The sequence below is a fragment of the Mycobacterium sp. NGS34 genome, from assembly GCF_059812845.1.
In genome coordinates, this window is sequence record NZ_JCALDM010000005.1 from 283,131 (window position 1) to 340,226 (window position 57,096).

General features: G+C 68.7%; 51 protein-coding genes and 2 tRNA genes (2 of these 53 running past the window's edge). 36 read left to right on the top strand and 17 right to left on the bottom strand.

Translation table 11 applies throughout. The features are described from left to right. Both AC5Y7V_RS15375 and AC5Y7V_RS15380 read left to right on the top strand, forming a co-directional pair. Positions 1-1,372, top strand: the 3' portion of a protein-coding gene (locus AC5Y7V_RS15375) for a glycerol-3-phosphate 1-O-acyltransferase (protein ID WP_499880886.1). The gene continues 998 nt to the left of window position 1, outside the view; 1,372 of the gene's 2,370 nt are visible here — the last part of the coding sequence; its start codon lies off the left edge, out of view; its stop codon occupies positions 1,370-1,372. 27 nt (positions 1,373-1,399) lie between these two features. Continuing rightward, complete coding sequence (locus AC5Y7V_RS15380; protein WP_499880887.1) at positions 1,400-3,433, top strand: bifunctional copper resistance protein CopD/cytochrome c oxidase assembly protein; 2,034 nt, start codon at positions 1,400-1,402, stop codon at positions 3,431-3,433. Positions 3,434-3,487: 54 nt separating this feature from the next. Here the strand turns inward: AC5Y7V_RS15380 and AC5Y7V_RS15385 are convergent, their stop codons facing one another. After that, positions 3,488-3,745 carry a Txe/YoeB family addiction module toxin gene (locus AC5Y7V_RS15385; protein WP_499880888.1) on the bottom strand — a complete coding sequence of 86 codons (258 nt, stop codon included), beginning with the start codon at positions 3,743-3,745 and terminating at the stop codon, positions 3,488-3,490. Further along, entirely contained in the window at positions 3,742-3,987 is a 246-nt protein-coding gene (locus AC5Y7V_RS15390) for a type II toxin-antitoxin system Phd/YefM family antitoxin (protein ID WP_066928374.1), read from the bottom strand. Before AC5Y7V_RS15390 ends, AC5Y7V_RS15385 begins: the two co-directional genes overlap by 4 nt. A gap of 198 nt (positions 3,988-4,185) precedes the next feature. Between AC5Y7V_RS15390 and AC5Y7V_RS15395 the strand changes: the two genes are divergently transcribed. The 5 genes from AC5Y7V_RS15395 (at position 4,186) to AC5Y7V_RS15415 (ending at position 12,439) form a co-directional block, all read left to right on the top strand. Next, positions 4,186-4,665 (top strand): single-stranded DNA-binding protein, encoded by a 480-nt coding sequence (locus tag AC5Y7V_RS15395; protein WP_499880889.1) that lies wholly within the window; start codon positions 4,186-4,188, stop codon positions 4,663-4,665. A gap of 80 nt (positions 4,666-4,745) precedes the next feature. Next, positions 4,746-6,422: an energy-dependent translational throttle protein EttA gene (ettA, locus tag AC5Y7V_RS15400; RefSeq protein WP_499880890.1), complete on the top strand. Its 1,677-nt coding sequence runs from the start codon at positions 4,746-4,748 to the stop codon at positions 6,420-6,422. A 76-nt stretch (positions 6,423-6,498) separates the two neighbouring features. Then, complete coding sequence (locus tag AC5Y7V_RS15405; protein ID WP_499880891.1) at positions 6,499-11,376, top strand: NAD-glutamate dehydrogenase; 4,878 nt, start codon at positions 6,499-6,501, stop codon at positions 11,374-11,376. A gap of 47 nt (positions 11,377-11,423) precedes the next feature. Further along, positions 11,424-11,789, top strand: a complete 366-nt coding sequence (locus tag AC5Y7V_RS15410; protein WP_499880892.1) for an acyl-CoA thioesterase — start codon at positions 11,424-11,426, stop codon at positions 11,787-11,789. Further along, positions 11,786-12,439 carry a DUF8010 domain-containing protein gene (locus AC5Y7V_RS15415; protein WP_499881034.1) on the top strand — a complete coding sequence of 218 codons (654 nt, stop codon included), beginning with the start codon at positions 11,786-11,788 and terminating at the stop codon, positions 12,437-12,439. Before AC5Y7V_RS15410 ends, AC5Y7V_RS15415 begins: the two co-directional genes overlap by 4 nt. A gap of 15 nt (positions 12,440-12,454) precedes the next feature. On the opposite strand, the gene AC5Y7V_RS15420 is transcribed toward AC5Y7V_RS15415, so the two are convergent. After that, positions 12,455-14,023, bottom strand: a complete 1,569-nt coding sequence (locus AC5Y7V_RS15420; protein WP_499880893.1) for a glycoside hydrolase family 13 protein — start codon at positions 14,021-14,023, stop codon at positions 12,455-12,457. A 24-nt stretch (positions 14,024-14,047) separates the two neighbouring features. Next, entirely contained in the window at positions 14,048-14,437 is a 390-nt protein-coding gene (locus tag AC5Y7V_RS15425; protein WP_499880894.1) for a globin, read from the bottom strand. Positions 14,438-14,579: 142 nt separating this feature from the next. Here AC5Y7V_RS15425 and AC5Y7V_RS15430 point away from each other — a divergent pair, with 142 nt between their 5' ends. From AC5Y7V_RS15430 to AC5Y7V_RS15440, 3 genes are read left to right on the top strand one after another with little or no spacing between them, the layout of a single operon-like run. Next, positions 14,580-15,227 (top strand): HNH endonuclease, encoded by a 648-nt coding sequence (locus AC5Y7V_RS15430; protein ID WP_499880895.1) that lies wholly within the window; start codon positions 14,580-14,582, stop codon positions 15,225-15,227. A 55-nt stretch (positions 15,228-15,282) separates the two neighbouring features. Then, complete coding sequence (ctaJ, locus tag AC5Y7V_RS15435) at positions 15,283-15,519, top strand: aa3-type cytochrome oxidase subunit CtaJ (protein WP_499880896.1); 237 nt, start codon at positions 15,283-15,285, stop codon at positions 15,517-15,519. Then, positions 15,506-15,973 (top strand): DUF5130 domain-containing protein, encoded by a 468-nt coding sequence (locus tag AC5Y7V_RS15440; protein ID WP_499880897.1) that lies wholly within the window; start codon positions 15,506-15,508, stop codon positions 15,971-15,973. The genes ctaJ and AC5Y7V_RS15440 overlap by 14 nt, the downstream gene beginning before the upstream one ends. Before the next feature lie 93 nt (positions 15,974-16,066). Here the strand turns inward: AC5Y7V_RS15440 and pepN are convergent, their stop codons facing one another. Beyond that, positions 16,067-18,640, bottom strand: a complete 2,574-nt coding sequence (gene pepN / locus AC5Y7V_RS15445) for an aminopeptidase N (protein WP_499880898.1) — start codon at positions 18,638-18,640, stop codon at positions 16,067-16,069. A gap of 128 nt (positions 18,641-18,768) precedes the next feature. Between pepN and AC5Y7V_RS15450 the strand changes: the two genes are divergently transcribed. From AC5Y7V_RS15450 to AC5Y7V_RS15465, 4 genes are all read left to right on the top strand, one after another. Beyond that, positions 18,769-19,392: an Rv2466c family mycothiol-dependent reductase gene (locus tag AC5Y7V_RS15450; protein ID WP_499880899.1), complete on the top strand. Its 624-nt coding sequence runs from the start codon at positions 18,769-18,771 to the stop codon at positions 19,390-19,392. Between the two features lie 46 nt (positions 19,393-19,438). Further along, positions 19,439-19,918, top strand: a complete 480-nt coding sequence (locus AC5Y7V_RS15455) for a ribose-5-phosphate isomerase (RefSeq protein ID WP_499880900.1) — start codon at positions 19,439-19,441, stop codon at positions 19,916-19,918. A gap of 11 nt (positions 19,919-19,929) precedes the next feature. Beyond that, the gene (locus tag AC5Y7V_RS15460) at positions 19,930-20,730 is read left to right on the top strand and encodes an Fpg/Nei family DNA glycosylase (RefSeq protein ID WP_499880901.1); all 801 of its coding nucleotides are present in this window, start codon (positions 19,930-19,932) and stop codon (positions 20,728-20,730) included. A gap of 115 nt (positions 20,731-20,845) precedes the next feature. Next, complete coding sequence (locus AC5Y7V_RS15465; protein ID WP_499880902.1) at positions 20,846-21,118, top strand: Mtp family mycobacterial-type pilin; 273 nt, start codon at positions 20,846-20,848, stop codon at positions 21,116-21,118. Positions 21,119-21,169: 51 nt separating this feature from the next. Here the strand turns inward: AC5Y7V_RS15465 and AC5Y7V_RS15470 are convergent, their stop codons facing one another. Together AC5Y7V_RS15470 and AC5Y7V_RS15475 are read right to left on the bottom strand one after the other, a co-directional pair. Next, positions 21,170-22,363 (bottom strand): serine hydrolase domain-containing protein, encoded by a 1,194-nt coding sequence (locus AC5Y7V_RS15470; RefSeq protein ID WP_499880903.1) that lies wholly within the window; start codon positions 22,361-22,363, stop codon positions 21,170-21,172. A gap of 31 nt (positions 22,364-22,394) precedes the next feature. Continuing rightward, positions 22,395-22,465: transfer RNA gene (locus AC5Y7V_RS15475), tRNA-Gly, on the bottom strand. A 145-nt stretch (positions 22,466-22,610) separates the two neighbouring features. Between AC5Y7V_RS15475 and AC5Y7V_RS15480 the strand changes: the two genes are divergently transcribed. The 4 genes from AC5Y7V_RS15480 (at position 22,611) to clpP2 (ending at position 25,485) form a co-directional block, all read left to right on the top strand. Continuing rightward, positions 22,611-22,687, top strand: a tRNA-Pro gene (locus AC5Y7V_RS15480). Between the two features lie 38 nt (positions 22,688-22,725). Beyond that, entirely contained in the window at positions 22,726-24,135 is a 1,410-nt protein-coding gene (tig, locus tag AC5Y7V_RS15485) for a trigger factor (protein WP_499880904.1), read from the top strand. A 118-nt stretch (positions 24,136-24,253) separates the two neighbouring features. Further along, complete coding sequence (gene clpP1, locus AC5Y7V_RS15490) at positions 24,254-24,853, top strand: ATP-dependent CLP protease proteolytic subunit ClpP1 (RefSeq protein WP_499880905.1); 600 nt, start codon at positions 24,254-24,256, stop codon at positions 24,851-24,853. Continuing rightward, positions 24,850-25,485 carry an ATP-dependent CLP protease proteolytic subunit ClpP2 gene (gene clpP2, locus AC5Y7V_RS15495; RefSeq protein WP_067007947.1) on the top strand — a complete coding sequence of 212 codons (636 nt, stop codon included), beginning with the start codon at positions 24,850-24,852 and terminating at the stop codon, positions 25,483-25,485. Before clpP1 ends, clpP2 begins: the two co-directional genes overlap by 4 nt. Here the strand turns inward: clpP2 and mmuM are convergent. Then, on the bottom strand, positions 25,482-26,375 hold the full coding sequence (gene mmuM / locus AC5Y7V_RS15500; RefSeq protein WP_499880906.1) for a homocysteine S-methyltransferase: 894 nt from the start codon (positions 26,373-26,375) through the stop codon (positions 25,482-25,484). The two genes, clpP2 and mmuM, sit on opposite strands and share 4 nt — an antisense overlap. A gap of 252 nt (positions 26,376-26,627) precedes the next feature. On the opposite strand from mmuM, the gene clpX reads away from it, so the two are divergent. The 15 genes from clpX (at position 26,628) to proB (ending at position 46,215) form a co-directional block, all read left to right on the top strand. Next, positions 26,628-27,908 carry an ATP-dependent Clp protease ATP-binding subunit ClpX gene (gene clpX / locus AC5Y7V_RS15505; RefSeq protein WP_499880907.1) on the top strand — a complete coding sequence of 427 codons (1,281 nt, stop codon included), beginning with the start codon at positions 26,628-26,630 and terminating at the stop codon, positions 27,906-27,908. Positions 27,909-28,166: 258 nt separating this feature from the next. Then, on the top strand, positions 28,167-30,131 hold the full coding sequence (locus AC5Y7V_RS15510; protein ID WP_499880908.1) for a 2-oxoacid:acceptor oxidoreductase subunit alpha: 1,965 nt from the start codon (positions 28,167-28,169) through the stop codon (positions 30,129-30,131). Continuing rightward, positions 30,128-31,234, top strand: coding sequence for a 2-oxoacid:ferredoxin oxidoreductase subunit beta (locus AC5Y7V_RS15515; protein WP_499880909.1), 1,107 nt, complete (start codon positions 30,128-30,130; stop codon positions 31,232-31,234). The genes AC5Y7V_RS15510 and AC5Y7V_RS15515 overlap by 4 nt, the downstream gene beginning before the upstream one ends. A 1-nt stretch (position 31,235) precedes the next feature. After that, positions 31,236-31,844 (top strand): molybdenum cofactor guanylyltransferase, encoded by a 609-nt coding sequence (gene mobA / locus AC5Y7V_RS15520; protein WP_499880910.1) that lies wholly within the window; start codon positions 31,236-31,238, stop codon positions 31,842-31,844. 930 nt (positions 31,845-32,774) lie between these two features. Then, the gene (locus AC5Y7V_RS15525; protein WP_499880912.1) at positions 32,775-33,389 is read left to right on the top strand and encodes a transglycosylase family protein; all 615 of its coding nucleotides are present in this window, start codon (positions 32,775-32,777) and stop codon (positions 33,387-33,389) included. 79 nt (positions 33,390-33,468) lie between these two features. After that, positions 33,469-34,728, top strand: a complete 1,260-nt coding sequence (locus tag AC5Y7V_RS15530; RefSeq protein ID WP_499880913.1) for a saccharopine dehydrogenase family protein — start codon at positions 33,469-33,471, stop codon at positions 34,726-34,728. Between the two features lie 138 nt (positions 34,729-34,866). After that, a complete protein-coding gene (locus AC5Y7V_RS15535; RefSeq protein ID WP_499880914.1) occupies positions 34,867-37,518 on the top strand; it encodes a valine--tRNA ligase in 2,652 nt (883 codons plus the stop codon). Continuing rightward, positions 37,515-38,948, top strand: a complete 1,434-nt coding sequence (folC, locus tag AC5Y7V_RS15540) for a bifunctional tetrahydrofolate synthase/dihydrofolate synthase (protein ID WP_499880915.1) — start codon at positions 37,515-37,517, stop codon at positions 38,946-38,948. The genes AC5Y7V_RS15535 and folC overlap by 4 nt, the downstream gene beginning before the upstream one ends. After that, the gene (locus AC5Y7V_RS15545; RefSeq protein ID WP_499880916.1) at positions 38,945-39,301 is read left to right on the top strand and encodes a DUF4233 domain-containing protein; all 357 of its coding nucleotides are present in this window, start codon (positions 38,945-38,947) and stop codon (positions 39,299-39,301) included. Before folC ends, AC5Y7V_RS15545 begins: the two co-directional genes overlap by 4 nt. Before the next feature lie 31 nt (positions 39,302-39,332). Then, entirely contained in the window at positions 39,333-39,743 is a 411-nt protein-coding gene (gene ndk / locus AC5Y7V_RS15550; RefSeq protein ID WP_499880917.1) for a nucleoside-diphosphate kinase, read from the top strand. Positions 39,744-40,083: 340 nt separating this feature from the next. After that, positions 40,084-42,801: a ribonuclease E gene (gene rne / locus AC5Y7V_RS15555; RefSeq protein ID WP_499880918.1), complete on the top strand. Its 2,718-nt coding sequence runs from the start codon at positions 40,084-40,086 to the stop codon at positions 42,799-42,801. A 193-nt stretch (positions 42,802-42,994) separates the two neighbouring features. Beyond that, positions 42,995-43,306, top strand: a complete 312-nt coding sequence (rplU, locus tag AC5Y7V_RS15560) for a 50S ribosomal protein L21 (protein WP_067007977.1) — start codon at positions 42,995-42,997, stop codon at positions 43,304-43,306. 10 nt (positions 43,307-43,316) lie between these two features. Continuing rightward, positions 43,317-43,583: a 50S ribosomal protein L27 gene (gene rpmA / locus AC5Y7V_RS15565; protein ID WP_067007979.1), complete on the top strand. Its 267-nt coding sequence runs from the start codon at positions 43,317-43,319 to the stop codon at positions 43,581-43,583. An 89-nt stretch (positions 43,584-43,672) separates the two neighbouring features. Beyond that, on the top strand, positions 43,673-45,115 hold the full coding sequence (gene obgE / locus AC5Y7V_RS15570; RefSeq protein ID WP_499880919.1) for a GTPase ObgE: 1,443 nt from the start codon (positions 43,673-43,675) through the stop codon (positions 45,113-45,115). Further along, positions 45,112-46,215, top strand: a complete 1,104-nt coding sequence (proB, locus tag AC5Y7V_RS15575) for a glutamate 5-kinase (RefSeq protein ID WP_499880920.1) — start codon at positions 45,112-45,114, stop codon at positions 46,213-46,215. The genes obgE and proB overlap by 4 nt, the downstream gene beginning before the upstream one ends. 4 nt (positions 46,216-46,219) lie before the next feature. Here the strand turns inward: proB and AC5Y7V_RS15580 are convergent, their stop codons facing one another. Together AC5Y7V_RS15580 and AC5Y7V_RS15585 are read right to left on the bottom strand one after the other, a co-directional pair. After that, a complete protein-coding gene (locus AC5Y7V_RS15580; RefSeq protein ID WP_499880921.1) occupies positions 46,220-46,639 on the bottom strand; it encodes a DUF5313 domain-containing protein in 420 nt (139 codons plus the stop codon). A gap of 19 nt (positions 46,640-46,658) precedes the next feature. Further along, positions 46,659-47,144, bottom strand: coding sequence for a MarR family winged helix-turn-helix transcriptional regulator (locus tag AC5Y7V_RS15585; RefSeq protein WP_499880922.1), 486 nt, complete (start codon positions 47,142-47,144; stop codon positions 46,659-46,661). A 152-nt stretch (positions 47,145-47,296) separates the two neighbouring features. Here AC5Y7V_RS15585 and AC5Y7V_RS15590 point away from each other — a divergent pair, with 152 nt between their 5' ends. Continuing rightward, positions 47,297-49,180, top strand: coding sequence for an AMP-binding protein (locus AC5Y7V_RS15590; RefSeq protein WP_499880923.1), 1,884 nt, complete (start codon positions 47,297-47,299; stop codon positions 49,178-49,180). A gap of 4 nt (positions 49,181-49,184) precedes the next feature. Here AC5Y7V_RS15590 and AC5Y7V_RS15595 read toward each other — a convergent pair whose 3' ends face one another. Next, positions 49,185-49,835, bottom strand: coding sequence for a TetR/AcrR family transcriptional regulator (locus tag AC5Y7V_RS15595; protein WP_499880924.1), 651 nt, complete (start codon positions 49,833-49,835; stop codon positions 49,185-49,187). 94 nt (positions 49,836-49,929) lie between these two features. Between AC5Y7V_RS15595 and AC5Y7V_RS15600 the strand changes: the two genes are divergently transcribed. After that, positions 49,930-51,195, top strand: a complete 1,266-nt coding sequence (locus tag AC5Y7V_RS15600; protein ID WP_499880925.1) for a cytochrome P450 — start codon at positions 49,930-49,932, stop codon at positions 51,193-51,195. Here AC5Y7V_RS15600 and AC5Y7V_RS15605 read toward each other — a convergent pair. Continuing rightward, positions 51,192-52,043 carry an SIR2 family NAD-dependent protein deacylase gene (locus tag AC5Y7V_RS15605; RefSeq protein WP_499880926.1) on the bottom strand — a complete coding sequence of 284 codons (852 nt, stop codon included), beginning with the start codon at positions 52,041-52,043 and terminating at the stop codon, positions 51,192-51,194. The two genes, AC5Y7V_RS15600 and AC5Y7V_RS15605, sit on opposite strands and share 4 nt — an antisense overlap. Positions 52,044-52,064: 21 nt before the next feature. Further along, positions 52,065-52,610, bottom strand: coding sequence for a cysteine hydrolase family protein (locus AC5Y7V_RS15610; protein WP_499880927.1), 546 nt, complete (start codon positions 52,608-52,610; stop codon positions 52,065-52,067). 59 nt (positions 52,611-52,669) lie between these two features. On the opposite strand from AC5Y7V_RS15610, the gene AC5Y7V_RS15615 reads away from it, so the two are divergent. Further along, positions 52,670-54,712 carry an NAD(+) synthase gene (locus AC5Y7V_RS15615; protein ID WP_499880928.1) on the top strand — a complete coding sequence of 681 codons (2,043 nt, stop codon included), beginning with the start codon at positions 52,670-52,672 and terminating at the stop codon, positions 54,710-54,712. A 16-nt stretch (positions 54,713-54,728) separates the two neighbouring features. Here AC5Y7V_RS15615 and AC5Y7V_RS15620 read toward each other — a convergent pair whose 3' ends face one another. From AC5Y7V_RS15620 to AC5Y7V_RS15635, 4 genes are all read right to left on the bottom strand, one after another. After that, positions 54,729-55,136 carry a hypothetical protein gene (locus AC5Y7V_RS15620; RefSeq protein ID WP_499880929.1) on the bottom strand — a complete coding sequence of 136 codons (408 nt, stop codon included), beginning with the start codon at positions 55,134-55,136 and terminating at the stop codon, positions 54,729-54,731. A gap of 134 nt (positions 55,137-55,270) precedes the next feature. Next, on the bottom strand, positions 55,271-55,810 hold the full coding sequence (locus tag AC5Y7V_RS15625) for a YbhB/YbcL family Raf kinase inhibitor-like protein (RefSeq protein WP_499880930.1): 540 nt from the start codon (positions 55,808-55,810) through the stop codon (positions 55,271-55,273). After that, the gene (locus tag AC5Y7V_RS15630; RefSeq protein WP_499880931.1) at positions 55,810-56,370 is read right to left on the bottom strand and encodes a LeuD/DmdB family oxidoreductase small subunit; all 561 of its coding nucleotides are present in this window, start codon (positions 56,368-56,370) and stop codon (positions 55,810-55,812) included. Before AC5Y7V_RS15630 ends, AC5Y7V_RS15625 begins: the two co-directional genes overlap by 1 nt. Then, positions 56,367-57,096 carry the 3' portion of a 3-isopropylmalate dehydratase large subunit gene (locus AC5Y7V_RS15635; protein ID WP_499880932.1) on the bottom strand. Its footprint extends 518 nt past the window's final position, so the window shows 730 of its 1,248 coding nt (coding positions 519-1,248); its start codon lies off the right edge, out of view; its stop codon occupies positions 56,367-56,369. The genes AC5Y7V_RS15630 and AC5Y7V_RS15635 overlap by 4 nt, the downstream gene beginning before the upstream one ends.

Below are 57,096 nucleotides of genomic sequence, written 5' to 3' on the forward strand. Positions count from 1 at the left end.
CGTCGGCTACATCGTCGAGAAGCGGTTCAACCTGAGCTGGTCGATCGAAGGGACCCGCTCACGCACCGGAAAGATGTTGCCGCCCAAGCTGGGTCTGCTCTCGTACGTGGCCGACGCGTACCTGGACGCCCGCAGCGAAGACATCTTGTTGCAGCCGGTGTCGATCGGCTTCGACCAGCTGCACGAAACCGCCGAGTACGCCGCCTACGCCCGGGGCGGCGAGAAGACGCCGGAGGGCGTCGTCTGGCTCTACAACTTCATCAAGGCGCAGGGCGAACGCAACTACGGCAAGATCTACGTGCGCTTCCCCGAAGCGGTCTCGATGCGGCAGTACCTCGGCGCGCCGCACGGGGCACGCGCCCTGGATGAGGACGCCAAACGGCTTGCGCTGCATAAGATGTCGTTTGAGGTTGCGTGGCGGATCCTGCAGGCGACGCCGGTGACGGCGACGGGTTTGGTGTGCGCGTTGCTGCTGACCACCCGGGGCGCGGCGTTGACGCTCGGCCAGCTGCACCACACCCTGCAGGACTCGCTGGACTATTTGGAGCGCAGGCAAATACCGATGTCGACGAGCGCCTTGCGGCTGCGCCGGCGCGACGGCGTACTCGCCGCGGTCGACACGTTGTCCAACGGGCACCCGATCACCCGCATCGACGGCGGCCGGGAGCCGGTGTGGCGCATCGCGCCCGATCAGCAACACGCCGCGGCGTTCTACCGAAACTCGTTGATACACGCCTTTTTGGAGACCTCGATCGTCGAGCTCGCGTTGGCGCACGCCAGGCGCGTCACAGATCCGCAGGGCGACCGCGTCGCGGCGTTCTGGGCGCAGGCGATGCGATTGCGGGATCTGCTGAAGTTCGATTTCTATTTCGCCGACTCGGCGGCGTTCCGCGACCACATCGCCGAGGAGATGGCGTGGAACGACGACTGGGAAGCGCACGTCAGGGCTGGCGGCGACGAGATCCACGCGATGCTGTTCGCCAAGCGTCCGTTGATGGCCGACGCCATGTTGCGGGTGTTCTTCGAGGCGTACGAGATCGTCGCCGACGTGTTGCGCGACGCGCCGGCCGACGTCGGGCCCAAGGAGCTGACCGAGTCGGCGCTCGGGGTGGGCCGGCAATACGTGGCGCAGACCAGGGTCCGCAGCAGCGAATCGGTGTCGACGCTGCTGTTCGCCACCGCGTACCAGGTCGTCGTCGACCAGGATCTGATCGCGCCCGCGACCGACCTCGCCGAACGGCGGACCGCTTTTCGGCAGGAGTTGCGCGACATCCTCGAGGATTCCGACTACGCCGGCCGGATCGCGCGCGAGCAGTTCGTCGCCCGCGAAGTCAAGGCCCGCCGGGAGCGGCTGGAGAGCCAAGCTCAGTAGCCCGCACGCGCCCAATACCCTGGTTGCATGACCGTTGACCGGCTGGCGGCCACCCGCGGGGCGCGGGTGTGGCCGCCGCTGATCGGCGTCGCAGTACTTGCGGGCTGCACGGCCGCGGGGATCGGGGCGCTCTCGTTGGCGGGCGCGCTGAGCGCGACCGGATTGCCCGATCCGGGCCCGGTCACCACGCTGGGGCTGCCGTTCGTCCGCGCGGCGGGGGAGATCGCCGCGGTGCTGGCCGTCGGGTCCTTCCTGTTCGCGGCGTTCCTGATGCCGCCGCAAAAGAGCGGCGTCCTGGATGCCGGCGGATACCGCGCGCTTCGCCTCGGGACGGTCGCATCGGGGGTTTGGGCGGTGTGCGCGGCCCTGCTCGTCCCGCTGACCATCTCGGATGTGTCCGGTCACCGCGTGGCCGACCTCGACCCCGGCACGATCTGGTCGTTGGCCGGGTTGATCAACACCGCCTCGGCGTGGCGCTGGACGGCGATCCTGGCCGCGGTGATCACGCTGGCGAGCCTGTCGGTGCTGCGCTGGTCGTGGACGCCGCTGCTGCTGGCCGGATCGTTGATGACGCTGATCCCGCTCGGGCTGACCGGTCATTCGTCGGCCGGCGGTTCGCACGACCTGGCCACCAACAGCCTGCTGATCCACCTCGTCGCCGCCAGCGTGTGGGCCGGTGGACTGCTCGCCCTGCTCGCCCACGGGCTGCGCGACGGTGACCACATCGGGCTGGCGGCGCGGCGTTTCTCGACGGTCGCGCTGTGGTGCTGGGTGGCGATGGCGCTCAGCGGATTGGTCAACGCCCTGGTGCGGGTGCTGCCGTCCGACCTGTTGACCACCGGGTACGGCCGGCTGATCGTCGCCAAGTTCGTCGCGCTGTGCGTGCTGGGCTTCCTCGGCTGGCGCCAGCGGCGCTCGGGAGTGGCTGCGCTGCAAGGTGATCCGGGCCCGCCGCGGGCGCGCAGACTGCTGATCAGGCTCGCGCTGATCGAGGCCGCGGTGTTCGGCGTGACCTTCGGCATCGCCGTCGGGCTGGGCCGCACCGCGCCGCCACCGCCGCCGGCCCGGCTGCCCACCATTCCCGAGGCCGAGATCGGTTACGACTTCGACGGGCCGCCGACCGCGGTGCGCATCCTGTTCGACTGGCGCTTCGACCTCATCTTCGGCACCGCGGCGATCGTCTTCGCCGCGCTGTACGTGGCGGCGGTGCTGCGGCTGCGCCGGCGTGGCGATCGCTGGCCGCCGGGGCGGATCGTGTCCTGGCTACTGGGCTGCCTGGCGTTGCTGTTCGTGACCTCGTCGGGCGTCGGTCGCTACATGCCGGCGATGTTCAGCATGCACATGGTCGCGCACATGGGCCTGTCGATGCTGGTCCCGATCCTGCTGGTGCTGGGCGCCCCGGTCACCCTGGCGTTGCGGGCGCTGCCCGCCGCCGGCCGCGACGCCCCGCCCGGCCCGCGGGAGTGGCTGCTGGCCGCGCTGCACAGCCACGTGTCGCGGTTCCTCACCAATCCCGTGGTCGCGACCGTGCTCTTCGTCGCGGGGTTTTACGGCCTGTATCTGTCGAACCTGTTCGACACCACGGTGAGCAGTCACGCCGGGCATCTGGCGATGAACGTGCACTTCTTGCTCAGCGGCTACCTTTTCTATTGGGTCGTCATCGGGGTGGATCCGACGCCGCGCCCCATTCCGCCGCTGGCGAAGGTCGGCGTGGTGTTCGCCTCGCTGCCGCTGCACGCCTTCTTCGGGGTGGTGCTGATGGGCTGGCGGAAGGTGCTCGGCGCCGATTACTACCGCTCGCTCGGGCTGAGCTGGCACACCGACCTGATGGGCGATCAGCGGTTGGGCGGTGGAATCGCCTGGGCGGCAGGCGAAGTGCCGCTGGTGATCGTGATGATCGCGCTGCTCGTGCAGTGGGCGCGCAGCGACAAGCGCACCGCCCGGCGACTGGACCGGGCGGCCGATCTGGACGACGACGCCGACCTGAACGCCTACAACGCGATGCTGGCCGAACTGGCGCGGCGCGAGACGCCGGGGCGCAGCGGGAGTCCGCGAGCGTAACGCCACGGCGGTATTTGCGGCGAAGTTTCGCCATGGCGATACGGCCGTGACCGACTAGGCGTAGTGATAGCGGACCTGGAGGATCTGAAGGTCATCGCCGACGACCCGGTAGACGAGTCGGTGCTCCAAAGTAATCCGCCGAGACCAAGCGCCAACGAGCCCGTATTTCAACGGCTCCGGCTTACCGATGCCTTCGTGCGGCGACCGGCACACGTCTGCGATGAGCTTGTTGATCCGCTTGAGCACCGCACGGTCGGCGGTCTGCCAATGCTGGTAGTCCTCCCACGCCTGAGGCGAGAAGACGATGTTCACTCGGCGAGTTCAGCCCGGATTCCGTGGCCGCGGTCCAAGGCGTCAGCGGCGTCGAGAAGCCGGCGGGCATTCGCCGGGGACTGGAACAGGTACGCGGTCTCCTGCCACGCTTCCCAGTCCTCGGCAGACATCAGCACCGCACGACCAGCCTTCGATGTGATCTCGACCGGCGTCCGGTCGGCGTTGACCTTCTCGATAAGGGGGAAAAGGTTCTTACGTGCCTCGCTCGCGGTGATCGCCACCAGAGACCTCCTCGCTAGTGGTACAAGATACGGTACCAGTTACGTGGCCGGCTTGCCTCAGCACCGTCCAACGCATTGATCCACAGTCACGGGTTCTTCCACAGGCGCCGCGGGCGGAGTCCGTATTGCCCCGGGCCCGTCGGTAGTGCCGACGTCAATGGTCACCACAGAGAAATGCAACCCAGAAGGGATCAGCCCATGTTTGAAACACAGCTGACGGTCGTCGGCCACATCGTCAACAACCCCGAACGCCGCCAGGTCGGCACCCAGGAGGTCATCAAGTTCCGCGTCGCCAGCAACTCCCGGCGGCGCACGGCCGACGGCGGCTGGGAGCCGGGCAACTCGCTGTTCATCAACGTCAACTGCTGGGGCAAGCTGGTCACCGGCGTGGGCGCCGCGCTGGGCAAGGGTGCGCCGGTGATCGTGGTGGGCCACGTGTACACCAGCGAGTACGAGGACCGCGACGGCAACCGACGCTCGTCGCTCGAGATGCGCGCGACGTCGGTCGGGCCGGACGTGTCCCGCGCGATCGTGCGCATCGAGAAGCCGGGCTACACCGGTCCGACCTCCGAGGCCGCCGCGCCCGCGACGGACGCGGCCGACGCCGCTGGTGAGGACGCCGACGCCGGCGACAGCGTCGAGCCCGCCGAAACGGGGCCGCTGCCGCTGTCGGCTTAGCTGCGGAATCGGCGCCGCGGCGCGGTGCCTAGGATGGTCGGCGAGATCTCTCTCAAAGACCAGAAAGGCAAAACCGCGGCATGGCTGAGTTCATCTACACGATGAAGAAGGTCCGCAAGGCGCACGGCGACAAGGTGATCCTGGACGACGTCACGTTGAGCTTCTTCCCGGGCGCCAAGATCGGTGTCGTCGGACCCAACGGCGCCGGCAAGTCGAGCGTCTTGCGGATCATGGCCGGCCTGGACAAGCCCAATAACGGCGACGCCTTCCTGGCCAATGACGCAACGGTCGGCATCCTGCAACAGGAGCCGCCGCTGAACGAGGAGAAGACGGTCCGCGGCAACGTGGAAGAGGGTCTGGGCGAGATCAAGGTCAAGCTCGACCGCTTCAACGAGGTGGCCGAACTGATGGCCACCGACTACTCCGACGAGCTGATGGAGGAGATGGGCCGGCTCCAGGAGGAGCTGGACCACGCCGATGCGTGGGACCTCGACTCCCAGCTGGAGCAGGCGATGGACGCGCTGCGCTGCCCGCCGCCCGACGAGCCGGTCACCAACCTGTCCGGCGGTGAGCGGCGCCGGGTGGCGCTGTGCAAGCTGCTGCTGTCCAAGCCGGACCTGCTGCTGCTCGACGAGCCGACCAACCACCTCGACGCCGAGAGCGTGCAGTGGCTCGAACAGCACCTGGCCGCCTACCCGGGGGCGATCCTGGCGGTGACCCACGACCGCTACTTCCTGGACAACGTCGCCGAGTGGATCCTCGAGCTCGACCGAGGCCGCGCCTACCCCTACGAGGGCAACTACTCGACCTACCTGGAGAAGAAGGCCGAGCGGATCGCGGTGCAGGGCCGCAAGGACGCCAAGCTGCAGAAGCGGTTGACCGAGGAGCTGGCCTGGGTCCGGTCCGGCGCCAAGGCGCGGCAGGCCAAGAGCAAGGCGCGCCTGCAGCGCTACGAAGAGATGGCCGCCGAGGCGGAGAAGACACGCAAGCTCGACTTCGAGGAGATCCAGATCCCGGTGGGGCCGCGCTTGGGCAACGTCGTCGTCGAGGTCGACCACCTCGACAAGGGCTACGACGGGCGCACCCTCATCAAGGACCTGTCGTTCACGCTGCCCCGCAACGGCATCGTCGGGGTCATCGGCCCCAACGGGGTCGGCAAGACCACGCTGTTCAAGACCATCGTCGGCCTCGAGCAGCCGGACAGCGGCACCGTAAAGGTCGGCGAGACCGTCAAGCTCAGCTACGTCGACCAGAGCCGCGCCGGCATCGACCCCAAGAAGACGGTGTGGGAAGTGGTCTCGGACGGGCTGGACCACATCGTCGTCGGCCAGAACGAGATCCCGTCGCGGGCCTACGTGTCGGCGTTCGGTTTCAAGGGGCCGGACCAGCAGAAGCCGGCGGGCGTGCTGTCCGGCGGCGAGCGCAACCGGCTGAACCTGGCGCTCACGTTGAAGGAGGGCGGCAACCTCATCCTGCTGGACGAGCCGACCAACGACCTCGACGTCGAAACCCTGGGCTCGCTGGAGAACGCGCTGGAGAAATTCCCCGGCTGCGCCGTGGTGATCAGCCACGACCGCTGGTTCCTCGACCGCACGTGCACGCACATCCTGGCGTGGGAGGGCGACGAGGACAACGAGGCCAAGTGGTTCTGGTTCGAGGGCAACTTCGGCGCGTACGAGGAAAACAAGGTGGAACGCCTCGGCGCGGAGGCCGCCAGGCCACACCGAGTGACCCACCGCAAGCTCACGCGCGACTAATGTCAGGGCTGCCCCGCCTGAGTGGTGGGGCGATCGGGCGCAGAGTGGCATCCGTCGCGAGTTGGGAGCAATCGGCATGACGATCGATCCCGGTGCTAGGCAGGATCTCAAGCCGTGGACCACGTTCTCCACGAGTGACGACATTCCCGACTGGATCGCCAACGCCTACATCGAGAGCTATCGCGGGCCACGTGGTGACGAACCGGGTGCCTTAGACGCAGGTGTGCCCGGTCCCGTCAACCCTGCCGCCATGGTGACCCCCGCCATGCTGCGCGCCCACTATCGCCTTGCCGAGTGCCGCGCCGAACGCGGGAGCTGCGTCTGTGTGCACGGGGCGGACGACCCCGAGGGATTCGGGCCCGCCCTGCAGGTCGTCACCGATCACGGCAGCATGCTGCTGGACTCGGTCACCGTGCTGCTGCACCGGCTCGGCGTTGCCTACGCCGGCATCATGACCCCGGTCTTCGACGTGCACCGCAGCGCTACGGGTGACCTGATCAGCGTGGAACCCAAAGCCCCCGGCGCGTCGCAATACGACGGCGAGGCGTGGATCTACGTCCCGCTGTCGCCGTCCGTCGACAGCAAGGTCCTCGCCGAGGTCGACCGCCTGCTGCCCAAAGTGCTGAGCGACGTCGAGCAGGTCGCGACGGACGCGTCGACCATGATCGACACCCTGAGTGAACTGGCCGAGGCCGTCCAAACCAACTCGCACGAGCAATATTCGGCGCCGGACCGCGAGGATGTCGCCCAGCTGCTGCGCTGGCTGGGCAACGGAAACTTCCTGCTGCTCGGTTATCAGCGTGCCCGCGCGCACGACAACGTCGTTTCAGGTGACGGCGCCACCGGCCTCGGGGTGCTGCGCACGCGCACCGGTTCGCGCCCGCGATTGACGGACGACGACCACCTGCTGGTCCTGGCCCAGTCCGTGGTCGGCAGCTACCTGCGCTACGGCGCGTATCCGTACGCGATCGCGGTTCGCGAATACGCCGACGACGGCCAGGGCGGTCGAGCCGTCTTCGAGCACCGCTTCGTCGGACTCTTCACCGTCGCCGCCATGAACGCGGACGTCCTGGACATCCCGACGGTCTCGAGCCGGGTCCGGGAGGCGCTCGCGATGGCCGACGGCGACCCGATCCACCCCGGGCAGCTGCTGCTCGACGTCATCCAGACCGTCCCGCGCTCGGAGCTGTTCACGCTCAGCGCCGAACGGCTCCTGACGATGGCCAAAGCGGTGGTGGACCTGGGATCGCAGCGGCGCGCGTTGTTGTTCCTGCGGGCCGACCGCCTGCAGTACTTCGTCTCGTGCCTGGTCTACGTGCCGCGCGACCGCTACACCACCCCGGTTCGGCTGCAGATCGAGGACATCCTGGTCCACGAATTCGGCGGTACGCGACTGGAATTCACCGCGCGGGTCAGCGAATCGCCCTGGGCGCTCATGCATTTCATGGTCCGGCTGCCCGAAAAAGCGACCGCCGTCGACGTCTCGGAAGACAACCGCATCCGGATCCAGGGGATGCTCAGCGAAGCCGCTCGCACCTGGGGGGACCGCCTGATCGCCGCCGCGGCCGACCTCTCCGACGGGCCCGTCTCGCACGCCGACGCCGAGCATTACGCCGCCGCCTTCTCCGAGGTCTACAAACAGGCCGTCACGCCCGACGACGCCATCGCGCACATCGCGATCATCAAAGAGCTGTCCGATGATTCGGTCAAGCTGGTGTTCTCCGAGCGCGGCGAGGACGGCGCGGCCCAGCTCACCTGGTTCGTGGGGGGCCACACCGCCTCGTTGAGCCAACTGCTGCCGATGCTGCAGAGCATGGGCGTCGTCGTGCTCGAGGAGCGGCCGTTCACCGTCACCCGGGAGGACGGGCTGGCGATCTGGATCTACCAGTTCAAGATCCAGCCGCACCCGACGATCCCGGCAGCGCGGACGGCGGCCGAACGGGACGCCACCGCGGAGCGATTCGCCGACGCGGTCACCGCCATCTGGCAGGGACGCGTCGAGATCGACCGGTTCAACGAACTGGTGATGCGCGCGCGGCTGACATGGCAGCAAGTGGTGCTGCTGCGCGCCTACGCGAAATACCTTCGGCAGGCCGGCTTTCCGTACAGCCAGTCCCACATCGAATCGGTGCTGAGCGAGCATCCCTCCACCGTGCGGTCACTCGTCACCCTGTTCGAGGCGCTCTTCGACCCGAGGGCTTCTATTTCCGCGGGGTCGCCGACCAGTCGCGACGCGCAAGCCGCCGCCGCCGCGGTCGCCGCGGACATCGACGCGGTGGTGGGCCTGGACACCGACCGCATCCTGCGCGCGTTCGCGTCGCTGGTGCAGGCCACCCTGCGCACCAACTACTTCGTCACCCGCGAGGGATCCGCCCGCGCCCGTAACGTGTTGGCGCTCAAGCTCGATGCCCAACTGATCGACGAACTTCCGCTGCCGCGGCCCAAATACGAGATCTTCGTGTACTCGCCGCGCGTGGAGGGCGTGCACCTTCGGTTCGGCCCGGTGGCCCGCGGGGGACTGCGCTGGTCCGACCGCCGCGACGACTTCCGCACCGAGATCCTGGGTTTGGTCAAGGCGCAGGCGGTGAAGAACGCCGTCATCGTGCCGGTCGGGGCCAAGGGCGGGTTCGTCCTCAAGCGGCCGCCGCTGCCGACCGGTGACGCCGCCACCGACCGCGACGCCAGCCGCGCCGAGGGCGTCGCCTGCTATCAGCTGTTCATCTCCGGGCTGCTCGACGTCACCGACAACGTCGACCACGCAACGAAAAAGGTCAGCCCGCCACCCGAGGTGATTCGGCGCGACGGCGACGACGCCTACCTGGTGGTGGCCGCGGACAAGGGCACCGCCACGTTCTCCGACATCGCCAACGACGTCGCCAAGTCCTACGGCTTCTGGCTGGGGGACGCGTTCGCGTCCGGCGGCTCGGTGGGCTACGACCACAAGGCGATGGGCATCACCGCCAAGGGCGCCTGGGAGGCGGTCAAACGCCACTTCCGGGAGATGGGGGTCGACACCCAATCCGAGGACTTCACCGTCGTCGGCGTCGGCGACATGAGCGGCGACGTGTTCGGCAACGGCATGCTGCTGAGCCAGCACATCAGGCTGCTCGCCGCCTTCGACCACCGGCACATCTTCTTGGACCCCGACCCCGACCCGGCGGTGTCGTGGCGGGAACGGCAACGGATGTTCGACCTGCCGCGGTCCAGCTGGGACGACTACGACAAGTCGTTGATCAGCGAGGGCGGCGGGGTCTACGACCGCGATCAGAAGGCCATCCCGGTCAGCCCGCAGGTCCGAGAGGCGCTCGGCATCGACGGCTCGGGAGAAGGGGCCGACGAAATGTCCCCGCCCAACCTGATGAAGGCGATCCTGCAGGCGCCCGTCGACCTGTTGTTCAATGGCGGCATCGGCACCTACATCAAGGCCGAATCCGAGTCCGACGCCGACGTCGGCGACCGCGCCAACGACCCGGTGCGGGTGAACGCAAACCAGGTGCGCGCCAAGGTCATTGGTGAGGGCGGCAACCTGGGGGTGACCGCGCTGGGCCGCGTCGAGTTCGATCTGTCGGGCGGGCGGATCAATACCGACGCGATGGACAACTCCGCCGGCGTGGACTGCTCCGACCACGAGGTCAACATCAAGATCCTGATCGACTCGCTGGTCACCGCCGGCAAGGTCCTGGCCGAGGAGCGCAAGGAGCTGCTGGAGTCGATGACCGACGAGGTCGCGCGACTGGTGCTGCTGGACAACGAGGACCAGAACGACCTGATCGGCACCAGCCGCGCCAACGCGGCCAGCCTGCTGCCGGTGCACGCGATGCAAATCAAGTACCTCGAAGAACGCGGCGTCAACCGGGAGCTGGAGGCGCTGCCGTCGGAGAAGGAGATCCACCGGCGCATCGACGTCGGCATCGGGCTCACCTCTCCCGAGCTGTGCACGCTGATGGCCCACGTCAAGCTGGCGCTCAAAGAGGAGATGCTGACCACCGAACTGCCCGAGCAGGACGTCTTCGCGTCCAGGCTGCCGGAGTATTTTCCGACGCCGCTGCGCGAGCGGTTCACCCCGGAGATCCGCACCCACCAGCTGCGCCGGGAGATCGTCACCACCATGCTGATCAACGACCTGGTGGACGCCGCGGGCATCAGCTACGCCTTCCGGATCACCGAAGACGTCGGCGTGGGCCCGATCGACGCGGTGCGCACCTACGTCGCCACCGACGCCATCTTCGGGGTGAGTCATATCTGGCGGCGGATCCGGGCGGCGAACATGCCCGTAGCGCTGTCGGACCGGCTGACGCTGGACACGCGACGGCTGATCGACCGCGCCGGACGCTGGCTGCTCAACTACCGCCCGCAGCCGCTCGCCGTCGGCGCCGAGATCAATCGGTTTGCCGCCAAGGTCAAAGCGTTGACGCCGCGCATGTCGGAGTGGCTGCGCGGTGACGACAAGGCCATCGTGGAAAAGGAAGCCGCGGAATTCGCGTCGCTGGGGGCGCCGAAAGACCTCGCCTACCGGGTCGCGGCCGGCCTGTACCGCTACAGCCTGCTCGACATCATCGACGTCGCCGACATCACCGAGATGGACACCGCCGAAGTGGCGGACACCTATTTCGCCCTGATGGACCGGCTGGGCACCGACAGCCTGTTGACCGCGGTTTCGGAGCTGCCCCGCCACGACCGCTGGCAGTCGTTGGCGCGCTTGGCGATTCGTGACGACATCTACGCGTCGCTGCGCTCGCTGTGCTTCGATGTGCTGGCCGTCGGCGAACCCGACGAAAGCGGCGAAGAGAAGATCAACGAGTGGGAGCACATCAGCGCATCGCGGGTGGAGCGGGCCCGTCGCACGCTGAACGAGATCCAGGAAAGCGGGGCAAAGGATCTCGCGACGCTGTCGGTCGCCGCTCGGCAGATCCGCCGGATGACCCGCACCAGCGGCAGGGGATCCTCGAGTTGAGCGTTGGCTTCGTCGCGCCGGTGCCCGTGCGCTGATCGGACATCGACATGTATCAGCACGTCAATCACGCCACCATGGTCACCATCCTCGAAGAGGCGCGCGTGCAGTTCCTCAAGGAGCCCTTCGCCGCGGACGTCACGACCATCGGGTTGCTGATCGCCGACGTGCGAGTCACCTACAAAAGCCAGCTGCGGCTGGCGGATTCGCCTCTGCAGGTGACGATTTGGACCAAACAGCACCGGACGGTCGACTTCACGCTCGGCTACGAGGTACGCCCGGTCAACGCCGATCCCGCGTCGAAGCCCGCGGTCATCGCCGAGACCCAGCTTGCCGCCGTGCACATCGAGGAGCAGCGGCTGTTTCGCCTTTCACCTCAGCATCGGGAGTATCTGCAACGGTGGCTCAGGGAATAAGCGAACGCGGGCTCTGGCTCAGTGACGCCGCCCACCGCGGGGACCTCGCCACGTTCGTCGATCACGCGATGCGGCTGGACGACGCCGCGGTCATCCGGCTGCGGGCCCGATCCGCCGGGCTGCTGACCGCTTGGGTGGCAACGGGTTTCGACGTGCTGGCCAGCCGGGTGGTGGTCGGCCGGGTGCGACCCGACGACCTGTCGGTCGGGGCGGACGGGCTGGCGCGCGGCCTGGCGGCGATGGACGCCGAGGGCTACGTCGATCCCGGCTTCGCGATGGACTCTGCGTGGCGGGGGGCGCTGCCCCCCGAATCCGGCTTCACTCACCTCGACGACGTGCCCGCCCGGGTGATGCTGGACCTGGCGCAGCGCGGCGCGCAACTCGCCAAGGAGCACGGCAGCTCTCACGGTCCGCCGGTGTCGCTGCTCGATCAGGAGGTGATCCGGGTCAGCTCGGACGACGTGAGCGTGGGCCTGCCCATGCGCTGCGTGTTCGCCTTGACCGCAATGGGTTTCCTGCCCCAGTCACCGGATGCCATCGGCGCCGACGAGATGGTCCGGGTCCGGATCCTGCCCACCTGGCTGCGAGTCGATGCGAAGTTCGGCTCGGTGTACCGGCGCCGCGCACACGCCGCGCTGGTGTTGCACTGACGGGCTCCGGGGCGCTCAGACCAGCCAGGCCGCCGCGTCCGGCGGCAACTTGCCGTCGACCAACGGCGCGCTGGCCAGGATCACCTCTCCGGGTGGCAAAGCCATCGGCAGACGGCCGGCGTTGAGCGCACACACCAGGGCCCCGCCGTGGCGCTCGAAGATCAGCAAGTCGTCCTCGGCGGCCAGCCATTCGAGCTCGCCACCCTCGAATTCGGTTCGCTCCCTGCGTAATTTGAGGGCCCGCCGAAAGAAGGACAGCGTGGACTCGGGATCGTCGAGCTGCTTTTCGACGGTCAGGCCGGCCCAGTCCGCCGGCATCGGCAACCAGGTGTCGGCGGACGTGGAGAAGCCGAACGGGGGAGCGTCGCCCGACCACGGAATCGGGACCCGGCACTTGTCGCGGCCGCGTTCGGTATGCCCGGAGCGCTCCCACGTCGGGTCCTGGAGGACCTCCTCGGGCAGGTCCACGACGTCGGGCAGGCCCAGTTCCTCACCGTTGTAGATGAACACCGCGCCCGGCAGGGCCAGCATCACCATCGCCATCGCCCGCGCGCGGCGCAGCCCGGTCTGGCCGCCGCCGTAGCGGGTGACCTCGCGGCCGACGTCGTGGTTGGACAGCGTCCAGGTCGGGGTGGCGTTCTCAATTGCGGTGGCATCCAGTGAGTTCTGGATCGCGTCGTGGATTTCGCGGGCGTCGAAGTCGATCTTGGTGAGCCGGAAATTGAAGCCGAGATGGAGTTCGTCCGGGCGCAGATACTCGGCCCACAGCAGGTTGTCCATCACCCACACCTCGCCGATGGTCACCGCCGGGGAATAGTCGTCGACGATCGTGCGGATCCCGCGGTGAATCTCGTGCACGCTCGGGTGGTTGAAGCGCGGGTCGTCATCGCTGTGGCTCAGCACCTTGACGTCGTCCTTCGCGTCGGGCAGGTCGGGCGGCTTGGCCATCCCGTGCGCCACGTCGATGCGGAAGCCGTCCACGCCGCGTTCCAGCCAGAAGCGCAGCGTCTTCTCGAAGTCGTCGAAGACGTCCGGGTGGTCCCAGTTCAAATCGGGCTGCTCGACGTCGAACAGGTGCAGATACCACTGGCCGGGGTTGCCGTCCGGTTCGACGACGCGGGTCCATGCCGACCCGCCGAACACCGACGTCCAGTTGTTCGGCGGCAGCGCCCCGTCGGGACCGCGCCCGTCGCGAAAGAAGTAGCGCTCGCGCGCGTCGGTGCCCGGCCCGGCGGCCAGCGCCGCCTGAAACCAGGGGTGCGCCGAGCTGGTGTGGTTGGGCACCACGTCCATGGTGATCTTGATGCCCCGCTCGTGGGCCGCCGCGATCAGCCGCTCGATCGCGGCCATCCCGCCGAACAGCGGGTCGATGTCGCGCGGATCGGCGACGTCGTAGCCATGGTCGGCCATCGGGGAAACCGTGACCGGGTTGAGCCAGATCGCGTCGATACCCAGCTGCTTCAGGTAATCCAGTCGGGCGGTCACCCCGTCCAGATCGCCGACGCCGTCGCCGTCGCTGTCGGCGAACGACCGCGGATACACCTGGTAGAAGACCGCGCTCAACCACCACGGCTCGGGGCTCATGCTGCTCCGTTCGGTTACTGGGGATCAGAACGATGAATTGACCAGCGAGTGCGCGGCCATGTCCAGGTATTCAAGCAACTCCCGGCGGTGCGCGTCGTCGAGAGTCTGCGAGTCGATGGAGGCGACGGCGGTGTGCATGCACCGCAGCCACGCGTCGCGCTCGATGGGGGTGATCCGGAACGGGGCGTGCCGCATCCGCAGCCGCGGGTGCCCGCGCCGGTCGGAGTAGGTGCGCGGGCCGCCCCAGTACTGCTCGAGGAACATCCGCAGCCGCTCCTCGGCCCCGGCCAGGTCGTCCAGGGGGTAGAGCTGGCTGAGAATTTCGTCCTCCGGGACCTGCGCGTAAAACCGCGACACGATCGCATTGAAGGTCTCGGCACCGCCGACGGCGTCGTAAAAGCTCTCCTGATCCATCCCCTCCATTGTGGTGCATCGCCGGGATGGCAAGGCCGAACGGGCCCGGGACGCGCCTTCTGTTCATCGGTTCGTCACGGCGCGCACCAGCGATAAGGGTGCGTTTGGCGGCGAATCATGGTGGACTATCCGCGGAGGATCTATGGCGCATGGCAAGAGACGCCGCAGCCACCGCAGTTCCGGTGCCGCGGCAGGGTTAACCGGGCCCCCATCCGCGTCACCCCTGCACAGCGTCGATACCCATCCGCCCACCCGGCACGAAACGGCCTCGATCTGGAGCCGGCGGCGCGTGCTGCTGCTGAATTCCACCTACGAGCCGCTGACCGCGCTGCCGATGCGGCGGGCGATCGTCATGGTGATCTGCGGCAAGGCTGACGTGGTGCACGACGACCCGGCCGGGCCGGTCATCCACTCGGCGACCAGGTCGATCGTGGTGCCCTCGGTGATCCAGCTGCGCTCCTACGTGCGGGTTCCGTATCGGGCGCGGGTGCCGATGACCCGCGCCGCCCTCATGCACCGCGACCGTTTCTGCTGCGCCTACTGCGGGGCCAAGGCCGACACCGTCGACCACGTGGTGCCGCGCAGCCGCGGCGGCGACCACTCCTGGGAGAACTGCGTGGCGTGCTGTTCGACCTGCAACCACCGCAAGGGCGACAAGCTGCTCACCGAGCTGGGCTGGGCGCTGCGCCGGGCGCCGCTGCCGCCGACGGGGCAGCACTGGCGGCTGCTGTCGACGGTTAAGGAACTGGACCCGTCCTGGGCCCGGTACCTGGGCGAGGGCGCGGCCTGACCAATCCCGTGTCCAAGTGTGCGGGTGGATCACCCGGTGGGATACGGTTTGCGTCGTGAGCCTTGCAGAGATTCACCTGTACTTCATCGGAATCCCGCTGGCGCTGGTCCTGGTGCTGGCCCTGCTGATCTTCCGGCACAAGGGACCCCACCCGGCGGCCTACAAGATGTCGGAGAAGTGGACGCACCCGCCGATCCTGTGGGCGGCCACCGACGAGGACGTCGGCGGCGCGCACGGGGGACACGGCACGTCGGAGTTCTCGGTGGGAGGTGGCGCAAGTGGCACATGGTGAGGTTGCGACGATCGCGCCCAGCGAGCTGCCCTACGGTTCGGCGATCACCACCAGCGGACGGATTTCGGGCGTCACCGAGCCGGGCGACCTATCGGTGCACTACCCGTTCCCGATCGGCGACCTGGTCGCCATCGACGATGCGCTGAAGTACGGCTCGCGGGCATCGCGGGCGCGGTTCGCCATTTACCTCGGTGACCTGGGCGGCGACACCGCCGCGCGGGCCCGCGAGATCTTGGCCAAGGTGCCGACGCCCGACAACGCGGTGCTGCTCGCGGTGTCGCTCGACCAGTGCGTCATCGAGGTGGTCTACGGCTCGGCGGTCCGCGGCCGCGGCGCCGAGTCGGCCGCGCCGCTCGGGGTGGCGGCCGCGTCGTCGGCGTTCGAGCAGGGCCACCTGGTGGACGGGCTGGTCAGCGCGATCCGCGTGCTCAGCGCCGGGATTTCACCGGCCTAGCTTTCTGGCGCCCCGCCCACCGCGCGAGGGTGCGCAAATGTACGCCGAACGCGGCGTGTCGGCGTGCGGACACGCGCGCTCGCGGGGCCGTTATCAGGACGCGTCGAACTTGCGGGCGCGCAGCGACCGCTTGACCCCGGCCTGACCCTCGAGCACCAGGCGCCGCAGGGCCGGCGGAATCCGCGGGTCGCTCAGGAACTCGTCGGCGGCCGCGACGCCGGCCTCGCTGATGTCCCAGTGCGGGTAGAGGCCGATCACCACGGTCTGCGCGACCTCGCTGGACCGCCGCTCCCACACCCCGGCGATCGCCCCGAAGTAGCGCGCGGTGAAGGGCTTGAGCAACTCGTGCTGTCCCGGCGGTGCGATGCCCGCGATCATCGAGCGGGCCGTGATGTTGGCCAGGGTGTCGTCCTCGACCACCGTCGTCCAGGCCTGCTCCTTGACCTCGAGTTGGGGCCGCGCCGCGGCCGCCTGGGCGCCGTGGCGCTTGCCGGCGGCGGTCGGGTCGCGCTGCACCTCGGCGTCGATGAACGGGGTCGCGGGCCCGTCGGCGTCGATTTCGCCGGCGGCGGCCAGCGCGGTCACGATGCGCCACCGCAGGTCGGTGTCGATCTCCAGGCCGGCCAGCCCGAGCTCGGCCGGGTCGTGATCGAGCAGGTCCGCCAGTGTGACGGCGTGTCGCGTGGACAGCACCGCGGTGCACAGCGTGTTGACGAACGCGAGCTGGTGATCCGATCCGGGCGCTGCGGCGCGCGCCAACTCCAACAGCCGGTCGGCGAATTGCGGCCAGCCGTGCTCGCGCGCCCAGCCTTGCTCGGCGTAGGACGCCAGCGCGGTCTGGGCCTGCATCAGCAGCCGCTGCGCCACGCCGACCTCGGTTTCGGCCTGTATGCCGCCGGAGACGAGCGCCACGAAATCGCGGGCGCGCAGCTCGGCCTCGCGGGTCATCTCCCACGCGGCCGACCACACCAGCGAGCGCGGCAGCGGCTCGGCGATGTCGGCGATCCGTTCCAGCGCGGTCTGCAGCGACCGTTCGTCCAGGCGCAGCGAACAGTAGGTCAGGTCGTCGTCGTTGACCAGGATCAGCTGGCCCCGCGAAACCCCAACCAGCGCGGGAACTTCGGTGTCCGGGCCCTCGATGTCCAGTTCCTCCCGGTGCACCCGGACCAGCTTGCCGGAGCCATCGTCGTCGTAGATGCCGATCGCCAGCCGGTGCACCCGCGTCTCGCCCGCGCCGGGCGCGGCGCCGCTTTGCCGCACGACGAACCGGGTGAACTTGCCGTCCGCGTCGACGTCGAAGTCGGGCCGCAGCGTGTTCAGGCCGGTGGTTTTCAGCCACTGTTGGCCCCAGTCGGACAGGTCGCGACCGGACGCCGTTTCCAGCGCGGCGATCAGGTCGCCGAACGTGGCGTTGCCGTAGGCGTGCGTGCGGAAGTAATCGCGCAGCCCGGCCAGGAAGTGCTCCAGCCCGACGTACGCGACCAGTTGCTTGAGGACCGACGCGCCCTTGGCGTAGGTGATGCCGTCGAAGTTCACCTCGACGGCGGCCAGGTCGGGGATCTCGGCGGCGATCGGGTGCGTCGAGGGCAGCTGGTCCTGGCGGTACGCCCACGACTTCTCGACGGTGGCAAACGTCGTCCACGCCTCGGTGAATTCGGTTGCCTCGCTTTGACACAACACCGACGCGAAGGTCGCGAACGACTCGTTGAGCCACAGGTCGTCCCACCACGTCATCGTCACGAGGTCCCCGAACCACATGTGGGCCATCTCGTGCAGCACCGTCTCGGCGCGCCGCTCGTAGGAGGCCCGGGTGACCTTGCTGCGGAAGACGTAGTCCTCGAGGAAGGTCACCGCCCCCGCGTTCTCCATGGCGCCGGCGTTGAACTCGGGGACGAACAGCTGGTCGTACTTGCCGAACGCATACGGCAGGCCAAAGTTCTTGTGGTAGAAGCCGAATCCCTGCTTCGTCTGGGTGAATAACGGCTCGGCGTCCATGAATTCGGCCAGCGACGCGCGGCAGTAGATGCCGAGCGGGATCTCGCCGTGTTCGTCGGTATAGGTGTCCTTCCACTCGGCGTACGGGCCGGCGATCAGCGCCACCAGGTAGGTGCTCATCCGTGGGGTGGTGGCAAAGGTGTGCACACCGTTTTCCGTCGACACTGTCGCGCCGTTGGAGATCACCTTCCAGTGCTTTGGCGCGGCCACCCGTACGTCGAACGTCGCCTTGAGGTCGGGCTGGTCGAAGCATGCGAACATGCGCTTGGCGTCGGCCGTTTCGAACTGCGAGTACAGGTAGGTCTCGTCGTCCACCGGGTCGACGAAGCGATGCAGCCCCTCGCCGGTGTTGGAGTAGCGGCAGTCGGCGTCGACGACGAGGACGTTGTGCTTCTCGAGCCCGCGCAGCGGGATGCCGGTCGACTCGTCGTATCCGGACACGTCGAGCTCGCGGCCGTTGAGGGTGGCGCTGCGGATGGTTTCGGCGGCGATGTCGACGACGGTGTCGGCGCCGCCGAGCGCCTCGAATGCCACCGTGGTGGTGGACCGGAACGTCCGATCGCCCGGTGCCCCCGAGCCGTCGGTGACGTCCAGGTCGATCCGGTAGCTGTCCACGGTGATCAGGGCTGCGCGTTCGACGGCCTGGTCACGGGTGAGGTTTGGAAGGGCCACGCGTCCAACTTAAACGTGTCGGTGAACGCGCGGTAACCGGAGCGACGGAGCGGGAACACGCGCCGCGCGACTACGGTTGTGCACAACGGTGTTCTAACCGTATCTGCTCCCCAGGAGAGGACCGCGCTATGTCCGAGAAGGCCGCCGAGAAAAACCGAGCCGATTTCTGGTTCGATCCGCTGTGTCCGTGGTGCTGGATCACGTCGCGCTGGATCCTCGAGGTGGAGAAGGTCCGCGACATCGAGGTGAACTTCCACGTCATGAGCCTGGCGATCCTCAACGAAAACCGCGAAGGGCTGCCCGACAAGTACCGCGAGATGATGAAGCACGCGTGGGGCCCGGTTCGGGTGGCGATCGCCGCCGAGCAGGCCCACGGCGCCAAAGTGCTGGACCCGCTGTACACCGCGATGGGCACCCGGATCCACAACGAGGACAACAAGAACCTCGAGGAGGTCATCAAGCTGTCCCTGGCCGACGCCGGCCTGCCGGCGGAACTCGCGGAGGCCGCGCAGAGCGAGGCCTACGACGAGGCGCTGCGCAAGAGCCACCACGCGGGGATGGATGCGGTCGGCGACGACGTGGGCACGCCGACCATCCACGTCAACGGTGTGGCGTTCTTCGGGCCGGTGATCTCGAAGATCCCGCGCGGCGAGGAAGCGGGCAAGCTCTGGGACGCGTCGGTGACCTTCGCCTCCTACCCGCACTTCTTCGAACTCAAGCGGACGCGCACCGAGCCGCCCCAGTTCGACTGACGAGCGACGCGTCGCGGCGGCGCGCCGCTGTGTAAAGATGTCGGGCATGCGCGTCTACTTGGGTTCGGACCACGCCGGCTACGAACTCAAGCAGCAGATCATCTCCCACCTCAAGGGATCCGGGCACGAGCCGATCGACTGCGGCGCGTTCAGCTACGACGCCGAGGACGACTACCCGGCGTTTTGCATCGCGGCCGCGACGCGCACCGTGGCCGACCCGGAGAGCCTGGGCATCGTGCTCGGCGGGTCGGGCAACGGCGAGCAGATCGCCGCCAACAAGGTGCCGGGGGCGCGCTGCGCGCTGGCGTGGAGCGTCGAGACCGCGACCCTGGCCCGCGAACACAACAACGCGCAGTTGATCGGCATCGGCGGCCGCATGCACACCGTCGAGGAGGCGCTGGCCATCGTGGACGCCTTCCTGAGCGCGCAGTGGTCGAAAGCCGAACGCCACCAACGGCGCATCGACATCCTCGCCGAGTACGAGCGGACCCACCAGGCGCCGCCGGTGCCCGGCGCCCCGAACTAGGAGGGTCCGAGGTGCCCGAAGGGCACACCCTGCACCGGCTGGCCCGGTTGCATCAGCGCCGTTACGGCGGCGCGCCGCTCGCGGTGTCCAGCCCGCAGGGCCGGTTCGAGGCGGCCGTCGTCGACGGCCGGGTGCTGCAGCGGACCAGCGCGTGGGGCAAGCACCTGTTCCACCACTACGAGGGCGGCCCGATCGTGCACGTGCACCTCGGGTTGTACGGCGCCTTCACCGAGTGGGAGCGGCCCGACGGTGCGCCCCCGCCGGAACCGGTCGGGCAGGTGCGGATGCGGATGGTTGGCGCCGACTACGGCACCGACCTGCGCGGCCCGACGGTGTGCGAAGTCATCGACGAAGCTCAGGTCGCCGACGTGGTGGCCAAGCTCGGCCCCGACCCGTTGCGCAGCGACGCCGACCCGTCGTGGCCGTGGGCCCGAATCAGCAAGTCGCGCAGGCCCATTGGGGCGCTGCTGATGGACCAGACCGTGATCGCCGGCGTGGGCAACGTGTACCGCAACGAGTTGCTGTTCCGCCACCGCATCGATCCGTTCCGGCCCGGCCGGGCGATAGGCCAGGCGGAGTTCGACGCGGCGTGGACCGACCTGGTGGCGCTGATGAAGGTCGGTTTGCGCCGCGGGCAGATCGTCGTGGTGGCCCCCGAACACGACCACGGTCCGCCGTCCTACCGGCCGGGGCGGCCACGCACCTACGTGTACCGGCGCGCGGGGGAGGCGTGCCGGGTGTGCGGTGAGACGATCCGCACGCAAGTGCTGGAGGGCCGAAACGTGTTCTGGTGCCCCAACTGTCAGAAGTGACAGAGCTCACGGCGGCACCGGCCCGGAAACCCGCAGGTTCGCCGGTTCGCAGGAAACCCTAAGCAAGAAACGCTGGCGTCTACTGTTTGGGTGCGGCCGCGGTCGGGTATTGGTGGTGACCGTGAAAATCCTTTTACGTTTAGTTGCAACCGTTTTCGCGATAATCGTCGGTCTGGGCCTGGCGGGGCTGGGCGCCGCAACCGAGGCGCAGGCGCAGCCGGGGCCGTTCCCGCAGTGGTGCCCCGGGGACTTCTGGGACCCGGGCTGGGGCGATAACTGGGACCGTGGGCATTGCCACGACAACTGGCGCGGTCCGGGGCCCAACCCGCACCCCGAGCCGTGGCGCAGCCCCGGCGGGCCGGGCGGCCCTGGATGGGATCATCGCTGACACTTTGACCGACTACCGTGCCCCGCCGGCGTCCGTTCGGCGGGGCGCGGTTTACGCCTGGGCGCGCTCGATGACGCCCAGCGTGGCGTAGATCTCGTCGCTCAGCGCGACGCTGCGCGGGTCGGCGTTGGCCTTGGTGGCGTCGAAACGATTCGCCACGTACGCATACCCGATGCGGTGCTCGAGGTCGACGAACCCGAACGAGCCACCCAACCCGCCGTGCCCGAAGATCCGGGGGTTGGGCCCGTTGACGCAGCGCTGGTTGAGCATGTAGCCCAGACCCCAGCCGTGGTCGGCGACCCGCGGGCCCAGCACCAGGTCGGTCTCGAAGCCGCCCTGCGAGACCCGGACCCGTTCCATGTGCTCGCGGGTCAGCAGCCGCTCCTGCGCCAGCGCGTTATAGAACGTCGCCAGCCCCAGCGCCGACACCTGGCCGTTGGTGCCGGGAAATTCGAGTTGGCGCCACAGCTCCAGGTCGTGCGAGCCGAGTTCGTCGTCGGGGGCGAAGCCCATCGAAATCGACAGCGCCGCCTTGGGGTGCTCGGTCAGGCTGGTCGGGTAGCCGGGGGCCTGCGCCTCCGCCAGCAGGTCACGGGCGTGCGGCTTGTTGACCCGCTCGGCGCAGCGCCGTTGTTCTGCCCGCGACAGCCCGATGTGTACGTCGGCGCCGAACGGTTCGGCGATCTCGGTGCGCAGGTACTCACCCACGGTGCGGCCCGTGACGCGACGGAACACCTCGCCGAGGATGAAGCCGAATGTGGTCATGTGGTAGCCCTGCGCGGTGCCGGGCTCCCACCACGGTTCCGCGGCGGCGAGCTGCGCGCAGACGTAGTCCCAGTCGGCGACCTGCTCCCAGCCCATTCGGGTGCGCGGGCCGATGACGCCGGACCGGTGGCTCATCACCATCGCCAGCGTGATGGCGTCCTTGCCCGCCTGCCCGAACTCCGGCCAGTACCGGGCCACCGGCGCGTGCAGGTCCAGCTCGCCGCGATCGGCCAGCTGGTGGATGCAGGTTGCCGTCAGCCCCTTGGTGCCCGACAGGACCGTCGTCAGGGTGTTCTGTTCCCAGGACCGGGTGCGGGCGGCGTCGGCCCAGCCGCCCCAGAGGTTGACGACGAGCTCCCCGTCGACCCACACCGCGACGGCCGCCCCGACCTCCGCGTGCAGCACAAAGTTGCGCTCGAACGCGTGGCGCACACCGACAAAATCGGGTGCGCAGGTGCCCTTCAGTTCGACGTCGCTCATGGCGCCTTTCTGTCGAGCAAAAATCAGCCCGAGCGGGCGACGGGAATCGAACCCGCGTAGCTAGTTTGGAAGACTAGGGCTCTACCATTGAGCTACGCCCGCAAGTTTTAGTCGAGCGAGACTGTATCTGGCGGCGAACATCAAATCTAATCGAAGCGGTTCTGTGATCGTCCCGTGAGGTCCCGAGGTCCCTGCGAAGCCGATGGCCCGCCTGGCGTCGAAGGGCCGTAGGATCGCGAGGTCAGCGCGGGGTGTAGCGCAGCTTGGTAGCGCATCCGCTTTGGGAGCGGAAGGCCGCAGGTTCAAATCCTGTCACCCCGACCAACACTGCGCCGATCCACCGAATACCGAGGAGCAAACCCGTGAAGAGCAGCGTCGAACAGTTGAGCCCCACCCGGGTGCGCATCAACGTTGAGGTGCCGTTCACCGAACTCGAGCCCGACTTCCAGCGCGCCTACAAGGAGCTGGCCAAGCAGGTCCGGCTGCCCGGCTTCCGGCCCGGCAAGGCGCCGGCCAAGCTGCTCGAGGCCCGTTTCGGCCGCGAGGCGATGCTCGACCAGGTCGTCAACGACGCGCTGCCCGCCCGGTACGGACAGGCCGTCGCCGAGGCGGAGGTCGACCCGATCGGCCAGCCCGACATCGAGGTCACCAAGAAGGAGTACGGCGCGGAGCTGGCGTTCACCGCCGAGGTCGACGTGCGTCCCAAGATCGCCCTGCCCGACCTCGGGTCGCTGAAGGTGTCGGTCGACCCGATCGAGGTCAGCGACGACGACGTCGACGCCGAGCTGGAGTCGTTGCGCGCCCGGTTCGGCACTCTGCAGGGAGTCGAGCGCCCGGTTGCCCTCGGCGACTTCGTCTCGATCGACCTGTCGGCAACCGTCGACGGCGAGGACGTGCCCAACGCGGCCGCGGAGGGCCTGTCACACGAGGTGGGCTCCGGCCGGCTCATCGCAGGCCTGGACGACGCGCTGGTGGGCCTGTCCGTCGACGAGTCCAAGGAGTTCACCGCCCAGCTGGCGACCGGGGAGCACGCCGGCAAGGACGCGCAAGTCACCGTCACCGTCAGGTCGATCAAGGAACGCGAACTGCCCGAGCCCGACGACGAGTTCGCCCAATTGGCCAGCGAGTTCGACACGATCGACGAGCTGCGCTCCAACCTCCGCGACCAGGTGGCCCGCGTCAAGCGCGCCCAGCAGGCGGAGCAGATCCGCGACGCCACGATCGACGCGATTCTCGAGCAGGTCGAGGTTCCGCTGCCCGAGGCGATCGTGCGGTCCCAGGTCGACAGCGCCGTGCACAACGCGCTGCACAGCTTCGAGCACGACGAGGCCAAGTTCGCGGAGGCGCTGCGCGAGCAGGGCAAGTCGCGTCAGCAGTTCGAGGTCGACGCGCAGAACGCCGCCGAGTCGGACCTCAAGAAGCAGCTGCTGTTGGACTCGCTGGCCGACGAACTGAAAATCCAGGTGGGCCAGGAGGACCTGACCGAGCGCCTCGTGATGACGTCCCGGCAGTACGGCATCGAGCCGCAGCAACTGTTCGCCTATCTGCAGGAGAACAACCAGCTGCCGGCCATGTTCGCCGACGTGCGCCGCGGGCTGGCCGTCGCGGCGGCGGTGGAGGCGGCGACGGTCACCGACACCGACGGCAACGCCGTCGACACGACCGAGTTCTTCGGCAAGCGCGGCCAAGCCGCCGAGACCGAGGAGGCCGACGAGGCCGACGAGGCCGAGGACGACGACGCGACCGATGAAACCGACGACGACACCAAGTGACCGGCGATGACGCTGTGAGCGAACGCGCCCATTTCAGGGGGCACGGGACCGGCGCGCGGCGGGCTTGGTTGGTTAGGGTCGGAACAGAGCAGAACTCGAGAAAGCAGGTAACTCAGTCGTGACTGACATGCGTTCGAACTCGCAGGGTCTCAACCTCACGGACTCGGTCTATGAGCGCTTGCTCTCCGAGCGCATCATCTTCCTGGGTTCAGAGGTGAGCGACGAAATCGCCAATCGGCTGTGCGCACAGATCCTGCTGCTCGCCGCCGAGGACGCCACCAAGGACATCTCCCTCTACATCAACTCGCCGGGCGGATCGATCAGCGCCGGCATGGCGATCTACGACACCATGGTCCTGGCGCCGTGCGACATCGCCACCTACGCGATGGGCATGGCCGCATCGATGGGCGAGTTCCTGTTGGCGGCGGGCACCAAGGGCAAGCGCTACGCGCTGCCGCACGCCCGCATCCTGATGCACCAGCCGCTCGGCGGGGTCACCGGCAGCGCGGCCGACATCGCCATCCAGGCCGAGCAGTTCGCCGTCATCAAAAAGGAAATGTTCCGGCTCAACGCCGAGTTCACCGGCCAGCCGATCGAGCGCATCGAGGCCGACTCCGACCGCGACCGCTGGTTCACCGCCCCGGAAGCCCTCGAGTACGGCTTCGTCGACCACATCATCACCCGCGCCGCCCACATCACCAACGGAGAAGCCCAGTGAATCCTGAAACCCAACCCCAGGCGCGCTACATCCTGCCGTCGTTCATCGAGCATTCCAGCTTCGGCGTCAAGGAATCGAACCCCTACAACAAGCTGTTCGAGGAGCGCATCATCTTCCTCGGCGTCCAGGTCGACGACGCGTCGGCGAACGACATCATGGCGCAGCTGCTGGTGCTCGAGTCGCTGGACCCCGACCGCGACATCACCATGTACATCAACTCGCCCGGCGGCGGGTTCACCTCGCTGATGGCGATTTACGACACCATGCAGTACGTGCGCGCCGACATCCAGACCGTGTGCCTCGGTCAGGCCGCCTCGGCGGCGGCGGTGCTGCTGGCCGCCGGGACGCCGGGCAAGCGGATGGCGCTGCCCAACGCCCGCGTGCTGATCCACCAGCCGTCGCTGTCCGGCGTGATCCAGGGCCAGTTCTCCGACCTGGAGATCCAGGCCGCCGAGATCGAGCGGATGCGCACGCTGATGGAGACCACGCTGGCGCGCCACACCGGCAAGGACGCGTCGGTCATCCGCAAGGACACCGACCGGGACAAGATCCTGACCGCCGAAGAGGCCAAGGACTACGGGATCATCGACACCGTCCTGGAGTATCGGAAGCTCTCCGCGCAGACGGCCTAACGGCCTTCGAGTTGGGCGATGGCGGCGATGTCCGCCGGCCCCACCCGGCAGCAGCCGCCGACGATGCGCGCGCCGGCAGCCACCCACTGCGTGGCGAGTCGGGCGGAAAAGGTGCGCCGCCCCGTCCAGGCGCGGCCGTCCCAGCGTTCGCCGCTGTTCGGGTAGACGACCACCGGCTTGCCGGCGGCGCGCGCCAAATCGATCGCGGCGAGCACGTCGTCGGGCGCGCAGCAGTTGACGCCGACCGCGACGATCTCCGGGACCCCGGCGGCCACCGCGAACGCTTCGGCCAGCGGTTGGCCGGCGCGGGTCGTCGTCCCGTCGATGGTGTAGCTGAGCCACGCCGGCACACCGGCCGAGCGGACCAGATCGACCAGCGCCTCGGCCTCGTCGACATCGGGCACGGTCTCGCACGCCAGCACGTCGGCGCCGGCGGCGGCCAGGATCTCCAGCCGGGGCCGGTGCCACCGCCTCAGGGCGGCGACGGACAGGCCATAGCGTCCGCGATATTCGGAGCCGTCGGCCAGCGCCGCGCCGTACGGCCCGACGGACGCGGCGACCATCAGCCCGTCCGCGCCGGCTTCGTCGCGCGCGGCCTTGGCCAGCTCGACGCTGCGGCGCAGCAGGCCGGCGGCTTCGTTGCGGTCGATTCCGCGGGCCGCGAAACCCTCGAACGACGCCTGGTAGCTGGCCGTCGTCGCGATCGCGGCGCCGGCGCGAAAGAACGCCGCGTGCACGGCGGCGATCTCCTGCGGCGCGTCGGCCAGCAGGGTGGCCGACCACAGCCGGTCCGACAGGTCGTGCCCGCGCGCCTCGAGCTCGGTGGCCAGTCCGCCGTCGCTGATGAGCACGGAGTCGTTTCGCCCGCCAAAACCGAAAGCCAATCCCACTCGGCAACTGTAGGGTTGTGGCAGCCCCGGACTCGATCGGGTAACGAGCGCGACACGCCAAAACACGGATTGCGCGTCTCGGCGAGTGGGGGGCGCCGTCTGCCTATATGTTTCATGCAGACAACGGACACGAATACCAACGACGCGATTCGGCGGTAATGGTCGCGGGGGGCCCAAGCAAGCGGGTAGCGTCGGGGAATACACGCGGCATAGCAAGACGAACGGCGAAAAGGAAGTAGGCACTGACGCACCATGGCGCGCATCGGAGACGGCGGTGACCTGCTGAAGTGCTCGTTCTGCGGGAAGAGCCAGAAGCAAGTCAAGAAGCTCATTGCTGGCCCCGGTGTGTACATCTGTGACGAGTGCATAGACCTCTGTAACGAGATCATCGAAGAGGAGCTCGCCGACGCCGACGACGTCAAGCTCGACGAACTGCCCAAGCCCGCCGAGATCAGGGAATTCCTGGAGGGGTACGTCATCGGGCAGGACACCGCGAAGCGCACCCTGGCCGTCGCCGTCTACAACCACTACAAGAGGATTCAGGCCGGCGAGAAGGGCCGTGACTCCCGGGCCGAGCCCGTGGAGCTGACCAAGTCCAACATCTTGATGCTCGGGCCCACCGGATGCGGCAAGACCTACCTGGCCCAGACGCTGGCCAAGATGCTCAACGTGCCGTTCGCCATCGCCGACGCCACCGCGCTCACCGAGGCCGGCTACGTCGGCGAGGACGTCGAGAACATCTTGCTCAAGCTCATCCAGGCCGCCGACTACGACGTCAAGCGCGCCGAGACCGGCATCATCTACATCGACGAGGTCGACAAGATCGCCCGTAAAAGCGAGAACCCGTCGATCACCCGCGACGTCTCAGGCGAGGGCGTTCAGCAGGCGCTGCTGAAGATCCTGGAGGGCACCCAGGCGTCGGTGCCGCCGCAGGGCGGCCGCAAGCACCCGCACCAGGAGTTCATCCAGATCGACACCACCAACGTGCTGTTCATCGTCGCGGGTGCCTTCGCCGGGCTCGAGAAGATCATCTACGAGAGGGTCGGCAAGCGCGGCTTGGGCTTCGGCGCCGAGGTCCGCTCCAAGGCGGAGATCGACACCACCGACCACTTCGCCGACGTCATGCCCGAGGACCTGATCAAGTTCGGCCTGATCCCCGAGTTCATCGGTCGGCTCCCGGTGGTCGCGTCGGTCACGAACCTGGACATGGACTCGTTGGTCAAGATCCTGTCCGAGCCGAAGAACGCCTTGGTCAAGCAGTACACGCGCCTGTTCGAAATGGACGGCGTGGAGCTGGAGTTCACCGACGAGGCGCTGGAGGCGATCGCCGATCAGGCGATCCACCGCGGCACGGGCGCCCGCGGCCTGCGGGCGATCATGGAAGAGGTCCTGCTGCCGGTGATGTACGACATCCCGAGCCGCGACGACGTCGCCAAGGTCGTGGTGACCAAGGAGACCGTGCAGGACAACGTGCTGCCGACGATCGTGCCGCGCAAGCCGTCGCGCGGCGAGCGCCGCGACAAGAGCGCCTGACGCCACCGCGCGTCCGTGCGGCGGACGTGACCAATACCACAGTATTGATAGCTACGCACCAGTAGCCCACGCTGACTTCGGTATTAGCGTAATTCCGCTGCATGCAATGCTTTCGAGAGGCTCATACACCCCTTAGAGAAGTGCCATAATCGGTACTACCAGTGACACACAAGCTCGAGGGCCAGGGAGCGCCCAAACGGCGCGTACCCTGAAGCTCCGGCGCAGTGCCTATCCGGATAACGAATGGAAGGCGGATACGTGGATCCGAACGGCAGCGGAGCCGCGTCTGATTCTCACAGTGGCTCCTCTGGGAATGGGTCGTCGGGTCGCAAGCGCATAGAACAAGTTGTCATTCGATTCGCCGGCGACTCCGGCGACGGCATGCAGCTGACCGGCGACCGATTCACCTCCGAGGCGGCCCTTTTCGGAAACGACCTGGCGACCCAGCCGAACTATCCCGCCGAGATCCGCGCCCCCGCAGGCACACTGCCCGGGGTTTCCTCATTCCAGATTCAGATCGCCGACTACGACATCCTGACCGCGGGCGACCGCCCCGACGTCCTCGTCGCGATGAACCCGGCGGCGCTCAAAGCCAACATCGGCGACCTGCCGCGCGGCGGCATGGTCATCGCGAATTCCGACGAGTTCACCAAGCGCAACCTGACCAAAGTCGGCTACGTCACGAACCCGCTGGAGACCGACGAGCTCGAGGAATACGTCGTGCACTCCGTCGCGATGACGACGCTGACCCTCGGGGCCGTCGAGTCCATCGGCGCGTCGAAGAAGGACGGCCAGCGCGCCAAAAACATGTTCGCGCTCGGCCTGTTGTCGTGGATGTACGGGCGACCGATCGAAGCCAGCGAGAAATTCATCCGCGAGAAGTTCGCCCGCAAGCCCGACATCGCCGAGGCCAACGTGCTCGCGCTCAAGGCGGGCTGGAACTACGGCGAGACGACGGAGGCGTTCGGCACCACCTACGAGGTGTCCCGGGCGTCTCTCCCCGCGGGCGAATACCGCCAGATCTCGGGCAACACCGCGCTGGCGTACGGCATCATCACGGCCGGCCAGCTGGCCGGGATCCAGGTCGTGCTCGGCAGTTACCCGATCACGCCGGCCTCGGACATCCTGCACGAGCTGTCCAAGCACAAGAACTTCAACGTGATCACCTTCCAGGCCGAGGACGAGATCGGCGGCATCTGCGCGGCGATCGGCGCCTCCTACGGCGGCGCCCTGGGCGTCACCAGCACGTCCGGCCCGGGAATTTCGCTGAAGTCCGAGGCGCTGGGCCTCGGCGTGATGACCGAGCTGCCGCTGCTGGTCATCGATGTTCAGCGCGGCGGGCCGTCGACCGGGCTGCCCACCAAGACCGAGCAGGCCGACCTGCTGCAGGCGCTGTATGGCCGCAACGGGGAGTCCCCGGTGGCGGTGGTGGCGCCGCGCTCGCCTTCCGACTGCTTCGAGACCGCCATCGAGGCCGTGCGCATCGCGGTGTCGTACCACACCCCGGTGATCGTGCTGTCCGACGGCGCGATCGCCAACGGCTCGGAACCGTGGCGGATCCCGGATGTCGGCTCGCTGCAGCCGATCACGCACGCCTTCGCCAAACCCGACGAGCCCTTCCAGCCGTACAACCGCGACCCGGAGACGCTCGCCCGGCAATTCGCCGTCCCGGGCACCCCGGGGCTCGAGCACCGCATCGGCGGGCTGGAGGCGGCGAACGGCTCCGGCAACATCTCCTATGAGCCGGTCAACCACGACCTCATGGTTCGGATCCGCCAGGCCAAGATCGACGGCATCGCCGTGCCCGACCTGGAAGTCGACGATCCGAGCGGCGACGCCGAACTGCTGCTGCTGGGGTGGGGCAGCTCTTACGGGCCGATCGGCGAGGCCTGCCGGCGCGCGCGGCGCAAGGGCATCAAGGTCGCGCATGCCCACCTGCGCAACCTCAGCCCGTTCCCGGCGAACCTCGGCGACGTGCTGCGGCGCTACCCGATGGTGGTGTGCCCGGAGATGAACCTGGGCCAGCTGGCGCTGATCCTGCGCGGCAAGTACCTGGTCGACGTGCAATCCGTCACCAAGGTGCAGGGTGTCGCCTTCCTCGCCGACGAGATCGGGCGCATCATCCGCGCCGCGCTGGGCGGCACGCTGGCCGAAATCGAGCAAGACAAGAAGATGGTCGCCAGAATGGCGGCAGCAACGGTTGGAGCGGGAGCTAGCGAATGACCGACCTGATTGGCGCAGACCTCGGGGTCACCCCCCGGTCGAACAAAAACGTGAAGCTGACCAAAAACGACGGGGTCCCCACGGTGTCCGCCGAGGACCAGCCGCAGAAGGCCAAGGACTTCACCAGCGACCAGGAGGTGCGCTGGTGCCCGGGTTGCGGTGACTACGTCATCCTCAACACCATCCGCCAATTCCTGCCCGAGCTGGGGCTGCGTCGCGAGAACATCGTCTTCATCAGCGGCATCGGCTGCTCCAGCCGGTTCCCCTACTACCTCGAGACCTACGGGTTCCACTCGATCCACGGCCGCGCGCCGGCCATCGCGACCGGCCTGGCGCTGGCCCGCGAGGACCTCTCGGTGTGGGTGGTCACCGGCGACGGCGACGCGTTGTCGATCGGCGGCAACCACCTGATTCACGCGCTGCGCCGCAACGTCAACATCACCATCCTGCTGTTCAACAACCGGATCTACGGGCTGACCAAGGGCCAGTACTCGCCGACGTCGGAGGTCGGCAAGGTCACCAAGTCGACGCCGATGGGCTCGCTCGACCAGCCGTTCAACCCGGTGTCGCTGGCGCTGGGCGCCGAGGCGACCTTCGTCGGCCGCGCGCTGGACTCCGACCGCGCCGGGCTTACCGAGGTGCTGCGTGCCGCCGCCGAGCACCGGGGCGCCGCCGTCGTCGAAATCCTGCAGGACTGCCCGATTTTCAACGACGGCTCCTTCGACGCGCTGCGCAAGGAGGGCGCCGAAGAGCGGGTGATCAACGTCCGCCACGGCGAGCCGATCGTGTTCGGCGCCAACGGCGAATACTGCGTGGTGAAGTCGGGCTTCAGCCTGGACGTGGCCAAGACCGCCGACGTGAGCACCGACGAGATCGTCGTGCACGACGCGCACGCCGACGACTCCGCCTACGCGTTTGCGTTGTCCCGGCTTTCGGACCAGAACCTCGACCACACGGTGCTCGGCATCTTCCGCAACATCAGCCGGCCCACCTACGACGACGCGGCGCGGTCTCAGGTCGAGGCCGCCCAGGCGTCGAAGCCGTTCGATTCCGCCGCGCTGCAATCGCTGCTGCGCGGGCGTGACACCTGGACTGTCGACTGACGTGGCCGACCAGGTGCCCGACACAGTGTCACTGGCCGGGGTGATAGTCGCTGGAGGCGAGTCGCGGCGCATGGGCCGCGACAAGGCCACCCTGCCCGGGCCCGGCGGAACCGGCACGCTCGCCGAGTACGTCGTCGGCGTCGTGGCGCAACGCTGCGAGCCGGTCTTCGTGATGGCCGCCCCGGGCCAGCGGTTGCCGTCGTCGCTGCAGGCTCACGTCGTGCGCGACGAGGTGCGCGGGCTGGGACCGCTGCCGGCCACCGGACGGGGACTGCGCGCGGCCGCGGAGGCCGGGGCCCGGCTCGCGTTCGTCTGCGGCGTCGACATGCCGCTGCTGAGCGCGGAACTCATCGACGACCTGGTCCACCTCGCCACCGAGACCAACGCCGAGGTGGTGTTGCCGTGGGACGGCCGCAGCCACTACCTGGCCGCGGTGTACCGCACCGATCTCGCGGACCGGATCGACGCGCTGGTCGCCGCCGGCGAGCGCCGAATGAGCGCCTTGATCGACGCCTCCGACGCCCAGCAGCTCGTGCTGCCGGATTCGCGCCCCCTGACGAACGTCAACACCGACGCCGAACTGCGCGCGGTGACGCAGGCGCGCGCCTGACCGTAAGCGGCATCGCCAATTAATTGGTGCCTCGCTATTTTCTTTAATTCCTCGGCGCGATTTTGCATTGCTCATTAAATGGCCGGGATCTTTTATTCCGTTCTTTCATCGTTATCTGTGGAATGGTGTTCACGTTCAGCGCGCCCGGGGCCGTCGAATCGCCTTGGTGCAGAGCGGTTTTCGGGCGCCGGACGGATAAACCGTCCACGCGGCCGCTCCGGAAATTCGCGGGCGGCCCGGCAAATTGCACCGCGCAAGCCGGGGGGCGCCGGCCGAGCGCCACCCCGATCGAAAGCGATTGAAACGGTTGCTAATTGCCTCAGGATTGCGAAAATCGTTGTAGTGCAGTAGTTTTCGTAACTTGACCATCCCGGCCGTCCGTCCCGGCGTGTCGGAGGCGAACTCGCGCATCTTGTTGTATCCTCCGCCGGTTCGCCTCGTCGTTGCGTGGGCCCGGCGGGCCGTCCGACCGGTCCGCGGCACCGGCAAACGCGTGGGCCAGCTCACAAAAATGGCGTGATTCGGCTCACGATTCGATTGCGATTCCGGGAGCTGGGCACGGCGCCAAAACGCGTGACTGACCTGCAGAAATGATTACGCGATCGCGGCGTGATCGGCTCGTTACCGAACCGAGATATCCATTTCCCGGAGATGACGAATGCGCCCGGGTTTCGTACGGTCCCTGGTAGCCCGAAACGGGTTAAACGAAAAGTAATCGAAAATTGAATCCACGGACCCGCGTGCGAGCGGGGCTGCGGGCGGCAAGGCCGCGTCGCGGCCCGGGGTAGTACCCCGCCGGGCATATCGAGAGCCCGCCGCTGTCGTGCCTGAACGAGACGGCACGTCCCAGAGCACCTTCGAGCACCAATCAAGACCTTCGACCCACCCCGGTGGGTCTGCTTTGGCGCGCGCACCGCGAAAGGAAGAAATTTGAAGAACGTCCGCAAGACGCTCATCCTCGCCGCGATCAGCGGCAGCCTGTTGGCGGTACCCTCCGCCAACGCGGAACCGATGGGCTTTGACCCGAACGTTCCCCCCATCGGAGCGCCCGACGCACCCCCGCCGCCCGCTCCGGACGCCCCGGCGCCCGCGCCGGCGGCCTTCGACCCCAACGTTGCGCCGCCGGCGGCCCTCCCGGACGCCTTGGCGCCCGTTGACGTGCCTCCCGTGCCGGCGCCGGCGGGCTTCGACCCGAACGTTGCGCCGCCGCCCCCGGCGCCGGACGCCCCGCCGCCCGCTCCCGTGGGCTTCGACCCGAACGTTCCGCCGCCGCCGGCGCCGGACGCCCCGCCGCCTCCGCCGGTTCACAAGGCGTACAGCGTGAACTGGGACGCCATCGCGCAGTGCGAGTCGGGTGGCAACTGGGGCATCAGCACCGGTAACGGCTTCTCCGGTGGCCTGCAGTTCACCTCGAGCACCTGGCACGCCAACGGTGGCTCGGGATCGCCGGCCAGCGCCAGCCGTGAGGAGCAGATCCGGGTGGCCGAGAACGTGCTGCACTCGCAGGGCATCGGCGCCTGGCCGGTCTGCGGTCGCCGCGGCTGACCTTCGCCTTAAGTAGAGGTACAAGTAGTGCCGGGCCATCGCGCCCGGCCCTACTTGTTTAGGAGGTAGCGTCGGGCCGGTGACCGCTACGCCGCGCGAATTCGACATCGTCGTCTACGGGGCGACCGGCTTCGTGGGGAAGCTCACGGCCGACTACCTGGCCCGCGCCGGCGCGGGCGCGCGGATCGCGCTGGCGGGCAGGTCGCCGGACCGGCTGCGCGCCGTTCGCGACACCCTGAGCGAATCGGCGCGGGACTGGCCCGTCCTGACCGCCGATGCCGCGTCGCCGTCGACGCTGGACGAGATGGCCGCCCGGGCGCGGGTCGTCATCACGACCGTCGGCCCCTACACCCGCTACGGGCTGCCGCTGGTGGCCGCGTGCGCGGCGGCGGGCACCGACTACGCCGACCTGACCGGCGAGGCGATGTTCGTCCGCGAAAGCATCGATCTGCACCACAAGCAGGCCGCCGACACCGGCGCGCGCATCGTGCACGCCTGCGGCTTCGACTCGGTCCCCTCGGATTTGACCGTGTACGCGCTGTACCGCGCCGCGCAGGGCGACGCCGCCGGGGAGCTGGGCGACACCCACCTCGTGGTGCGGTCCCTCCGCGGCGGGCTGTCCGGCGGCACCGTCGCGTCGCTGCTGGAAGTCCTGGACACCGCCTCGAGCGACCCCGAGGCGCGCCGCCAGCTGAACGACCCGTACACGCTGAGCTCCGACCGTGGCGCCGAACCCGAACTCGGCCGCCAGCCCGACCTGCCGCTGCATCGCGGTCGCGACCTCGCGCCGGAACTTTCCGGCTTGTGGACCGCGGGATTCATGATGGCGCCCTACAACACCCGGATCGTGCGGCGCAGCAACGCCCTGCTGGACTGGGCCTACGGCCGGCGGTTCCGCTACGACGAGAACATGAGCGTCGGGTCGTCGGCCCTGGCGCCGGTGGCATCGGCCGCCATCACCGGAGTCGGCAACGCCACGTTCGGGCTGGGCAGCCGGTTCTTCCGCTTCCTGCCGCGGCGCTTGGTGGAGCGCGTCGTCCCCAAGCCCGGCACCGGCCCGAGCGAGGCGACCCGCGAGCACGGGTACTACCGCATCGAGACATACACCACCACGACCACCGGCGCCCGGTACGTCGCGCGCATGGAGCAACGGGGAGACCCGGGGTACAAGGCGACCTCGGTGCTGCTGGGGGAGTGCGGCCTGGCCCTCGCGCTGGACCGCGACAAGCTCTCCGATCTGTTCGGCGTGCTGACGCCCGCGGCCGCGATGGGCGACGCGCTGCTGGCGCGACTCCCCGCCGCCGGCGTGTCGCTGGGAGTCGACCGGCTGGCCGGGTGACGTCGGCCACATCGGCCGGCGACATTCCAACCGCGCACACGACACGCCGGTACCGGTGTGCGTAGCTGCAATCTCGGCGCCGCCAAGCCGGATTCGACCGCTTACTTGCGGGCCTGCGCCGATCCCTAGAATTGACCGGTGACCGCCACCCCCCACCCCGCCGCCGACCAGCTCCCCAAGTCGTGGGATCCGGCCGCGATGGAGGACGCGATCTACCAGAAGTGGCTGGACGCGGGCTACTTCAAGGCCGACGCGAGCAGCCCCAAGCCCGCCTATTCGATCGTGCTGCCGCCGCCCAACGTGACCGGCAGCCTGCACATGGGCCACGCGCTCGAGCACACCATGATGGACGCCCTGACCCGGCGCAAGCGCATGCAGGGCTACGAGGTGCTCTGGCAGCCGGGCATGGACCACGCGGGCATCGCGACGCAGAGCGTGGTGGAAAAGCAGCTCGCGGTCGACGGCAAGACCAAGGAGGACTTCGGCCGGGAGCTGTTCGTCGACAAGGTTTGGGACTGGAAGCGCGAGTCCGGCGGCGCCATCGGCGGGCAGATGCGCCGGCTCGGCGACGGCGTGGACTGGAGCCGCGACCGCTTCACCATGGACGAGGGCCTCTCGCGGGCGGTGCGCACCATCTTCAAGCGGCTCTACGACGCGGGTCTGATCTATCGGGCCGAGCGGCTGGTGAACTGGTCGCCCGTGCTCGAGACGGCGATCTCGGACCTCGAGGTGAACTACCTCGACGTCGACGGTGAGCTGGTGTCGTTCCGGTACGGCTCGCTCGACGACGCGGAACCGCACATCGTGGTCGCCACCACGCGGGTGGAGACGATGCTGGGCGATACCGCGATCGCGGTCCACCCCGACGACGACCGCTACCGCCACCTGGTCGGCACCAGCCTGCCGCACCCCTTCGTCGACCGCCCGCTCCTCATCGTCGCCGACGAACACGTCGACCCCGAATTCGGCACGGGCGCAGTCAAAGTCACGCCCGCGCACGACCCCAACGACTTCGAGATCGGGCTGCGGCACGAGCTGCCGATGATCTCGATCATGGACACCAAGGGCCGGATCGCCGACACCGGAACGCAATTCGACGGAATGGACCGCTTCGTGGCGCGGGTCGCCGTGCGCGAAGCGCTGGCGGCGCAGGGCCGGGTCGTCGAGGAGAAGCGGCCCTACCTGCACAGCGTCGGGCATTCGGAGCGCAGCGGCGAGCCGATCGAGCCGCGGCTGTCGCTGCAGTGGTGGGTGCGGGTGGAATCGCTGGCCAAGGCCGCCGGCGACGCGGTTCGCAACGGGGACACCGTGATTCACCCGGCCAGCCTGGAGCCGCGCTGGTTCGCCTGGGTCGACGACATGCACGACTGGTGCATCTCGCGGCAGCTGTGGTGGGGTCACCGCATCCCGATCTGGTACGGGCCGGACGGCGAGCAGGTGTGCGTGGGTCCCGACGAGGCGCCGCCGCAGGGCTGGGAGCAGGACCCCGACGTGCTGGACACCTGGTTCTCGTCCGCGCTGTGGCCGTTCTCTACGCTGGGCTGGCCGGCGGAGACCCCGGAGCTGGAAAAGTTCTATCCCACCAGCGTTTTGGTCACCGGCTACGACATCCTGTTCTTCTGGGTCGCGCGGATGATGATGTTCGGCACCTTCGTCGGCGGCGACGACGCCATCACGCTCGGCGGCCGCCGCGGCCCGCAGGTGCCGTTCACCGACATCTTCCTGCACGGGCTGATCCGCGACGAGTTCGGCCGCAAGATGAGCAAGTCCAAGGGCAACGTCGTCGACCCGCTGGACTGGATGCAGGAGTTCGGGGCCGACGCCCTGCGCTTCGCGCTGGCCCGCGGCGCCAGCCCCGGCGGTGACCTGTCCGTCGGCGAGGACGCGGTCCGGGCCTCGCGCAACTTCGGCACCAAGCTGTTCAACGCCACCCGCTACGCGCTGCTGAACGGGGCCGCGCCGGCACCGCTCCCGGCCCCGGCCGAGCTGACCGACGCCGACCGCTGGATCCTCGGGCGACTGGAAGAGGTTCGCGCCGAAGTTGATTCGGCCTTCGACGCCTACGAGTTCAGCCGCGCCTGCGAATCGCTGTACCACTTCGCCTGGGACGAATTCTGCGACTGGTACGTCGAACTGGCCAAGACGCAGCTCGCCGAGGGCCTCGCCCACACCACCGCCGTGCTGGCCGCGGTGCTCGACACGCTGCTGCGGTTGCTGCACCCGGTCATCCCGTTCCTCACCGAAGCGCTGTGGCAGGCCCTGACCGGTCAGGAGTCGCTGGTGATCGCCGAGTGGCCCCAGACGTCCGGCATCGCCCTGGATTCCGTTGCCGCGCAACGGATCACCGATATGCAGCGGCTCGTGACCGAGGTCCGCCGGTTCCGCAGCGACCAGGGGCTGGCCGACCGGCAGAAGGTGCCCGCCCGGCTGGCCGGCGTGGCGTCCTCCGGCCTGGACGGGCAGGTGGCGGCGGTGACGTCGCTGGCGTGGCTCACTGCGCCGGATGCGGGTTTTCAGCCGTCGGCGTCCGTGGAGGTGCGCCTGTCCGGCGGCACCGTCGTCGTCGAGCTCGACACGTCGGGCACCATCGACGTCGCCGCCGAGCGCCGGCGCCTGGAAAAGGATCTGGCCGCGGCGCAAAAGGAGCTGGCGTCCACGGCCGCCAAACTGGGCAACGCGGACTTCCTGGCCAAGGCACCCGAACCGGTCGTCGCCAAGATCCGCGACCGCCAGCGCGTCGCCCAGGAGGAAACCGACCGGATCAACGCGAGGCTGGCCGGGCTGCAATGAGTGAGCCGCCCGAACGGGGCAGCAGCGCGGCTCCCACACCGGACGAGATCGCGTCGCTGCTGCAGGTCGAGCACCTGCTGGATCAACGCTGGCCGGAAACCAAGATCGAGCCCAGCCTGACCCGCATCAGCGCCCTGATGGACCTGCTGGGATCGCCGCAGCGCGGCTATCCGTCGATCCACATCGCGGGCACCAACGGCAAGACCTCGGTGGCGCGCATGGTTGATGCGCTGGTGACCGCGCTCGGCCGGCGCACCGGCCGGACCACCAGCCCCCACCTGCAGTCGGCGATCGAGCGCATCGCCATCGACGGGCAGCCGATCAGCCCGGCCCAATACGTGGCGACGTACCGCGAGATCGAGCCGTTCGTCCAGATGGTCGACGCGCAATCGCAGGCCGAGGGCGGGCCGGCAATGAGCAAGTTCGAGGTGCTCACCGCGATGGCGTTCGCCGCGTTCGCCGACGCGCCCGTCGACGTGGCGGTGGTCGAGGTGGGTATGGGCGGCCGGTGGGACGCGACCAACGTGGTCAACGCGCCGGTCGCGGTGATCACCCCCATCGGCGTCGACCACGTGGAATACCTCGGCGGCGAGCTCGCCGGGATCGCCGGCGAAAAGGCCGGCATCATCCACCGGGCGCCGGAGGGCGCCCCGGACACCGTCGCCGTCATCGCGCGCCAGGCGCCGGAGGTCATGGAGGTGCTGCTGGCCCAAACCGTGCGCGCCGACGCCGCCGTCGCCCGCGAGGACTCGGAGTTCGCGGTGTTGGGCCGCCAGGTGGCGATCGGCGGGCAGGTGTTGGAGCTGCAGGGCCTGGGCGGGGTCTACTCGGACGTCTACCTGCCGCTGCACGGCGAACACCAGGCCCACAACGCGGTGGGGGCGCTCGCGGCGGTCGAGGCCTTCTTCGGGGCGGGCGCGCAGCGACAGCTCGACGTCGAGGCGGTTCGGGCCGGTTTCGCCGCCGTCACCAGCCCGGGCCGGCTGGAACGCCTGCGCAACGCGCCGACGGTGTTCATCGACGCCGCCCACAACCCGGCCGGGGCCACCGCGCTGGCGCAGACGCTGGCCGGCGAATTCGACTTCCGATTTCTGGTCGGCGTGCTCAGCATCATGGCCGACAAGGACGTGGACGGGATTCTTGCCGCCCTGGAGCCGGCGTTCGATTCCGTCGTGGTGACCCACAACGGCTCGCCGCGGGCGCTGGACGTCGAGTCGCTGGCGCTGTCCGCGCGCGAGCGGTTCGGGCCCGATCGCGTGACGACCGCGGAAAACCTGCGCGACGCCATCGACGTCGCGACCGCCCTGGTCGACGAGTCCGCGACGGAAAGCGATGCGGCGGAATCGTTTTCGGGTACCGGGATCGTCGTCACCGGCTCCGTGGTCACCGCCGGGGTCGCGCGGACCCTGTTCGGTCGGGACCCCGAATGACCCAGCAGAGTCCCGACCCCTGGAAGAGCTTCAGTGGCGTGATGGCCGCGACGCTGATCCTGGAGGCGATCGTGGTGCTGCTGGCGATCCCGGTGGTGGGCGCCGTCGGCGGCGGCCTGAACTCCGTGTCGCTGGCCTATCTGATCGGCCTGGCCGTGGTGCTGATCCTGCTGGCCGGGCTGCAGCGCAGGCCCTGGGCGATCTGGGTGAACCTGGGCGTGCAGGTGGTTCTGCTCGCCGGTTTCGCGGTGTACCCGGGCGTGGGATTCATCGGCGTGCTGTTCACCGGGTTGTGGGCGTTGATCGTGTACTTCCGGGCCGAGGTCCGGCGCCGCCAGTCGCCGCCTAGCTAACCGGCAACCGGTGTTCTGTACGCTGTCGGCCGTGACCGAACGGACCCTGGTACTGATCAAGCCTGACGCCGTGGAGCGGCATCTGATCGGCGAGATCATCGGCCGCATCGAGCGGAAAGGCCTCACCATCGCGGCGCTGGAGCTCCGGCACGTCAGCGAAGAGCTGGCCGGCCAGCATTACGCGGAACACGAGGGCAAGCCCTTCTTCGGATCGTTGCTGGAGTTCATCACCTCGGGCCCGGTGGTGGCGGCGATCGTGGAGGGGCCGCGCGCGATCGCGGCGTTTCGGCAGGTCGCGGGCGGTACCGACCCGGTGGACAAGGCCACGCCCGGCACGATTCGGGGCGATTTCGGGCTCGAGACGCAGTTCAACCTGGTGCACGGGTCCGATTCGGCGGATTCCGCCAAGCGCGAGATCGCGCTCTGGTTTCCCGGAATTTAGCGCTGCCGCGATAGGGGCCGCGCCGGTGCCCCGACGGCGTTTGCTGACGCGCGCGGATCAGGCGCGGCGGGGCACTGGAAGTGATGTGGGATACTGACAGCGGGTGAACGTCGCCGGACCGGTGTCGGACACCCGAATGAAGACTTAGACAAGCGCGACCATCGCGACCCCGCGATGTTGCGCCGCATGTCAGGCCTACATTCAGCACGGCGCCGAGTGAGTTCTTCTTGAGCCGCTCGGGGCGAGACCATCACAAGCCTGGGAGAAGCGACCCGGGCCTATAGCGAAGCCCTCGCGTGGCCGCGTCGAAACGACGCGCCCGGGGGCTAAAGGAGAATACGTGGTAGACAGCGCACCACCCACAGACTCGTCACGAGGGCCGGCCCCGCATGAGGACCTGCCGGACCGCCTGAGAGTCCACCAGCTGGCACGGGCGCTGGGCAGCACCAACAAAGAGGTGCTGGCGGCGCTCAACGCCATCGATGGGCGGGACCGCAACGTGCACTCCGGCGTGGACCGCGAGGACGCCATCAAGGTGCGCGAATTGCTCTTCGCCCAACCGCTGCCGAACATCCCGGGCTTCAGCGACGCGGCCGCCGCCCAGCAGCCGCTGCTGCTCGACACCTCAAGCGCGGGAAGGGATTACATGCCCCTGTTCGTCGCGCCGCAGCCGGTCGAGACCGGTGGCGAGCGCGACACCGACGGCGATGAGTCGGGCGACGACTCCGACGATTCCGACATCGACGACGACGAGCAGGCCGACCGGCCCGCCAACCGGCGGCGGCGCCGCGGCCGACGGGGGCGTGGCCGCGGTCGTGGCGAACAGGGCGGACCCGACGGCCAGGATGCGGACGAGGACGCCGACTCCGAGGACGCCGACGAGGACGACTCCGACGCCGACGACGACGAGAACGGGTCCTCGGAGGCCGCCAGCCGCCGCCGCCGCAGGCGCCGGCGGCGCAAGTCGGGGGCCGGCGACGACGGCGACGAGGGCCCGTCGCCCGACGACCCGCCGAACACGGTGGTGCACGAGCGCCCGTCGCGCAGCGGCAAGAACGGCAGCGACGGGAACGGCAATGCCGAGATCAAGGGCATCGACGGCTCCACCCGCCTGGAGGCCAAGCGGCAACGCCGCCGCGACGGGCGCGACGCCGGACGGCGCCGCCCGCCGGTGCTGACCGAGGCCGAGTTCCTGGCGCGCCGCGAGGCCGTCGAACGGATGATGGTCGTGCGCGACCGGGTGCGCACCGAGGCACCGCACCCCGGCGCGCGCTACACCCAGATCGCGGTGCTGGAAGACGGCATCGTCGTCGAGCACTTCGTGACCTCCGCTGCCTCCGCCTCGCTGGTCGGCAACATCTACCTCGGAATTGTGCAGAACGTGCTGCCCTCGATGGAGGCGGCTTTCGTCGACATCGGCCGCGGCCGCAACGGCGTGCTCTACGCCGGCGAGGTCAACTGGGAGGCCGCGGGGCTGGGCGGGTCGGACCGCAAGATCGAACAGGCCCTCAAACCCGGCGACTACGTCGTCGTGCAGGTCAGCAAGGACCCGGTCGGGCACAAGGGCGCCCGGCTCACCACACAGGTCTCACTGGCCGGCCGCTACCTGGTGTACGTGCCGGGCGCGTCGTCGACCGGGATCAGCCGCAAGCTGCCCGACACCGAGCGCCAGCGGCTCAAGGAGATCCTGCGCGAGGTGGTGCCGTCCGACGCCGGGGTGATCATCCGCACCGCGTCCGAGGGGGTCAAAGAGGAGGACATCCGCAAGGACGTCACCCGCCTGCAGGAACGCTGGGAACAGATCGAGGCCAAGGCCGTCGAGACCAAGCAGAAGGCCGCGGGCGCCGCGGTGTCGCTCTACGAAGAGCCCGACGTGTTGGTCAAGGTCATCCGCGACCTGTTCAACGAGGACTTCGCCGGGCTGATCGTCTCCGGCGACGAGGCCTGGGGCACGATCAACGAGTACGTGAATTCCGTTGCGCCGGAACTAGTTTCGAAGCTGACCAAGTACGAGCCCGCTACCGGGCCGGACGAGGCGAGCGGACCGGATGTGTTCGCGGTGCACCGCATCGACGAACAGCTCGCCAAGGCGATGGAGCGGAAGGTGTGGCTGCCGTCGGGCGGCACGCTGGTGATTGACCGGACCGAGGCGATGACGGTGGTCGACGTCAACACCGGCAAGTTCACCGGCTCCGGGGGCAACCTCGAGCAGACCGTGACCAAGAACAACCTGGAGGCGGCCGAGGAGATCGTGCGCCAGCTGCGGCTGCGCGACATCGGCGGCATCGTGGTCATCGACTTCATCGACATGGTGCTGGAGTCCAACCGCGACCTGGTGTTGCGCCGGCTGACCGAGGCGCTGGCCCGCGACCGCACCCGCCATCAGGTTTCCGAGGTGACGTCGCTGGGCCTGGTCCAGCTGACCCGCAAGCGGTTGGGGACCGGGCTGATCGAGGCCTTCTCGTCGTCGTGCCCGAACTGCGGCGGCCGCGGCCTGTTGCTGCACGGCGATCCCGTGGATTCGGCCCCGTCGAACGGGCGCAAGTCCGAATCCGGTGGCCGCCGCGGCAGGCGGTCGAAGAAGAAGGGGGCCGAGGAGCCCACCGTTGCCAAGGTGCTGCCGGCCCACGCCCCCGGCGAACACCCGATGTTCAAGGCGATGGCGGCGGGCGCGTCCGGGACCTCGGAAGCGCCCGGCGAGGCTGACGAGGAACCCGACGAGTCCGGTGCGGAAGTCACCGCCCAGGCCGAAAACGAAGCCGAAGAGCCGGCCTCCGCGGCCCTGGCGGACACCGAGCCGGAGGACTTCGAGGACAACGGCGACAACGGGGACGACGACGAGGACGACCTGGACGACGACGACGATGACCTCGATGACGAGGACCTCGGCGACGACGAGGACCTCGACCTGGACGACGACGACAGTGATGACGAGGACGATGACGACCTCGACGACGAGGACAACGGAGCCGTCGGCGACGCCGGGCCGGCTTTCGGCCGTCCGCGCCGTCGCCGCGCGGCGGGCAGGCCGGCCGGCCCGCCGATCCATGTGGACTGACCTGCGCCGCCCCGAGCGGTTAGGCGAGCCGGTTTGACCCTGTAGCCGCTGGTCACGTACCCTTGGACAGTTGTCGTCAGGCCGAGCGACGAGGGTTCGGCCGGCGAGCGGGACATATGGGCCCGCGCCAAGCACCCACCACGCGCACCGCAGGTGGCTACGCGCGCGAAGCGAGAAAGAGGCAGGAGCAACGATGGCGACGTACGCAATCGTCAAGACCGGCGGCAAGCAATACAAGGTCGCCGTCGGAGACGTCGTCAAGGTCGAGAAGCTCGACTCCGAGCCGGGTTCGAACGTCACGCTTCCGGTCGCCTTGGTGGTCGACGGCGCCAAGGTCACCAGCGACGCGGCCGCGCTGGCCAAGGTCGCGGTCACCGGCGAGGTGCTCGAGCACACCAAGGGACCCAAGATCCGCATCCACAAGTTCAAGAACAAGACCGGCTACCACAAGCGTCAGGGCCACCGTCAGCAGCTGACGGTCCTGAAGGTCACCGGGATCAAGTAGCGAGGACCACATGGCACACAAAAAGGGCGCTTCCAGCTCGCGCAACGGCCGCGACTCCGCCGCGCAGCGGCTGGGCGTGAAGCGGTTCGGCGGCCAGGTCGTCAAGGCCGGCGAGATCATCGTCCGCCAGCGCGGCACCAAGTTCCATCCCGGCGTCAACGTCGGGCGCGGCGGCGACGACACATTGTTCGCCAAGGAATCCGGGGCCGTCGAGTTCGGGACCAAGCGCGGGCGCAAGACCGTCAGCATCGTCGCGGCCGGGCAGACCGCCGACTAGGCGTTTTTGCCCGGGCCCCGGCCCGGGCGCTGCGTCCGGCCGCGGGCTCCGCCCCGCATCGGCGCCCGCGGTAGTTGAGAGGACCCTCGATGCCCCGGTTTGTCGATCGCGTCGTCATCCACGCGCGCGCCGGTTCGGGCGGTAACGGCTGCGCGTCGGTCCACCGCGAGAAGTTCAAGCCGCTCGGCGGGCCCGACGGCGGCAACGGGGGCCGCGGCGGCAGCATCGTGCTGGTCGTTGACCCGCAGGTACACACCCTGCTGGACTTCCACTTTCATCCGCACGTCACCGCGCCCTCGGGCAAACAGGGCATGGGCAACAACCGCGACGGCGCCGCCGGCGCGGACCTGGAGGTCAAAGTCCCCGACGGCACCGTCGTCCTGGACGAACGCGGCCGCCTGCTCGCCGACCTGGTGGGGGCCGGCACCCGCTTCGAGGCGGCCGCCGGAGGCCGCGGCGGCCTCGGCAACGCCGCGCTGGCGTCGCGCGCCCGCAAGGCCCCCGGCTTTGCCCTGCTCGGCGAGCCGGGCCAGGCCCGCGACCTGACGCTGGAGCTCAAGACCGTCGCCGACGTCGGGCTGATCGGGTTTCCCTCGGCCGGGAAATCCTCGCTGGTGTCCGCGATTTCGGCGGCCAAACCGAAGATCGCCGACTACCCCTTCACCACGCTGGTGCCCAACCTCGGTGTCGTCTCGGCGGGGGAGCACACCTTCACCGTCGCCGACGTGCCCGGGCTGATCCCGGGGGCGTCCGAGGGTCGCGGCCTGGGCCTGGAATTCCTGCGCCACATCGAGCGGTGTGCCGTGCTGGTACATGTGGTGGATTGCGCCACCGCGGAACCCGGCCGCGACCCGATCTCCGACATCGACGCGCTCGAAGCCGAACTCGCCGCGTACACCCCGACGCTGCAGGGGGACGCGGTGCTGGGCGATCTGGCCGAGCGGCCGCGGGCGGTGGTGCTCAACAAGATCGACGTGCCCGAGGCGCGCGAGCTGGCCGAATTCGTCCGCGACGAGATCGCCGAGCGTGGCTGGCCGGTGTTCCTGGTCTCGACCATCGCGCGGGAAGGCTTGCAGCCCTTGGTCTTTGGGCTCTGGCAGATGATCTCGGAGTACAACGCCGCGCGGCCCCAAATCGTGCCGCGCCGGCCGGTGATCCGTCCGCTGCCCGTCGACGACAGCGGTTTCACCGTCGAGCCCGATGGGCAGGGCGGGTTCGTCGTCACCGGGGCACGGCCCGAGCGGTGGGTCGGCCAGACCAACTTCGACAACGACGAGGCGGTGGGTTACCTCGCCGACCGCCTCGCGCGCCTCGGCGTCGAGGAGGAACTGCTGAAGCTCGGCGCGAAACCGGGCTGCGCCGTGACCATCGGGGAAATGACGTTCGACTGGGAGCCGCAAACGCCTGCGGGAGAACATGTTGCGCTGTCCGGCCGCGGCACCGACGCGCGGCTGGAACGCACCGAACGAATCGGGGCCGCCGAGCGCAAGGCCGCCCGGCGCCAGCGCCGCCAACACGGTGACGAAGAATGAGCCCCCACCGCGAGACGATCCGAACCGCGCGCAGCCTCGTGGTCAAGGTCGGTACCAACGCGCTGACCACGCCGTCCGGGGTTTTTGACGCCGGTCGGCTGGCCGGGCTGGCCGACGCCATCGAGGCGCGAATGAAGGCCGGCACCGACGTCGTCATCGTGTCGTCGGGCGCCATCGCCGCGGGCATCGAGCCGCTCGGATTATCCCGTCGTCCAAAGGATTTGGCGACCAAGCAGGCCGCGGCCAGCGTCGGCCAGGTCGCGCTGGTCAACTCGTGGAGCGCGGCGTTCGCCCGCTACGGCCGCACGGTGGGGCAGATTTTGCTGACGGCGCACGACATTTCGGTGCGGGCATCTCACACCAACGCCCAGCGCACCCTGGATCGGCTGCGCGCGCTGCACGCGGTGGCGATCGTCAACGAAAACGACACGGTGGCCACCAACGAGATCCGGTTCGGCGACAACGACCGGCTCTCGGCGCTGGTGGCCCACCTGGTGGGCGCCGAGGCGCTGGTGCTGCTCTCCGACATCGACGGCCTCTACGACTCCGATCCGCGGAAAACCAAGGGCGCCAGGTTCATCCCCGAGGTGTCCGGCGCGTCCGACCTGGACGGCGTGGTCGCCGGGCCGGGCAGTGACCTGGGCACCGGCGGGATGGCGTCGAAGATGTCGTCGGCGCTGCTGGCCGCCGACGCCGGCGTCCCGGTGCTGCTCGCGGCAGCGACCGACGCCGCGACCGCGCTCAGCGACGCCTCGGGCGGAACGGTGTTCGCGCCTCGGCCGGTTCGGATGTCGGCCCGCCGGTTCTGGGTGCGCTACGCCGCCGAGGCGGCCGGGTCGCTGACGCTGGATGAGGGCGCGGTGCGCGCGGTGGTGGCCCAACGCCGCTCGCTGCTGGCCGCCGGAATCACCACCGTCACGGGCCGGTTCTACGCCGGGGACGTCGTTGAACTGCGCGGACCGGACGCGGCCATGGTGGCCCGGGGCGTGGTCGCCTACGACGCAACCGAACTGGCCACCATGATGGGCCGGTCGACCTCCGACTTGCCCGGTGAGTTGCGCCGGCCGGCGGTGCACGCCGACGACCTGGTCGCGGTGTAGTCGGCTAGGTGAACGGGTTGCTGTTGTCCTGCCACGCGGCCGATTCGGGACGCGGCCCGTAGCGGCGGGCGTAGACCTCGTGCATCTTCGATTCTTTCTCGCGTTTGATCACGTCGACCAGGTTCGGGTTGAGGCCATGCTGCGCCAGCCGGTGCCGGCGCCAGACCTTGTTCAGCGCTAGCGAGATGAGTAGCGCCCAGATGTACAGCGGCACCGTCATCTCCGTGTGGACGTACAGTGACGCGGGCAGCAGCCAGAAGGGCGCCAGCACGAACAGCGGCGGTATTGCCCACCGAACCATGTGCCGGCGCACGGCTCCCGGGCCCGCCAGGTCGTTCGCGACCCAGCTGCGCATGGAATCCGGTAGGCACCGGCCGTACGAATAGCCGATGTACTGCCAGAGGTTGGGCTTGGTGGTGCTCATGCTCGCTCCCGGGGTTGTTTCAGGCCTGCAGTGCGCCGGCCGCCAGGGCGGCCGAGTTGATGCGCGTCAGCACCTGATGCAGGTGCCGCAGTTCGTCCATGTCGACGCCCAGACGCGCGACGACGGCGGGCGGGATCTTCAGCGCGCGCCGCCGCAAGGCGGTGCCGCTGTCGGTGAGTTCGACGTCGGTGGAGCGCTCGTCGACGGCGCTTCGGGTACGGGTGATCAGTCCCAGCGCCTCCAGGCGCTTGAGCATCGGCGACAGCGTCGCCGAATCCATCTGCAGCGTGGCGGCAATGTCCTTGACCGACAGCGGTTTCTGCGGACCCGTCTTCTGGTGATCCCAGAGCGTCAGCATCACCAGATACTGGGGATGCGTCAGCCCCAACGGCTCCAGCAGCGGACGGTAGACCGCCAAAACGGCGCGGTTGGTGACGCTCAGCGCGAAACAGACCTGCTGCTCGAGGGCGAGTGGGTCGATTTCCGGTGCGGTCGGCGCGGCCATGCTCCCATCGTACCCTAATAGTTAGGGCCCTAACTATGTTGTTCCGATCACAGGCGTCGCTGAAGCGGCCGATGGCCCTATCGCCCCGCGGGTTCCGGCCCTATCATCTGGCAATCATCTGGCAGAGTCACCTTCGTCCGCAGAGGAAACAAATGAACGGTTATCGCGACCTCTACCAGTCCAGCCTCAATGACCCGGCGGCATTCTGGGCCGATGCCGCGTCGGCCGTGACATGGATCCGGTCGCCACAACGGATCCTCGACGACAGTCACCCGCCGTTCTACCGCTGGTTTCCCGACGCGGAACTCAACACCTGTGCCAACGCGCTCGACCGGCACGTCGATGCCGGCCGCGGCAGCACGCCGGCGCTGATCTACGACTCACCCGTGACGGCCACCAAGCGCACCTTCTCGTATGCCGAATTGCTGGACCTCACATCGCGTTTCGCCGGGGTCCTGCGCGACCTGGGAGTGGGCAAGGGCGACCGCGTGGTCATCTACATGCCGATGATTCCCGAGGCCGCCATCGCAATGCTGGCGTGCGCCCGGATCGGCGCCGTGCATTCCGTCGTCTTCGGGGGATTTTCCGCGCACGAACTCGCCGCCCGGATCGACAACGCCCGTCCCACGGTGATCGTGTCGGCGTCGTGCGGCATCGAGCCGACCCGGTTGGTCGAATACAAACCGATGCTCGACGCGGCGATCGACGCCAGCGCGCATCCGCCGCGGCACTGCGTCATCGTGCAACGAGAGCAGCTGCGCTGCGGCATGGTCGAAGGGCGCGACCAGGACTGGGAGACGCTGATCGGCCGGGCCGAACCCGCGCCGGCCGTCGCCGTCGCCGCGACGGACCCGCTGTACATCCTGCACACCTCGGGGACCACGGGTAAACCCAAAGGCGTCATGCGGGACAACGGCGGCCACGCGGTGGCGCTGCTGTGGAGCATGCGTCACATCTACGACATCGGCCCCGGCGACGTATTCTGGGCGGCCTCGGACGTCGGCTGGGTCGTCGGGCACTCCTACATCGTCTACGGCCCCCTCCTCGCGGGCGCCACCACCGTGCTCTACGAGGGCAAGCCGGTGGGAACCCCCGACCCCGGCGCCTTCTGGCGCGTGATAACCGAGCACGGCGTGAAGGCGCTCTTCACCGCGCCGACCGCCATTCGCGCTATCCGCAGGGACGACCCCGACGGCACCTGCCTGCAGCCATACGACCGCGCCAGCCTGCAGTCGCTGTTCCTCGCCGGGGAGCGGCTCGACCCCGACACGTACCTCTGGGCGTCGGAAAAACTCGGCGTCCGCGTCATCGACCACTGGTGGCAGACCGAGACCGGGTGGGCCATCGCGGCCAATCCCATTGGCGCGGAGGAGCTTCCGGTCAAGCCCGGTTCGCCTGGCGTGCCCATGCCGGGCTACCGCGTCGCGATTCTTCAGCCCGACGGTACCGGCTGCTCGCCCGGTGAGGAGGGTGCGATCTGCCTGAGTCTGCCGCTGCCGCCCGGTACCTTCCCGACGCTCTGGCAGGACGACGCACGGTACGAATCGTCATACCTGTGTGAGCATCCCGGCTACTACCTGACCGGCGACGGCGGATACGTCGACGAGGACGGCTACCTGTTCGTCATGGGCCGCATCGACGACGTGATCAACGTGGCCGGTCACCGACTATCCACCGGCGCATTGGAAGCGGTGCTGGCGTCCCATCCCGCCGTCGCCGAAGCCGCGGTGATCGGCGTCGCCGACGACATCAAGGGCCAGATCCCGCGCGGATTCGTCGTTTTGCAGGCCGGGTCGTCGCGGGATGGGCTGGAAGACGAGTTGGTCGCGCTGGTGCGTGACGAGATCGGCGCGGTCGCGTGCCTGAAGCGGGTCGACATCGTCTCGGCATTGCCGAAGACGCGCTCCGGCAAGATCCTGCGCAAGGCGATGCACCGGATTGCGCACGGTCACGACGACGAGATGCCCGCCACCATCGAGGATCCCAACGTGCTGCACGCCCTGCGCCCGGTCTTGAAGCCGGTGGGGAGCCGCTAACCGATCAGCTCGGTGGTATCGGCTTGAGATACAGTGCGCCCCAGATGATTTGGGCCAGGGACTCGGCCAGTTCGGCGTCGTAGGTGTCCGGGGCGGTCGGAAGATTCTGCTGGCAGGCGCGCTCGACCATCCAGGTCAGCGCGCTGGCCGTGGCGGTCGGGGGCAGCTCGGGGCGGATGGATCCGTCGGCCTGGCCGTCCTCGATGACACGGGTCACCCGGCCGGTGATCGCGGTCAGCAGATTTCGGTAGGTTGCCCCCACCACGGGGTCGTAGCCGGCCATTTCGTTCAGCGCGACGAGCACCGGTTGGTGGCGCCGGTAGTTTCCGATGATTCCGGCCATGGCCGCGCGGACGTCGTCGGGATCGTGCCGCCACGCCATGCTCCACCACCGGTCCGCGCTGGAGGCGAGGTCGGCGAACACCTGGCCGGCGAGCCGGCGCAGCAGGTGGCCCTTGTCCTCGAAGTAGATGTAGAAGCTGGCGCGCGAGATGCCGGCCTCGCTCGACAGCCGGTCCACGCTGATCTCGGTGAAACTGGTGCCGTCGCGCATCAGCCGCTCGGTGGCGTCCAGCAACCGGCGTTCCATCTGCTCGCGCCGCTGCTGACGTCCCTGTTCGCGATTGCCCTGCGGCTTTCGGGTAACGGACGGCATTCGCCCAGCATAGCCAGGGGTTCAACATATTGACTAGACGTAGTGTCTAATCATATTGTCAAGTGACTGGGGTCATAAGCGACGGAGGGCGACGATGACAGTGGCGACCGGGGTGTCCAGCAGCCGTGAATACGACGCGATCGATCTGTCGTCGCTCGCGTTCTGGTCGACGACCGCGGCCGAGCGGGAGCGCTCGTTCGCGGTGCTGCGGGCCGAGCGCCCGGTCAGCTGGCACCGTCCGGTCGAGGCTTCCCTGATGCCCGACCTCGACGACCCCGGCTATTGGGCGGTCACCAGGCGCGCGGACATCGTCGAGGTCAGCCGTAACAACGGCACGTTCCTGTCCGGCAAGGGGGTGATCTTCGAGAACGTCCCCGAGGAGCTGCTGGAAGCCTCGCAATCCTTCCTCGCGATGGATCCGCCGCGGCACACCAAGCTGCGCAAGGTAGTCAGCGCCGCCTTCACCCCGAGGCAGGTCCGCCGCATCGAGGACTCGATCAAGTCGAACGCGAAGACCATCGTCGAAGAGCTACGGGCGGCCGGCGGCGGTGCCGATTTCGTTGATCTGTGCGCCAAGCAGCTGCCCATCCGCACGCTGTCGGACATGGTCGGGATTCCGGAGTCCGAGCGCGAGCGCGTGGCGCATGCTGCCGACGCGCTGGTTTCCTGGGCCGACCCCGTCTACCTCGGCGGCCGCAACCCGCTGGAGGTGCTGGTCGAGAACCAGATATACCTCCACCAGGTCGCCGGCGCCCTGGCCGCCGAGCGACGCGAGCGACCCGGCGACGACCTGTTCAGCAGCCTGGTGAACGCCGAAGTGGACGGCGACCGGCTGTCGGACGCCGACGTGTCCGCGTTCTTCGTCCTGCTTGCCGTGGCCGGCAACGACACCACCCGGCAAACCACCAGCCACGCGATGAAGGCGCTCACCGACTTTCCCGAGCAGCGGGCCTGGCTGCGCGAGGACTTCGACAACCGGATCGGCACGGCCGTCGAGGAGTTCGTCCGCTGGGCGACGCCCGTCATGACCTTCCGCCGCACGGCGGCCACGGATGTCGAGCTGGGCGGTCAGAGCATCCGGGCGGGCGAGAAGGTGGTCATGTTTTATTCGTCCGGCAACTGGGACACCGACGCGTTCGACGAGCCGGACCGTTTCGACCTCGGTCGCAACCCCAACCCGCACGTCGGCTTCGGCGGCGGTGGGGTGCACTTCTGCCTCGGCGCGCATGTGGCCCGGGCGCAACTGCGCGCCATCTTCGGCGAACTGCTCGCTCAGCTGCCCGAAATCCAGGCGGGCGAACCGGCCTACGTGCCGGGCAATTTCATCCACGCGATCCGCAGCATGCCTGTCAGCTTCTAAGGCGTGGGCGCCAGCGCCCCCAACTCGCACGCCAGCAGCGTCAGCAGCTCCGAGCACCCGCCGTCGACCTTCACGGTGGCCAGGTCGTCGCCGCGGGTGGGGCCGCGGTTGACGATGGCGATCGGGAGGCCCAGCGCGGCAGCGTGCCGCACGAATCGATAGCCGGAGAACACCGTCAGCGACGAGCCGGCGACCAGCAGCGCCTCGGCGCGGTCGACCAACGAATATGCCTCCGCCACAACATCTTTGGGCACGCTCTCGCCGAAGTAGACGATGTCGGGCTTGAGCATGCCGCCGCAGCGCGGGCAGTCGAGGTAGCGGAACGACGCGGTGTCGGCGATGACGGCATCGGCGTCGGGAGCCACCGCCAGCCCGCCCACGGCCTCCGCGCGTTCGATGAAGCCCGGGTTGAGCACCTCGAGTTCTTCGGCGAGCGCGGCCCGGCTCATCCCGTACCGGCAGCCCAGGCAGACGACGTGCGCGTAGGTGCCGTGCAGGTTGACGACGTTGCGGCTGCCGGCCTTGGTGTGCAGCAGGTCGACGTTCTGGGTGATCACCCCGGTCACCACCGAGGCGCGCTCCAGCGCGGCCAGCGCCCGGTGCCCGGCGTTGGGCGCGGTGTGGTCCATGTGGCGCCACCCGACGTGGTTGCGCGCCCAATACCGCTGCCGGAACAGCGGATCCGAGGTGAACTGGCCGATGGTCATGGGGTTGCTCGGCGGCGAATCGGGGCCGCGGTAGTCGGGGATGCCCGAGTCGGTGGACATCCCGGCACCGGTCAGCACCGCGACCCGGCGGCCGGCGAGCAGCGCGACGAGTTCGGGCGATTCCGCGCGGCTGGAGGTCACCCGTCCGAGGGTACGGGCAATTCAGGACGGGTCGAGGCAGTCGGCCGCCGAGGTGAGCTCGGCGGACATGTTCTGCTGCATCATCTTCAGCGCCGCCTCACCCAGATCGGGGTCGATGTGGGCGACGGCGTCGGCCGGGATCACGACGGGGAAGTGGCGCACGTAGGCGTCGAGCGCGGTGTACAGGATGCACTGCTCGGTGACCTGGCCGGTGAGGATCAACCGCTTGGTCTCCAGCCGACCGAGCAGATAGGCCAGCGCCGTCGCGTAGAAGGCGCTGTGCCGGACCTTCGTCATCACCCGGCAGTCGTCGCTCGGCACGATCGGTTTGATCAGGTCGGGCCGCGCCCCATCGAGCGCGGATCCGACGATGTCGGAGAACTGGGCGGTGAAATCGCCGTAGTTGTCGTTGACGTAGACCACGTCGACGCCGTCGGCGTCCCGCGCCCGGCGGATCAGGTCGGCGAGCGGGTCCATGATTTTCTCGACATTGGGTATCAGATCTTCAGCATCGGGATGCTGATACGTGTTCATCATGTCGACCACGACGAGGGCGGTATCGCTCATGCCGTTGGGGATACCCGGCGGCGACGAGTTGACGCCCGTCGGGCGACAATGGGAGGGTCATGGACTTTTACAACGCCTACCACCAGGGTTTTGTCCGCGTCGCCGCCTGCACGCACCACACCGCGATCGGCGATCCGGCGGCCAACGCCGAGTCGGTGCTGCGGTTGGCCGGCCAATGCCACGACGACGGCGTCGCCGTGGCCGTCTTCCCGGAGCTGACGCTGTCCGGGTACTCCATCGAGGACATCGTCCTGCAAGATCTCCTGCTCGACGACGTCGAAGCCGCCGTCGCCGACGTAGTGGCGGCGTCGGCCGACCTGCTGCCGGTGCTGGTCGTCGGCGCCCCGCTGCGCTACCGGCATCGGATCTACAACACCGCGGTGGTCATCCACCGCGGCGAGGTGCTCGGCGTCGCGCCCAAGTCATACCTGCCCACCTATCGCGAGTTCTACGAGCGCCGCCAGCTCGCGCCCGGCAACGACGAGCGCGGCATCATCCGCATCGGCGAGCTCGAGGCCCCGTTCGGTCCCGATCTGCTGTTCGCCGCGTCCGACCTGCCGGGCTTGGTGTTGCACGTCGAAATCTGCGAGGACATGTTCGTGCCGATCCCGCCCAGCGCGGAGGCGGCGCTGGCGGGCGCGACGGTGCTGGCCAACCTGTCCGGGAGCCCGATCACGATCGGGCGCGCCGAGGATCGCTGCCTGCTGGCGCGCTCGGCGTCGTCACGGTGCCTGGCCGCCTATGTGTACGCCGCCGCGGGCGAGGGCGAATCGACCACCGACCTGGCCTGGGACGGCCAGACCATGGTCTGGGAGAACGGCGTGCTGCTCGCCACGTCCGAGCGTTTCCCGAAAGGGGAGCGGCGCAGCGTCGCCGACGTCGACCTCGAACTGCTTCGCGCCGAACGGCTACGGATGGGCACCTTCGACGACAACCGGCGCCACCACCGGACGACGGCGGAGTCGTTCCGGCGCATCGAGTTCCGGCTCGACCCGCCCGGCGGCGACATCGGGCTGCGCCGCGAGATCGAGCGCTTCCCGTTCGTGCCGGCCGATCCGCAACGGCTGGAACAGGATTGCTACGAGGCCTACAACATTCAGGTGTCGGGGCTCGAGCAGCGGCTGCGCGCGCTGGACTACCCGAAGCTGGTCATCGGGATCTCCGGCGGGCTGGATTCGACGCACGCGCTGATCGTCGCCGCCCGCGCGATGGACCGCGAGGAACGACCGCGCAGCGACATCCTGGCGTTCACGCTGCCCGGCTTCGCGACGGGAGATCGCACCAAGCGCAACGCGATCGAGCTGTGCCGCGCGCTGGGCGTCACCTTCTCCGAGATCGACATCACCGAGACCGCGCAACTCATGCTCAAGGAGATGGACCACCCGTTCTCGCGCGGCGAGAAGGTCTACGACGTCACCTTCGAGAACGTCCAGGCCGGCCTGCGCACGGACTACTTGTTCCGGCTGGCCAACCAGCGCGGGGGGATCGTGCTGGGCACCGGCGACCTCTCGGAGCTGGGGTTGGGCTGGTCGACGTACGGGGTGGGCGACCAGATGTCGCACTACAACGTCAACGGCGGCGTCCCCAAGACGTTGATTCAGCACCTGATCCGCTGGGTGATTTCGTCGGGCCAGTTCGAATCGGATGTGTGCGAGGTGCTGCAGTCGGTGCTGGACACCGAGATCACGCCGGAGCTCGTCCCTAGTGGCGAGGAGGAGGAGCTGCAGAGCAGCGAGGCCAAAGTCGGACCCTTTGCCCTGCAAGACTTTTCGCTGTTCCACGTGCTGCGCTTCGGGTTCCGGCCGTCGAAGATCGCGTTCTTGGCCTGGCGCGCGTGGAGCGACCCCGAGCAGGGCAACTGGCCGGCGGGATTCCCCGAGGACAAGCGGCCGGCGTACTCGCTCAAGGAGATCCGGCACTGGCTGGGCGTGTTCGTGCAGCGGTTCTACTCGTTCAGCCAGTTCAAGCGCTCCGCGTTGCCGAATGGCCCCAAGGTGTCGCACGGTGGCGCGCTGTCGCCGCGCGGCGATTGGCGCGCCCCGTCGGACATGTCCGCGCGCATCTGGCTCGACGAGATCGAGCGCGAGGTTCCAGAGGACTAGCGGGGGCTGGGCGGGCTTACGCCTTCGCGCGGCGCCAGCCCTGGTATTGCAGTTCCGCGAACAGCAGCGTGTAGGCGCCGGCCGCCAGGTTCAACGCGACGCCGGCCGACGTCAGTGGGAAGACGTCCGCGAGGACGAGAACGATGGAGCCCGCCGTGTACAGCAGGTTGGCGATGATGACGCCCAGGCCGGCGCGCCGTACCGACGGTAAGGCGGCCAGCCCGAACACGACCGCGCCGTAGGCGATCAAGAACGCGGCCACGCCGTACTCGAACGCCTTCGTGGTGCCGGATAGGTTAGCCAGCCAGCCGGCCAGCGGGATACCGGCCAGGCCCACCAGTCCGCTGATGACGGCGTCGGCACGCATGGCAAAACGGAGCAACCCGTCGCGAGTTCCCCTGCGGTCAATGGTGGTGGTGGACATCGTGTTCCTTCCTCGAACGTTGACACGGGTCACGCTGCTCGGAAACCGCTGCCAGATCGACGCCAGACGCTGCCAACCACTGCCAACCGCAGGTCAGCGGCACATTGGGTGAGCTAATGGTCAGGGCGCCCGCGTTAACGTTCGTACGTGCCGGTCAGGGTGCCGCGGGCCAGCACGTGGCCGGCCATCGCCGCCAGCAACGCCTTGGCCGTGGTGACGGTGTCGCGGACGGGCTCGTCGATCGCGAACACATGGAACCGGTACCGGTGCGGCCCGTGGCCGGGAATCGGGCGTGGTCCGGCGTAGCCGCGATGGCCCAAATCGGCCCGGAGGAAACGCACTCCGGCGGCGCCCGGCTGCAACGCACCCGCGGCGACACCGTCGAGCGTCGGGTCGATCACCGCGATGGTGTGCAGCAGCGGCCGGGGCAGCGGAACGTCGATGTCGTCCATCACGAGCACCAGCTGCCGCGCCCCCGCCGGCACCCCGTCCCAGCTCAGCGGCGGCGAGGCGTTGTCGCCGACGCCCTTGCCCGCGCTGGACGTCGGCATCGCACCGCCGTCGTCGAACGCCGGGCTGGTCACCGCGATCGACTCCGACGCGTCAAAAGCGCTGCCGGCCAATGGGCTTCGGCCCGCGCCCGCCCGCACTCCGCGCAGCAACCGCCCCAACATCAGGCGCCGCTGCCGGCGCCGCGCATGGCGACCGTGCTCGACCGCAGGACATCGCCGAGTTCGGCCGGCAGGTAGCCCTGCTCGGCCAAGCGCGGCAGCACGCCGCCGCTTTCGACGATCTCGAGGATCAAATCGGGCAGCCTGGGGACGCTGCCCGAGTCTCCCGTGGTGTCGTTTCGCCAGGTCCCCGCGGTCAGGTCGAAGGTCGCGGTGTCGCCCTCGCGGAAGACCTCGGTGGCGTTGGGCACGGTCATCGCCGGCAGGCCGGCGTTGACCGCGTTGCGGAAGAACAACGAGTTGAATTCCTCGGCGACCAGGCCGGCGACTCCGAGCTCGGTGAACAGTGCCGCGACCGGACGCGACGATCCGAGCCCGAAGTTCCTGCCCGCCACCACGATGTCGCCCGCTGAGACCTCGTCGGTCCAGCCCGGGCGCACCTCGTAGAAGATGTGCTTGGCCGCCTCGGGCGGGTCCATCTTCATGGCGAACGCCGGGTACATGGCGTCGGTGTTGAGGTTGTCGCCGAACACCCAGAGCTTCCCGCTGAACGAGACCGTCATGCCGTCACGCTCCTCGGGTCCGTGATGTAGCCGGTGATCGCGGACGCGGCGACGGTCGCCGGTGAGGCCATGAAGATCTCCGCCTCGGTGCTGCCCATGCGTCCGGTGAAGTTGCGGGTGCTCGACGTGATGCACACCTCGCCGGGGCCCACCACACCCATGTGGTAGCCGAAGCACGCGCCGCACGTCGAGTTGGTGATCACCGCGCCGGCGTCCGCGAGGTCCTGCAAGTACCCCAACCGCATGGCCTCCCGGTACACCGCCTGCGAGGCGGGCGTGACCAGCAGCCGCACCCCGGGCGCGACGGTCTTGCCGCGCAACACTTCCGCGGCAATCTCGAGGTCCTCGAGTTGGCCGTTCGCGCACGACCCGATGAACGCCTGGTCCACCTTCTGCCGGTCCAGCCGCGACACGGGCAGCCCGTTGCGGCTGACGGTTCCCGGCCGCGCGACGTAGGGTTCCAACGTCGACAGGTCGATGCGCCGGACGTCGCGGTAGTTCGCGTCGGAATCCGGTGCGGCCGCGTCATATCCGGCGACGCCGGCGTCGTCGAGGAAGCCGGCCAGCACCGCGTCGGGTTCGAAGGTGCTGAAGTCGGCCGACACCTCGGCGCCCTGGGTGGCGATGGTGCGCCGATCGTGCATCGGGATCCCGGCCAGGCCGGCGCCGCCGAATTCGAGATTCAGGTTGGGCGCGTCGCCGTACTCGTTGGCGATGTGCAGGAAG

Bases quoted from the DNA above. Each gene is read 5' to 3' on its own strand.
- AC5Y7V_RS15595 (WP_499880924.1), bottom strand. From the start codon at position 49,835: ATGCCGTCCGTTACCCGAAAGCCGCAGGGCAATCGCGAACAGGGACGT.
- AC5Y7V_RS15395 (WP_499880889.1), top strand. From the start codon at position 4,186: ATGTTTGAAACACAGCTGACGGTCGTCGGCCACATCGTCAACAACCCC.
- AC5Y7V_RS15625 (WP_499880930.1), bottom strand. From the start codon at position 55,810: ATGTTGGGGCGGTTGCTGCGCGGAGTGCGGGCGGGCGCGGGCCGAAGC.
- AC5Y7V_RS15585 (WP_499880922.1), bottom strand. From the start codon at position 47,144: ATGGCCGCGCCGACCGCACCGGAAATCGACCCACTCGCCCTCGAGCAG.
- AC5Y7V_RS15630 (WP_499880931.1), bottom strand. From the start codon at position 56,370: ATGACGGTCTCGTTCAGCGGGAAGCTCTGGGTGTTCGGCGACAACCTC.
- AC5Y7V_RS15410 (WP_499880892.1), top strand. From the start codon at position 11,424: ATGTATCAGCACGTCAATCACGCCACCATGGTCACCATCCTCGAAGAG.
- AC5Y7V_RS15430 (WP_499880895.1), top strand. From the start codon at position 14,580: ATGGCGCATGGCAAGAGACGCCGCAGCCACCGCAGTTCCGGTGCCGCG.
- AC5Y7V_RS15600 (WP_499880925.1), top strand. From the start codon at position 49,930: ATGACAGTGGCGACCGGGGTGTCCAGCAGCCGTGAATACGACGCGATC.
- AC5Y7V_RS15425 (WP_499880894.1), bottom strand. From the start codon at position 14,437: ATGGATCAGGAGAGCTTTTACGACGCCGTCGGCGGTGCCGAGACCTTC.
- AC5Y7V_RS15455 (WP_499880900.1), top strand. From the start codon at position 19,439: ATGCGCGTCTACTTGGGTTCGGACCACGCCGGCTACGAACTCAAGCAG.
- clpX (WP_499880907.1), top strand. From the start codon at position 26,628: ATGGCGCGCATCGGAGACGGCGGTGACCTGCTGAAGTGCTCGTTCTGC.
- AC5Y7V_RS15580 (WP_499880921.1), bottom strand. From the start codon at position 46,639: ATGAGCACCACCAAGCCCAACCTCTGGCAGTACATCGGCTATTCGTAC.
- obgE (WP_499880919.1), top strand. From the start codon at position 43,673: ATGCCCCGGTTTGTCGATCGCGTCGTCATCCACGCGCGCGCCGGTTCG.
- rpmA (WP_067007979.1), top strand. From the start codon at position 43,317: ATGGCACACAAAAAGGGCGCTTCCAGCTCGCGCAACGGCCGCGACTCC.
- AC5Y7V_RS15545 (WP_499880916.1), top strand. From the start codon at position 38,945: ATGACCCAGCAGAGTCCCGACCCCTGGAAGAGCTTCAGTGGCGTGATG.
- AC5Y7V_RS15610 (WP_499880927.1), bottom strand. From the start codon at position 52,610: ATGAGCGATACCGCCCTCGTCGTGGTCGACATGATGAACACGTATCAG.
- AC5Y7V_RS15590 (WP_499880923.1), top strand. From the start codon at position 47,297: ATGAACGGTTATCGCGACCTCTACCAGTCCAGCCTCAATGACCCGGCG.
- AC5Y7V_RS15420 (WP_499880893.1), bottom strand. From the start codon at position 14,023: ATGAGCCCCGAGCCGTGGTGGTTGAGCGCGGTCTTCTACCAGGTGTAT.
- AC5Y7V_RS15615 (WP_499880928.1), top strand. From the start codon at position 52,670: ATGGACTTTTACAACGCCTACCACCAGGGTTTTGTCCGCGTCGCCGCC.
- rplU (WP_067007977.1), top strand. From the start codon at position 42,995: ATGGCGACGTACGCAATCGTCAAGACCGGCGGCAAGCAATACAAGGTC.
- AC5Y7V_RS15450 (WP_499880899.1), top strand. From the start codon at position 18,769: ATGTCCGAGAAGGCCGCCGAGAAAAACCGAGCCGATTTCTGGTTCGAT.
- proB (WP_499880920.1), top strand. From the start codon at position 45,112: ATGAGCCCCCACCGCGAGACGATCCGAACCGCGCGCAGCCTCGTGGTC.
- folC (WP_499880915.1), top strand. From the start codon at position 37,515: ATGAGTGAGCCGCCCGAACGGGGCAGCAGCGCGGCTCCCACACCGGAC.
- AC5Y7V_RS15380 (WP_499880887.1), top strand. From the start codon at position 1,400: ATGACCGTTGACCGGCTGGCGGCCACCCGCGGGGCGCGGGTGTGGCCG.
- ettA (WP_499880890.1), top strand. From the start codon at position 4,746: ATGGCTGAGTTCATCTACACGATGAAGAAGGTCCGCAAGGCGCACGGC.
- AC5Y7V_RS15470 (WP_499880903.1), bottom strand. From the start codon at position 22,363: ATGAGCGACGTCGAACTGAAGGGCACCTGCGCACCCGATTTTGTCGGT.
- AC5Y7V_RS15405 (WP_499880891.1), top strand. From the start codon at position 6,499: ATGACGATCGATCCCGGTGCTAGGCAGGATCTCAAGCCGTGGACCACG.
- AC5Y7V_RS15515 (WP_499880909.1), top strand. From the start codon at position 30,128: ATGACCGACCTGATTGGCGCAGACCTCGGGGTCACCCCCCGGTCGAAC.
- AC5Y7V_RS15620 (WP_499880929.1), bottom strand. From the start codon at position 55,136: ATGTCCACCACCACCATTGACCGCAGGGGAACTCGCGACGGGTTGCTC.